General features: G+C 64.6%; 52 protein-coding genes, 2 tRNA genes and 1 pseudogene (2 of these 55 only partly in view). 29 read left to right on the top strand and 26 right to left on the bottom strand.

Going from position 1 to position 57671, the window contains the following annotated elements; translation table 11 throughout:
• Positions 1-982 carry the 3' portion of a WS/DGAT/MGAT family O-acyltransferase gene (locus tag CH268_RS23965; protein WP_027496070.1) on the top strand. It extends 398 nt beyond the left edge of the window, so only the last 982 of its 1380 coding nucleotides appear in the window; its start codon lies beyond the left edge, outside the window; it ends in the stop codon at positions 980-982.
• Between the two features lie 62 nt (positions 983-1044).
• Here the strand turns inward: CH268_RS23965 and metG are convergent, their stop codons facing one another.
• On the bottom strand, positions 1045-2595 hold the full coding sequence (gene metG, locus CH268_RS23960) for a methionine--tRNA ligase (RefSeq protein ID WP_094666093.1): 1551 nt from the start codon (positions 2593-2595) through the stop codon (positions 1045-1047).
• A gap of 21 nt (positions 2596-2616) precedes the next feature.
• Here metG and CH268_RS23955 point away from each other — a divergent pair, with 21 nt between their 5' ends.
• The 3 genes from CH268_RS23955 (at position 2617) to rsmA (ending at position 5569) form a co-directional block, all read left to right on the top strand.
• Entirely contained in the window at positions 2617-3444 is an 828-nt protein-coding gene (locus CH268_RS23955) for a TatD family hydrolase (RefSeq protein ID WP_094666092.1), read from the top strand.
• A gap of 102 nt (positions 3445-3546) precedes the next feature.
• Positions 3547-4674: a resuscitation-promoting factor gene (locus CH268_RS23950; protein ID WP_027496073.1), complete on the top strand. Its 1128-nt coding sequence runs from the start codon at positions 3547-3549 to the stop codon at positions 4672-4674.
• 19 nt (positions 4675-4693) lie between these two features.
• Complete coding sequence (gene rsmA / locus CH268_RS23945; RefSeq protein ID WP_032364124.1) at positions 4694-5569, top strand: 16S rRNA (adenine(1518)-N(6)/adenine(1519)-N(6))-dimethyltransferase RsmA; 876 nt, start codon at positions 4694-4696, stop codon at positions 5567-5569.
• A 10-nt stretch (positions 5570-5579) separates the two neighbouring features.
• Here the strand turns inward: rsmA and CH268_RS23940 are convergent, their stop codons facing one another.
• Complete coding sequence (locus tag CH268_RS23940) at positions 5580-6395, bottom strand: DNA/RNA non-specific endonuclease (protein ID WP_094666091.1); 816 nt, start codon at positions 6393-6395, stop codon at positions 5580-5582.
• Positions 6396-6407: 12 nt separating this feature from the next.
• Positions 6408-7397 (bottom strand): helix-turn-helix transcriptional regulator, encoded by a 990-nt coding sequence (locus CH268_RS23935; protein ID WP_094666090.1) that lies wholly within the window; start codon positions 7395-7397, stop codon positions 6408-6410.
• Between the two features lie 182 nt (positions 7398-7579).
• On the opposite strand from CH268_RS23935, the gene CH268_RS23930 reads away from it, so the two are divergent.
• From CH268_RS23930 to CH268_RS23915, 4 genes are all read left to right on the top strand, one after another.
• Positions 7580-8515 (top strand): 4-(cytidine 5'-diphospho)-2-C-methyl-D-erythritol kinase, encoded by a 936-nt coding sequence (locus CH268_RS23930; protein WP_094666089.1) that lies wholly within the window; start codon positions 7580-7582, stop codon positions 8513-8515.
• The gene (locus tag CH268_RS23925) at positions 8515-10311 is read left to right on the top strand and encodes an ABC-F family ATP-binding cassette domain-containing protein (protein WP_027496078.1); all 1797 of its coding nucleotides are present in this window, start codon (positions 8515-8517) and stop codon (positions 10309-10311) included. The genes CH268_RS23930 and CH268_RS23925 overlap by 1 nt, the downstream gene beginning before the upstream one ends.
• A gap of 79 nt (positions 10312-10390) precedes the next feature.
• The gene (locus CH268_RS23920; protein WP_027496079.1) at positions 10391-11074 is read left to right on the top strand and encodes a DUF4166 domain-containing protein; all 684 of its coding nucleotides are present in this window, start codon (positions 10391-10393) and stop codon (positions 11072-11074) included.
• 45 nt (positions 11075-11119) lie between these two features.
• On the top strand, positions 11120-12118 hold the full coding sequence (locus tag CH268_RS23915) for an enoyl-CoA hydratase/isomerase family protein (protein WP_094666088.1): 999 nt from the start codon (positions 11120-11122) through the stop codon (positions 12116-12118).
• A gap of 11 nt (positions 12119-12129) precedes the next feature.
• Here CH268_RS23915 and CH268_RS23910 read toward each other — a convergent pair whose 3' ends face one another.
• The 3 genes from CH268_RS23910 to CH268_RS23900 form a co-directional block, all read right to left on the bottom strand.
• Positions 12130-12741 (bottom strand): hypothetical protein, encoded by a 612-nt coding sequence (locus CH268_RS23910; protein ID WP_027496081.1) that lies wholly within the window; start codon positions 12739-12741, stop codon positions 12130-12132.
• A gap of 147 nt (positions 12742-12888) precedes the next feature.
• On the bottom strand, positions 12889-13542 hold the full coding sequence (locus CH268_RS23905; protein WP_094666087.1) for a nicotinamide mononucleotide transporter family protein: 654 nt from the start codon (positions 13540-13542) through the stop codon (positions 12889-12891).
• Between the two features lie 9 nt (positions 13543-13551).
• Complete coding sequence (locus CH268_RS23900) at positions 13552-15234, bottom strand: peptide chain release factor 3 (protein ID WP_027496083.1); 1683 nt, start codon at positions 15232-15234, stop codon at positions 13552-13554.
• 129 nt (positions 15235-15363) lie between these two features.
• On the opposite strand from CH268_RS23900, the gene CH268_RS23895 reads away from it, so the two are divergent.
• Entirely contained in the window at positions 15364-16998 is a 1635-nt protein-coding gene (locus tag CH268_RS23895) for a fatty acyl-AMP ligase (RefSeq protein WP_027496084.1), read from the top strand.
• Here CH268_RS23895 and pth read toward each other — a convergent pair whose 3' ends face one another.
• From pth to CH268_RS23880, 3 genes are all read right to left on the bottom strand, one after another.
• The gene (gene pth, locus CH268_RS23890) at positions 16999-17592 is read right to left on the bottom strand and encodes an aminoacyl-tRNA hydrolase (RefSeq protein WP_094666086.1); all 594 of its coding nucleotides are present in this window, start codon (positions 17590-17592) and stop codon (positions 16999-17001) included.
• An 81-nt stretch (positions 17593-17673) separates the two neighbouring features.
• Positions 17674-18336, bottom strand: coding sequence for a 50S ribosomal protein L25/general stress protein Ctc (locus CH268_RS23885; protein ID WP_027496086.1), 663 nt, complete (start codon positions 18334-18336; stop codon positions 17674-17676).
• 198 nt (positions 18337-18534) lie between these two features.
• Positions 18535-19131 carry a TetR/AcrR family transcriptional regulator gene (locus tag CH268_RS23880; protein WP_094666085.1) on the bottom strand — a complete coding sequence of 199 codons (597 nt, stop codon included), beginning with the start codon at positions 19129-19131 and terminating at the stop codon, positions 18535-18537.
• 74 nt (positions 19132-19205) lie between these two features.
• Here CH268_RS23880 and CH268_RS23875 point away from each other — a divergent pair.
• Positions 19206-20033, top strand: a pseudogene (locus tag CH268_RS23875) (DMT family transporter); the annotation flags it as partial.
• A 48-nt stretch (positions 20034-20081) separates the two neighbouring features.
• Here CH268_RS23875 and CH268_RS23870 read toward each other — a convergent pair.
• The gene (locus CH268_RS23870; RefSeq protein WP_094666204.1) at positions 20082-21251 is read right to left on the bottom strand and encodes an aminotransferase class V-fold PLP-dependent enzyme; all 1170 of its coding nucleotides are present in this window, start codon (positions 21249-21251) and stop codon (positions 20082-20084) included.
• 143 nt (positions 21252-21394) lie between these two features.
• Here CH268_RS23870 and egtA point away from each other — a divergent pair, with 143 nt between their 5' ends.
• Genes egtA through egtD form a run of 4 tightly spaced genes read left to right on the top strand, consistent with a single transcriptional unit; the run spans position 21395 to position 25653 of the window.
• Complete coding sequence (gene egtA, locus CH268_RS23865) at positions 21395-22636, top strand: ergothioneine biosynthesis glutamate--cysteine ligase EgtA (protein WP_094666084.1); 1242 nt, start codon at positions 21395-21397, stop codon at positions 22634-22636.
• Positions 22633-23937, top strand: a complete 1305-nt coding sequence (gene egtB / locus CH268_RS23860) for an ergothioneine biosynthesis protein EgtB (RefSeq protein WP_176458043.1) — start codon at positions 22633-22635, stop codon at positions 23935-23937. The genes egtA and egtB overlap by 4 nt, the downstream gene beginning before the upstream one ends.
• Complete coding sequence (gene egtC / locus CH268_RS23855; protein ID WP_094666082.1) at positions 23938-24678, top strand: ergothioneine biosynthesis protein EgtC; 741 nt, start codon at positions 23938-23940, stop codon at positions 24676-24678. It begins immediately after the preceding gene.
• 9 nt (positions 24679-24687) lie between these two features.
• Positions 24688-25653, top strand: coding sequence for an L-histidine N(alpha)-methyltransferase (gene egtD / locus CH268_RS23850; protein ID WP_094666081.1), 966 nt, complete (start codon positions 24688-24690; stop codon positions 25651-25653).
• 107 nt (positions 25654-25760) lie between these two features.
• Here the strand turns inward: egtD and CH268_RS23845 are convergent, their stop codons facing one another.
• The 9 genes from CH268_RS23845 to CH268_RS23805 form a co-directional block, all read right to left on the bottom strand.
• Entirely contained in the window at positions 25761-26618 is an 858-nt protein-coding gene (locus CH268_RS23845) for a DUF559 domain-containing protein (protein WP_032371207.1), read from the bottom strand.
• Positions 26619-26813: 195 nt separating this feature from the next.
• Positions 26814-28196 (bottom strand): ABC transporter permease, encoded by a 1383-nt coding sequence (locus CH268_RS23840; RefSeq protein ID WP_027496095.1) that lies wholly within the window; start codon positions 28194-28196, stop codon positions 26814-26816.
• Complete coding sequence (locus CH268_RS23835; protein ID WP_027496096.1) at positions 28193-28948, bottom strand: ABC transporter ATP-binding protein; 756 nt, start codon at positions 28946-28948, stop codon at positions 28193-28195. The genes CH268_RS23840 and CH268_RS23835 overlap by 4 nt, the downstream gene beginning before the upstream one ends.
• Positions 28949-29029: 81 nt before the next feature.
• Positions 29030-29689, bottom strand: coding sequence for a response regulator (locus CH268_RS23830; RefSeq protein ID WP_032364108.1), 660 nt, complete (start codon positions 29687-29689; stop codon positions 29030-29032).
• Entirely contained in the window at positions 29686-30885 is a 1200-nt protein-coding gene (locus tag CH268_RS23825; protein ID WP_094666080.1) for a sensor histidine kinase, read from the bottom strand. The genes CH268_RS23830 and CH268_RS23825 overlap by 4 nt, the downstream gene beginning before the upstream one ends.
• Before the next feature lie 18 nt (positions 30886-30903).
• A complete protein-coding gene (locus CH268_RS23820) occupies positions 30904-31545 on the bottom strand; it encodes a hypothetical protein (RefSeq protein ID WP_027496099.1) in 642 nt (213 codons plus the stop codon).
• A gap of 148 nt (positions 31546-31693) precedes the next feature.
• The gene (locus CH268_RS23815) at positions 31694-32677 is read right to left on the bottom strand and encodes a ribose-phosphate diphosphokinase (protein WP_027496100.1); all 984 of its coding nucleotides are present in this window, start codon (positions 32675-32677) and stop codon (positions 31694-31696) included.
• Positions 32674-34146: a bifunctional UDP-N-acetylglucosamine diphosphorylase/glucosamine-1-phosphate N-acetyltransferase GlmU gene (gene glmU / locus CH268_RS23810; protein WP_027496101.1), complete on the bottom strand. Its 1473-nt coding sequence runs from the start codon at positions 34144-34146 to the stop codon at positions 32674-32676. Before glmU ends, CH268_RS23815 begins: the two co-directional genes overlap by 4 nt.
• Before the next feature lie 53 nt (positions 34147-34199).
• Positions 34200-34270 (bottom strand) — tRNA-Gln (locus tag CH268_RS23805).
• Positions 34271-34523: 253 nt separating this feature from the next.
• Here CH268_RS23805 and CH268_RS23800 point away from each other — a divergent pair.
• The 4 genes from CH268_RS23800 (at position 34524) to CH268_RS23785 (ending at position 40763) form a co-directional block, all read left to right on the top strand.
• Complete coding sequence (locus CH268_RS23800; RefSeq protein WP_032364106.1) at positions 34524-35162, top strand: TetR/AcrR family transcriptional regulator; 639 nt, start codon at positions 34524-34526, stop codon at positions 35160-35162.
• Positions 35163-35350: 188 nt separating this feature from the next.
• Positions 35351-35995, top strand: coding sequence for a ScbR family autoregulator-binding transcription factor (locus CH268_RS23795; RefSeq protein ID WP_027496103.1), 645 nt, complete (start codon positions 35351-35353; stop codon positions 35993-35995).
• Positions 35996-36180: 185 nt separating this feature from the next.
• The gene (gene mfd, locus CH268_RS23790; protein WP_032389913.1) at positions 36181-39846 is read left to right on the top strand and encodes a transcription-repair coupling factor; all 3666 of its coding nucleotides are present in this window, start codon (positions 36181-36183) and stop codon (positions 39844-39846) included.
• Positions 39847-39848: 2 nt separating this feature from the next.
• The gene (locus CH268_RS23785; protein WP_027496105.1) at positions 39849-40763 is read left to right on the top strand and encodes a MazG family protein; all 915 of its coding nucleotides are present in this window, start codon (positions 39849-39851) and stop codon (positions 40761-40763) included.
• Here CH268_RS23785 and CH268_RS23780 read toward each other — a convergent pair.
• Positions 40752-42731, bottom strand: coding sequence for a heavy metal translocating P-type ATPase (locus CH268_RS23780; protein WP_094666203.1), 1980 nt, complete (start codon positions 42729-42731; stop codon positions 40752-40754). The genes CH268_RS23785 and CH268_RS23780 overlap by 12 nt on opposite strands.
• A gap of 89 nt (positions 42732-42820) precedes the next feature.
• Here CH268_RS23780 and CH268_RS23775 point away from each other — a divergent pair, with 89 nt between their 5' ends.
• Positions 42821-43189 (top strand): ArsR/SmtB family transcription factor, encoded by a 369-nt coding sequence (locus CH268_RS23775; RefSeq protein ID WP_048319482.1) that lies wholly within the window; start codon positions 42821-42823, stop codon positions 43187-43189.
• A 113-nt stretch (positions 43190-43302) separates the two neighbouring features.
• Here the strand turns inward: CH268_RS23775 and CH268_RS23770 are convergent, their stop codons facing one another.
• The 4 genes from CH268_RS23770 to efeU all read right to left on the bottom strand — a co-directional run bounded on the left by CH268_RS23770 (position 43303) and on the right by efeU (position 47306).
• Complete coding sequence (locus tag CH268_RS23770) at positions 43303-43944, bottom strand: dihydrofolate reductase family protein (RefSeq protein ID WP_094622317.1); 642 nt, start codon at positions 43942-43944, stop codon at positions 43303-43305.
• 95 nt (positions 43945-44039) lie between these two features.
• Positions 44040-45290: an iron uptake transporter deferrochelatase/peroxidase subunit gene (gene efeB, locus CH268_RS23765; RefSeq protein WP_094666079.1), complete on the bottom strand. Its 1251-nt coding sequence runs from the start codon at positions 45288-45290 to the stop codon at positions 44040-44042.
• Positions 45271-46410: an iron uptake system protein EfeO gene (efeO, locus tag CH268_RS23760; protein ID WP_094666078.1), complete on the bottom strand. Its 1140-nt coding sequence runs from the start codon at positions 46408-46410 to the stop codon at positions 45271-45273. Before efeO ends, efeB begins: the two co-directional genes overlap by 20 nt.
• A gap of 14 nt (positions 46411-46424) precedes the next feature.
• Entirely contained in the window at positions 46425-47306 is an 882-nt protein-coding gene (gene efeU, locus CH268_RS23755; protein ID WP_032373011.1) for an iron uptake transporter permease EfeU, read from the bottom strand.
• 177 nt (positions 47307-47483) lie between these two features.
• On the opposite strand from efeU, the gene CH268_RS23750 reads away from it, so the two are divergent.
• The 7 genes from CH268_RS23750 to CH268_RS23720 all read left to right on the top strand — a co-directional run bounded on the left by CH268_RS23750 (position 47484) and on the right by CH268_RS23720 (position 53471).
• A complete protein-coding gene (locus CH268_RS23750; protein WP_094622351.1) occupies positions 47484-48206 on the top strand; it encodes a lytic transglycosylase domain-containing protein in 723 nt (240 codons plus the stop codon).
• Between the two features lie 88 nt (positions 48207-48294).
• Positions 48295-49581, top strand: coding sequence for a phosphopyruvate hydratase (gene eno, locus CH268_RS23745; RefSeq protein ID WP_027496113.1), 1287 nt, complete (start codon positions 48295-48297; stop codon positions 49579-49581).
• Positions 49582-49840: 259 nt separating this feature from the next.
• On the top strand, positions 49841-50329 hold the full coding sequence (locus tag CH268_RS23740; protein ID WP_255182489.1) for an FtsB family cell division protein: 489 nt from the start codon (positions 49841-49843) through the stop codon (positions 50327-50329).
• Entirely contained in the window at positions 50326-50856 is a 531-nt protein-coding gene (locus CH268_RS23735) for a DUF501 domain-containing protein (protein WP_094666076.1), read from the top strand. Before CH268_RS23740 ends, CH268_RS23735 begins: the two co-directional genes overlap by 4 nt.
• Entirely contained in the window at positions 50853-51797 is a 945-nt protein-coding gene (locus CH268_RS23730; RefSeq protein ID WP_048319486.1) for a Ppx/GppA phosphatase family protein, read from the top strand. Before CH268_RS23735 ends, CH268_RS23730 begins: the two co-directional genes overlap by 4 nt.
• Before the next feature lie 116 nt (positions 51798-51913).
• Complete coding sequence (locus CH268_RS23725) at positions 51914-53350, top strand: short-chain fatty acid transporter (protein ID WP_094666075.1); 1437 nt, start codon at positions 51914-51916, stop codon at positions 53348-53350.
• Positions 53351-53394: 44 nt separating this feature from the next.
• A tRNA-Leu gene (locus CH268_RS23720) sits at positions 53395-53471 on the top strand.
• Positions 53472-53817: 346 nt separating this feature from the next.
• Here CH268_RS23720 and CH268_RS23715 read toward each other — a convergent pair.
• Both CH268_RS23715 and CH268_RS23710 read right to left on the bottom strand, forming a co-directional pair.
• Entirely contained in the window at positions 53818-55170 is a 1353-nt protein-coding gene (locus CH268_RS23715; RefSeq protein ID WP_094666202.1) for an MFS transporter, read from the bottom strand.
• 140 nt (positions 55171-55310) lie between these two features.
• Complete coding sequence (locus CH268_RS23710) at positions 55311-55955, bottom strand: TetR/AcrR family transcriptional regulator (RefSeq protein WP_032392321.1); 645 nt, start codon at positions 55953-55955, stop codon at positions 55311-55313.
• Positions 55956-56129: 174 nt separating this feature from the next.
• On the opposite strand from CH268_RS23710, the gene CH268_RS23705 reads away from it, so the two are divergent.
• The 3 genes in view from CH268_RS23705 to CH268_RS23695 are tightly spaced (at most 50 nt apart) and all read left to right on the top strand, a layout consistent with a single transcriptional unit that may run on beyond the window.
• Positions 56130-56642 carry a 4-hydroxylaminobenzoate lyase gene (locus tag CH268_RS23705; RefSeq protein WP_094666074.1) on the top strand — a complete coding sequence of 171 codons (513 nt, stop codon included), beginning with the start codon at positions 56130-56132 and terminating at the stop codon, positions 56640-56642.
• Positions 56643-56692: 50 nt separating this feature from the next.
• A complete protein-coding gene (locus tag CH268_RS23700) occupies positions 56693-57373 on the top strand; it encodes a nitroreductase (RefSeq protein WP_032392416.1) in 681 nt (226 codons plus the stop codon).
• Positions 57374-57410: 37 nt separating this feature from the next.
• Positions 57411-57671: the start of a helix-turn-helix domain-containing protein gene (locus CH268_RS23695; protein WP_094666073.1), read on the top strand. Its footprint extends 1371 nt past the window's final position; only the first 261 of its 1632 coding nucleotides appear in the window; its start codon is at positions 57411-57413; its stop codon lies off the right edge, out of view.

Genomic DNA, 57671 nt, shown 5'->3' with positions numbered 1-57671 from the left:
CAAGGTGCATCACTCGCTGGTCGACGGCGTCAGCGCGCTGAAGCTCATGCAGCGCACACTCTCGACGGACCCCGAGGATCGCAGTGGAGTGGCGACCTGGGACCCGTCGTTGTTCGGTCGCGGCAGAAAGAAGGTCGACAAGGCCGAGCCCGGGCGGCTGGCGCAACTGGGCAGCGGCCTGTCCATGGGACGCAAGATTGCCGGCGACCTGGTGGACTTCGCCCCTGCCTCCGCGCGAATAGGGTTGCGCGCGTTGAAGAAAGAAGGCGCACAGCTACCGCTGCGGGCACCGCGGACAATGTTCAACGTGCCCATCGGCGGCGCTCGACGCTTCGCGGCGGAGAGCTGGTCGATCGAGCGTATTCGTAAGGTCGGTACCGCTCTCGATGCAACGCTGAACGACATGGTGCTCGCGATGTGCGCCGGTGCGTTGCGTGCCTACCTCATCGATCAGAACGCGCTCCCCGAGGAGCCACTGATCGCCATGGTGCCGGTCTCGCTGCGCAAGGAGGGTGACAGCAAGGACGCCGGTAACTCCGTGACGACCATTCTGTGCAACCTGGGGACCGACGAATCCGATCCGCTGCTCCGCCTCGAACGCATCAAGGAGTCCACCGTCCGAGGCAAGCAGATGATGGGGGAGCTCAACACCCTCGAGGCGCTTGCCGTCGGTGCAATCACCATGGCCCCGTTGTTGTTCGGGCCGGTGCCGGGATTCGTCGACTACACCCCGCCGCCGTTCAACGTGATCATCTCCAACGTGCCGGGTTCCAAGGAAGACCTCTACTGGAACGGCGCGAAACTCGACGGCATCTATCCGGCGTCCATCGTGTGCGACGGACAAGCGCTGAACATCACCGTCGCCAGCAACGGCGATTCGTTGAACTTCGGGCTCATCGGGTGCCGACGCAGTGTGCCGCACCTGCAGCGGATGCTCACGCATCTGGAGAACACGTTGGAGGAGCTCGAAAAGGCGGCGTAGAGCGGCTTCGCCGCATGTGAGTGGAACCTCGTAGTGGGCTACGAAGTTCCACTCACATGGGCCTACTTCTCTTCGTACTTCGGGAACACCGGCGTCGGGGCCGGGAGAGCGGTGCCGGGAACCGAACGTGTTGCGATGTCGGCGAATTCGCGGTTCGACGCCCCGAGCAGGTCGAGAATGCGCGACGCGGAATCGGGCATGACGGGCTGGGCCAGGATGCTCACGATGCGCAACACCTCGATCGTCACGTACAGCACCGTGGCCATGCGATCGGGGTCGGTCTTGCGCAGCACCCATGGCTGCTGCAGCGAGAAGTAGCGGTTGGTCTCGCCGAGTACCGACCAGATCGCTTCGAGTGCGGAATGGATTGCCTGCACGTCGAATTCGCGTCGGCAGATCTCCAGCAGCGCGTCCGCGCGGGCCAGCATCGCCTCGTCCTCGGCGGTGAAGTCACCCGGTGTCGGGAGCTGTCCTTCGAGGTTCTTCGCCACCATCGTCAGCGAACGCTGCGCGAGGTTGCCCAGTTCGTTGGACAGGTCGGCATTGACGCGGGCGACGATCGCCTCGTGGCTGTAGCTGCCGTCCTGCCCGAACGAGACCTCGCGGAGGAAGAAGAAGCGCACCGGATCGAGGCCGTAGTTCTCCACCAACGAGTCGGGGGTCAGCACGTTGCCCAAGGACTTGGACATCTTCTCGCCCTTGACGTTCAAGAAACCGTGTACGAACACCCGCTTGGGTAGTTCGATGCCGGCAGACATCAAGAAGGCGGGCCAGTAGACGGTGTGAAATCTCGTGATGTCCTTGCCGACGATGTGCAGATCGGCCGGCCAGAACTTCCGGTACGACTCCGACTCGGTGTCGGGATAGCCCGCGCCGGTGAGGTAGTTGGTCAGCGCGTCGACCCACACGTACATCACGTGCGCGGGATCGCCGGGTACCGGCACACCCCAGTCGAATGTGGTCCGAGAGATCGACAGGTCGCGCAGACCGCCCTTGACGAAGTTCACGATCTCGTTGCGGCGCGTGTTCGGCGCGATGAAATCGGGCGACGCGTCGTACATCTCGAGCAGTTTGTCCTGGTACTGCGAGAGCCGGAAGAAGTACGACGACTCCTCGGTCCACTGGACGGGTGTGTTCGACTCGGTCGCGACGCGGGACCCGTCCTCGGTCAGGGTGGTCTCGGCCTCGGTGTAGAACGCCTCGTCGCGGACCGAGTACCAGCCGGAGTAGGAGTCGAGGTAGATGTCGCCGTTCGCCTCCATCCGCTTCCACAGTTCCTGGCTGGCGGCATGGTGGTCGGCATCGGTGGTGCGGATGAAGCGGCCGTAGGAGCTCTGCAGCAGATCGTGCGCCGCCTGGAAGGCGTCGGAATTGCGCGCCGCGAGCTCGCGGACGTCGATGCCCTCGTTCTGCGCGGTCTGCTGCATCTTGAGGCCGTGCTCGTCGGTTCCCGTCAGAAAACGCACGTCGTAGCCATCGAGGCGCTTGAAGCGCGCGATCGTGTCGGTGGCGATGTATTCGTACGCGTGCCCGATGTGGGGTGCTCCGTTGGGGTACGCGATTGCCGTGGTGACGTAGAAGGGTGGCCGTGAGGCATCAGCTGGCGCAGTCATGGTGCGCCTACTCTATCCAGCGTGAGTAGAGAACGTCCCGCGCCACCGCTGCCCGATGCCGTCGGCACCCTCGTCGACGCCCACACCCACCTCGATGCCTGCGGAGCGACCGATGCCGCGAGCGTGGCCGCGATCGTCGATCGCGCCGAGTCGGTGGGGGTCACCCGGGTGGTCACGATCGCCGACGACCTCGACGCCGCGCGCTTCGCCGTCGACGCTGCATCCTGGGATCCACGGGTGTGGGCGGCGGTCGCGATCCATCCCACCCGCGCGAACGTGCTCGACGACGCAGCGAAGGCCGAGATCGAACGACTCGCGGCCGATCCCCGCGTCGTCGCCATCGGCGAAACGGGTCTGGACTACTACTGGCCCGGCAAGCTCGACGACTGTGCGACGGTCCCGGAGCAGCACGAGGGATTTCGCTGGCACATCGATCTCGCCAAGCGCCTCGGGAAGCCGCTGATGATCCACAACCGCGAGGCCGACGAGGATCTGCTCGCGGTCCTGGTCGCCGAGGGCGCTCCGGAGACGGTCATCTTCCACTGCTTCTCCGGCGGGCCCGAGACCGCCAAGGCCTGCGTCGACGCCGGTTACGTTCTCAGCTTCTCGGGGACGGTCAGTTTCAAGAACGCCCATGCGCTGCGTGAGGCCGCAGTGCTGGTGCCCGACGAGTTGGCGCTGGTGGAAACGGATGCTCCGTTTCTCACGCCGCATCCGTTTCGCGGTGCACCCAACGAGCCGTACTGCCTGCCGTACACCGCCCGGGCGCTGGCCGAGGTTCGTGGCCAGGACCCGGCCGAACTGGCGGCGCATGCCACGGCGAATGCCGAGCGGGTGTACGGGCTCTAGCTCCTTGGGTTGCGGCGGAGGTACTAATTCGTTACCGTACCGTGACCGAACTCGGGCGTTTCGACCCCGAAGTCACGCTTGCAACCGCCAGGAATACGAAACTTGTCGACTATCAGACGCCTCAACTCCGCTCGTTCGACCACGCTCTACCTGGTCATCGCGGCCCTGTTGATGACGCTGGTCGCCGGGGGCGTGATGGCGGTGAGCCGTCACAAAACCGTGACCATCGACGTCGACGGCGACATGATTTCGCTGAGCACGATGAAGACCGACGTCAACAGCGCTCTCGTCGATGCCGGCTACACGCCGTCGGACAAGGATCTGGTCGTTCCCGCGCCCGACTCCGGGCTGAGTGACGGCGACACCGTCGTGCTGCGCCGCGCTCGCGAGATCACCCTGAACGTCGACGGCAAGCCGGAGGAGATCTGGACCACCGCGTTGACCGTCGAGGAAGCTCTGCAGCAGACGGGCCTCGCCGAGGACGTTCACGTGTCGGCGTCTCGCTCCGAGCGGTTGCCCCTCGACGGCACCGAACTGGACGTGGCCCTGCCCAAGCAGGTCTCGCTGGTCGACGGAGGCAGTCCGGCAACGCCGGTGACGCTCGCCGCTCCGACCGTGCGCGAATTCCTCGAAGCAGCGGGCAAGCCGTTGGAAGAGGCCGACACCGTGTCGCCGGATCCGGATGCCGCCGTCACCGACGGTGCCGAGATCGTCGTGACGCGCGACCGGACCGTCACCAAGACCGAGACCACCGACACCGATGCCCCGGAACAGCGCATCGAGGATCCGACGATGAACATGAGCAAGACCGTCGTCGAGAACCCCGGCGCTCCCGGCGTCTCCGACATCACCTGGAAGATCAACATGGTCAACGGGGTCGAGGCCGGACGCGAGAAGATCGACGAAGTGGTCAAGGTGCCGGCGCAGCCGAAGACCGTTCGAGTCGGAGCCAAGCCCGGCACCGAGGTCCCACCCGTGGAGAACGGTGCGATCTGGGATGCGCTTGCTCAATGCGAGGCAACCGGCAACTGGGCCATCAACACCGGCAACGGTTTCTACGGCGGCGTGCAATTCGACCAGAACACCTGGGAACGCCAGGGCGGCCTGAAATACGCACCGCGCGCCGACCTCGCCACCCGCGAAGAACAGATCGCCATCGCATCGGTGACGCAGAAGTCGCAGGGCTGGGGCGCGTGGCCGGCATGCACCTCGCGTCTGGGTTACCGCTAGTTCCCGTAGAGTTCCCGCCGTGTCCGAACATGTGAGGGGAGCTGCGGCTCTGCTCGGTCCTGCCGAAGTCCGCTCTCTCGCTGCCGAGCTCGACGTGCGTCCCACCAAACAACTCGGCCAGAACTTCGTGCACGACGCCAACACCGTGCGACGCATCGTCGCCTCCGCCGGTGTCGGACCTCAGGACACCGTCCTCGAAGTCGGTCCCGGCCTCGGATCGTTGACTCTCGCTCTGCTCGATGTGGCCGACGCCGTTGTCGCGGTCGAGATCGACCCCAAGCTCGCGACCCGGTTGCCCATCACGGTGGCCGACCGCGCCCCCACCCTTGCCGAACGGTTGACGGTCATCGAAGCCGACGCGTTGCGCGTACGGGCCGAGGACATTCCGGGACACCCGACGGCGTTGGTGGCGAACCTGCCGTACAACGTCGCGGTGCCTGTGCTGATCCACCTGTTCTCGGAGCTGCCCAGCCTTCGAGTGGCCGTGGTGATGGTCCAGGCCGAGGTTGCCGATCGCCTCGCCGCGGTACCGGGAAGCAAGATCTACGGCATTCCCAGCGTCAAGGCCCGATTCTTCGGTGACGTCAAACGGGCCGGGGCAGTTGGCCGTTCGGTGTTCTGGCCGGTTCCCAAAGTGGAATCGGGGCTGGTGCGCATCGATCGATACGCCGAGCCACCGTGGCCGACCGACACTGCACACCGGAAGTCGGTATTCGCCGTCATCGATGCCGCATTCGCCCAGCGCCGCAAGACCTTACGAGCAGCCCTCGCGGGGTGGGCCGGTTCACCCGTCGCCGCGGAGCGCAGACTTCGCGAGGCCGGAATCGATCCCACGGCCCGCGGCGAAACGATCGACGCTGCAGCGTTCGTTCGTCTGGCGGCTACCGAGGCCTGACATCTCGTCCTTACAGGTGAATGTCCGACAGTCTCGTCAGTTCGGTCCACTTCGACGCCTCGGCGCGTGCCGCTGCGACAGGTGCGTACCGGTCGGCCTCGGTGAGACTTCCCAGCTCCAAGCCGGTCGCCGACGCGATGTCTGCTACCGGAACCTGATACGTGCGGTACGGGCCGAGCGGTGGGGGATCGGTCTCGACCCGTAGCGGTTTGTCGAGAATCGGGTCGAGTGACGGCGACTGATCGAGCACGTATCCGGTGCACGCCGGTGCCGAATCCTGGGACCACGCGGCAATCTTGAAGTAGCGACGCGGTATGGCAATGCCTCGGTAGATCGGATCGTCGTCGGCGAAGATGCAGCCACTGAACACCGAGAGTCGTTGCCCGTACTGCTCGGCATGGCCCAGTACGTAATCCTCGAGCCCCAGCCACAGAGTTTTCGATTGGTTCAGAGTGGCCGTCTGCGGAGCGCACACCGTGTAGTGGAAGGTATCCGCATTGGCGCGCGTCGCGACCGACAGCTCGCCCCACACCGGATCTCGTCGGCGAACGAGATGCCCACGGTCGAGGTCGTTGTTCGAGTACAACTCGTTCCCCGCCTGCTGCGCTGCCGGAAGCCGCTCGTCCAGACGCCAATCATCGCCTCGCTCCACGTCTTTCAGGCTCGAGCCGTCGATGTTCACGCCGGTGACCGCGGCGAGGCGTCGGGCAGGATCCATGGACACCGAGAAATGCGTGTACGGAAGTACCACCAGGCCTGCTCGATCCGGCAGCGGAACGTCGATGTCGGCCAGGAAGGTCGGGTCGAAACCGAGTGGGGTCGTCATGGACCCATTGACTCACGCGTCGGTTACCGGAGGGTGAACCGCGGCGAGGTATCGCCGTTCGAGGGCCGCGTGACGCTCGGCGACCACGCGGCATTCCTCTTTCAGTTCCGGCGGGTCGAGCACGGTGAAGTCGGTGTCGAACGCCGCCAGCCAGCGGGCGATCGACGGCAGTGAGTCTCCCGAGAGCACCACCGCACACGAGGTGTCGTCGATGGATTCGAGTGTGCCCCAGTGCTCGTCGACCATCGGGGCGATCGTCTCGATCGGCGCATGCAAACGAATGCGCGCCTGAACCTGGGTGAACGCGCGATCGATTCCCCGCGAGACGAACGCCGCCGCCCCGCCTGCAGGCAACTCTCGCGGGGTGAACCGAGGACCCGTCGGGATCTTCGGAATCAGGCGATCCACCCGATACGATCGCCAATCCTGGCGCAGCACATCCCAACCCAGCAGATACCACCGCGCTCCCGCCCGAACCAAGCTGTAGGGCTCCACCTCGCGCCGAGACTCCGAACCGTCGTGCTTGCGGTAATCGAATCGCAGTCGCTCGTGCCCATGACACACCGCAGCCACCGTCGACAGCACCGCCGCATCCACCGCAGACCGCGGCGTGTGCTCCACCACGTCGATCCGGAGGGTGTCGAGCCGATGCCGGATGCGCGACGGCATCACCTGCCGGAGCTTCGTCAACGCACGCAGCGACGCCTCGCCGATCCCCGCCACCGACCCACCGGCCGCCGACTGCAAACCGAACGCCACCGCCAACGCCTCGTCGTCGTCGAGCAGTAGTGGGGGCATCTCGGCACCCGGCCCCAACTGATAGCCGCCGCCGACGCCCGGCGTCGCATTGACCGGATAACCGATGTCGCGCAACTTGTCGACATCGCGCCGCAGCGTGCGAGGCGTCACGTCCAGCCGTTCCGCCAGCTCTGCACCCGCCCAATCGCGCCGGGTCTGCAGAAGCGACAACAGCCGCAACAGCCGGGCCGAGGTTTCCTTCATATCCACACAATGCCACCGAATGCGGACATCTTCGGTCCTCTTTACCGACCCGACCCGGCCACCGAAGTCCACTCAACGCGACATTGACCCCCGAAAAGTCCACCGAACGTGACATTGAGTACCCCCAGGTGGGCCGGCTGATGGTGAACCCGGCCCCTGTTTCTCCACTACTGTGGTTAAACGTGCTGTCTGTCGTTCCCACGCCCGTTGTCGTTCGGGCCCCGTCGAAGGTGAATCTGCATCTTTCGGTCGGTGACCTGCGTCCCGACGGCTTTCACGAGTTGACGACGGTGTTCCAGGCACTGTCTCTCTCCGACGACTTGTCGGTCGTTCCGGCGAAGGCGTTGTCGGTTCGGGTGCGCGGCGACGACGCGAAGGTCGTTCCGACGGATTCGCGGAACCTGGTCTGGAAGGCCGCCGAGTTGTTGGGCCTTCGTGTGGGGCGCGAGCCGTCGGTGGAGATCACCATCGACAAGGGCATTCCGGTCGCCGGCGGCATGGCGGGCGGTAGCGCCGATGCTGCCGCGACGTTGGTTGCGCTCAACGCGATGTGGCATCTCGAACTCTCGCGTGACGAGCTCGACGAGCTGGCGGCCGAGCTCGGTAGCGATGTGCCGTTCTCGTTGCACGGCGGGACTGCCGTCGGTACCGGCCGCGGTGAGAAGTTGCTTCCGGTGCTCTCGCGTAACAACTTTCATTGGGTTCTGGCATTGGCGAAGGGTGGTCTGCAGACCCCCGCCGTGTACGGCGAGCTCGATCAGTTGCGGGCCAAGGGCGATCCGCCCAGGCTCGGCGGAACCGAGGATCTGATGCATGCCCTCGCGTCGGGTGATGCGCGGGCCCTCGCCCCGCTGTTGGGCAACGATCTGCAAGCCGCTGCGGTCTCGCTGATGCCGCAGTTGCGTCGCACACTGAGAGCGGGTGTCACTGCGGGTGCGTTGGCGGGCATCGTGTCGGGCTCGGGCCCCACGTGTGCGTTCCTGTGCGCCGACGCCGATGCGGCGGTGTCGGTGAGCGCTGAATTGTCCGGTGCAGGCGTGTGCCGCACCGTCCGTGTTGCGAGTGGACCGGTTCCCGGTGCTCGTGTGGTCACTAGTGAATCGAATGGTTTTTCCTGATGGTCAATCTCGTCAATCTCGAAAACGTCAGTAAGTCCTTCGGCGTCAAGCCTCTGCTCGACGGCGTCTCCCTCGGTGTGCAGGAGGGCGAACGCATCGGCATGGTCGGCCTCAACGGCGGTGGCAAAACCACCACCCTCGAGGTTCTCGCCGGCATCGAACCCCCCGATTCGGGACGCGTCAGCCGCGTCAACGGACTGCGGATGGCCGTCGTCACTCAGCGTGGTGTGTTGCCGCCCGGGTCGACGGTCGGTCAGGTGGTACTCGATCCGCTCGGGATGGCCGAGCACGAGTGGGCCGGCGATTCGCGGGTACGAAACATCCTGACCGGCATCGGTATTGCCGATCTGGGTCCGGCCGGTAGCTCCGGACTGGACGCGCCGATCGACAACCTCTCCGGTGGCGAGCGCCGACGAGTCGCGTTGGCAGCAGCCCTCGTTCAGGATCTGGATCTTTTGGTGCTCGACGAGCCCACCAACCACCTCGACGTCGAGGGCGTGCAGTGGCTGGCCGCGCACCTGGTGAGCCGTCGGAGCGCGCTACTGGTCGTAACGCACGATCGGTGGTTCCTCGACACCGTCGCCAATCAGACGTGGGAGGTCGTCGGGGGTGGTATCGAAACCTACGAGGGTGGCTACAACGATTGGGTCTTCGCGCGTGCAGAGCGCTCCCGTCAGGCCGACGCATCCGAGGAGCGGCGTCGCAACCTCGCCCGCAAGGAACTCGCATGGCTGCGCCGCGGTGCTCCCGCGCGAACGTCCAAGCCCAAATACCGCATCGAGGCCGCCGAGGCACTGATTGCCGACGTACCGCCGCCTCGTGACTCCGTCGCGCTGTCCTCCTTTGCGCAGCGCCGTCTGGGCAAGGTCGTCATCGAACTCGAGGACGCGCGCCTGGAAACTCCCGACGGCCGTGAGCTGGTCAAGGACTTCACGTGGCGTCTGGCTCCCGGCGAGCGCGTGGGTCTCGTCGGCGTCAACGGCTCGGGTAAGACGACGATGCTGCGTACGCTCGCCGGTGAACTGCAGCCCGCTGCGGGCAAGCGCATCCAGGGCCAGACCGTCAAGATCGGTTGGCTGAAGCAGGAATTGGACGACCTACCCAAGAAGCTGCGTGTCCTCGACGCCGTCAAGGAGGTGGCCGAGCGGATCACGTTGGGCGACAAGGAGATTTCTGCTGGGCAGCTCGCAGAAAGGCTGGGCTTCACCCCCGCTCGCCAGCGCACGCCGGTCGGTGACCTGTCCGGTGGCGAACGCCGTCGCCTGCAGTTGACACGAGTCCTGATGGCCGAGCCGAACGTGCTGTTGCTCGACGAGCCGACCAACGACCTGGACATCGACACCCTGCAGCAGCTCGAGGACATCCTGGACGGCTGGGCGGGCACGCTCGTCGTCATCAGTCACGACCGGTACCTCATCGAGCGCATCTGTGACTCGACGTGGGCACTGTTCGGCGACGGCAAGCTCACCAACCTGCCCGGCGGCATCGAAGATTACCTGCGCAGGCGGGCCGTCCTCGCCGCCGACGCGACGCCGGACTCGTTGACCACCGGCGGGGTGCCCCGGAAGGCAACCCGTGATGCGGCTTCGGAGCGCGCTGCCCGTAAGGAACTCAGCAAGCTCGAGAAGCTCGTCATTCGCCTGTCCAAGCGGGAGACCGAACTGCACGCCGAACTCGCCGAGGCTGCCACTGCGCCGGACAAGCTCGTGGCCCTCGACACCGAACTCAAGCAGGTCCTCGCCGACAAGGACGTCGCCGAGGAACGCTGGATGGAATTGGCCGCCGAGTTGGAATGAGCGGCTCCGCCGCATGTGAGTGGTAACTCGTAACCTGCTACGAAGTTTCATGCACATGCGCGCAGCGCATACTGTGGTCATGGCATCGGTCGTCGCAGAAGTGATGGGTTCGGATTTCGCTCGTCTGCATCCCAAGGTCCAATGGCGTTTCGGTTTGCAGTCCTCGGATCATCGGGCTCAGTTCGGGGTCGGTGTGATGGAGGAGATGACTCATTCTCGTCTCGTTCCTCCGCCGCTGCTGTGGGCCGGTCGTAAGCGAGGCCTGTTTCCTGCTGGCGTGGGCAAGGATGTGCCCTTCACCATCGCCAACTATGCGTACGTCGACGAATTGGGCCGCGAGACAATGTCTTTCGTGCGTCGCTTCGCGTTCGCCGCGCGTCCGCAGGGGATGAATTCGGTGATGGTGTCGTCGGCAGAATCCGACGCATATGCGCTCGACTACCTGGGGTTCTCGTCGGACATGGTGGTGCACACCACGTGTGCGGTCGACTCCGACGGCGGGTTGGTACTCGAGAGCGAGGTGCCGCGGTTTCTGCTCGGTCCCATTGCGCCGAAGTTGCCGAAGGTGGCCTCCGCGGTCACGATCGGCCGGGAATGGTGGGACGCGGCAGAGGAACGGCACCGCATCGAGATCGAAGTCAAGAGCCCGATGCTCGGCCAGTTGTTCCTGTATCGCGGGTGGTTCACCGCGGAGGAGCGCGAGTGCCGTCCCGCCGACATACCGTCCGACGCGCGGCCGCGCTCGATCGAATCACGCGAATAGCGCTACTGTTACGCGTCGATCGAAGCAGGTGAAAGGGAGTCCGCAGTGGCCGTAGTCGAAGCCGAGGTAGTCGGTGGTGTCGGGCATATCGTCCTGAACCGGCCGGAGGCCCTGAACTCGTTGAACGAGGCCATGATCCACGGCATTCGTGCGGCACTCGATGCGTGGCGGGACGACGACACCGTCGGTTCGGTTCTGGTGACGAGCAGTTCACCGCGTGCGTTCTGCGCCGGCGGAGACATCAAGGCCATCAGGCAGGCCGTGATCGACGGCGACCGAGAAGCCGGGCCGCGCTACTTCTCTGCCGAGTACGACCTCGACGAGATCATTGCGACGTACCCCAAGCCGTATGTGGCGGTCATCGAGGCCGCGGCGTTCGGGGGAGGGCTGGGAATCTCGGTGCACGGCAGCGTGCGGATCGTGACAGAGAACGCTCTTCTGGCGATGCCGGAGACGGCGATCGGATTTGTTCCCGATGTGGGCTCGAGCTACTTTCTGTCCCGGTTGCCCGATCACATCGGACGCTACTTGGCGCTGACAGGCACCCGGATCACCGGATCCGACGCTGTGACACTGGGATTGGCGACACACTTCTGTCCCAGCGAAGCCGTCCAGGCGCTGAAGGACGACATTCTCGGCGGCACCGATCTCGGTGCAGCGCTCGAGCGACACACGACTCCGCCGCCGACGACGGAATTGTCGTTCGACGCGAAGGCGGTGGCCACGGTGTTCGAGAAGACCTCGCTCGTCGACATCATCGATGCATTGGAGTGCGATACCGCGTGGTCTCGCACTACCAAGACTCAGTTGGCAACGCTGTCGCCGACGTCCTTGATGGCCACCGATGCCCTGATCGAGCGGGCTGCGGACAGTACGTTGCGGGAGTGCCTCGATCGCGAGTTGCGGCTGGCGACATGGATCATCACAGAACCGGACTTCGCCGAGGGGGTGCGCGCAGTGCTGGTCGACAAGGACCGCGCGCCGCAGTGGAAGCCTCTGGTGCTCGAGATGGTGCGACCAGAGGCCTTCCAGCAGCTGCTGTGACCGTCAGTGGGTCAGCGGTAACCCTTGGCGGGGTTCTGCAGGTCCAGCACGATGGTCTGGCCGTTGGAACGCACGTGGATCTCCGGGTTCTGCAGACCACCGGAGACGAGGTATTCGCCGAGGAGCTGAAGCAGCTCGTCGGGGCCGACGGAGGTGTCGGGGGTGCGGATGTCGCCGGTGCGGCTGCCGAGTTCGTTCTGGGTCAGCCGACCCGCAATACGAACCGAGGCGACGCCCATGGCGGTACGACGGTCGGGTGCCTGGCCGCGGCCGAGAGACGGCGACGTGCTGCCGCTGGAGGCGTGAGCGGTGGAACGGCCGTTGGTGGGCAGGCCGTGTTCTGAGATCTGATCGCTGGTGGTCACTTCAACCTCGTTCGATTCCGTGGCGGGCTTCTCTGATGCTGCGGGCTGTGGAGCGGATGCCGTGTCGGTGGACGTGACCACTGCCGCCGGGAAATCGGTGGTGGTTTCGGCCGCCTTCTCGGCGGGTGCAGCTACCGAACTGTCGGTGCGAGCACCGTTGGACGGAGTGGAATCGGACTTCGGCGGCGTCGCCAAACGATGCGCGGGAGCGCCACCGACCTTGATCCCGGCCAATGGGTAGTTCGTTCCCTTAGTCATGTCGTTTTCCACTTCATCGTGATTCTCGGGTGGTTCCGCGCCGAGACGCCATGATCGGAGAACTCACATGACGCCCAACTCGGCGTCGAGCACGCCAAAACGTACTCGAAGTTTGTTCGGACCGCCTGAGAGTAGCATCACGATTGTTTAGATCGCCATTTTTTGGTCCAAAGGCTTGTTCTGGATCCTGAACCACACCACGAAACCCCAGGTCACATACCCGGCGTATACCAAGTAGAGGACAGCGGACGGGTAGAAACCGGCAATCACCAGCAGCGGGACGCCCACGATGTCCACCGCGATCCAGATGAGCCAGAATTCGGTGAGCCCGCGGGCCATGCCGAACGTCGCCAGCATCGAACCGGTGAAGATCCACGCATCGGCCCACTTGCCGAACGAACCGAGGTACCCGAACAGCTGCGCGAACACGATCGTTCCGACGACTGCGACAGTGATCATCACCAGTCGCTCACGGGCAGTGCCCCAGCGCGGAACGACGGCGGCCCCCGAGTTCTTGGAGCCGCGCATCCACCGGGCCAGCCCGTAGGCGCTGACGGCAATGAACATCAGCTGCCGTCCGGCTTGTCCGTACAGATCCAACGCCTGCGGAGTGTGGAACACCCCGCCCATGAAGACGGTGAACAGCAGCGCATTTCCGACGATTCCCACCGGCCACGCCCACACGACTCGACGCATTCCGCCGACCGCGGAGAGCAGTCCGAAGCCGTTCCCGATCACCTCGCGCCACAGCACCGGGTGGCCCAGCACACTGAATTCGGCGTCGAGCAGATCTGTCAGCACCGCGACAGGCTACTGATCGCCTGCGGCGACGAGGGGCTCGAGGGTGAGCTCGGGCATCTCCTTCTGGATGTACTGCAGTCGCCATTTGTCGCTGACGAGTGCCAGCAGGGCGCCGTCGGTCCGGGTGAAGATCTCGACGCCGCGCTGGCGGCCCAATTCGACGGCCGACGCCGCGTCGGTGCGCCGAGCAAGTGAGTAACCCAACGGTTCCATCCGAGCGTCGACGCCGAATTCGGTCTTCATTCGTGCGGTGACCACCTCGAACTGCATCGGGCCGACGGCCGCGAGAACCGGGGAGGCGTCGCCGCGAATGTCGTTGCGCAGCACCTGAACCACGCCCTCGGAGTCGAGTTGTTCGACGGCTCGGCGGAACTTCTTGTACTTGTCGGCGCTGTCGACGCGCAGTGCCGAGAAGTGCTCGGGTGCGAACGACGGGATCGGTGGGAACTCGACCTTCTTGTCGGTGTACAACGTGTGGCCGGGCGCGAGCGCGGTGGCGTTGACCAGACCGACGATGTCGCCGGGGTAGGCGTTCTCGACCGTTGTCCGGTCACGCCCGAAGACGGTGAGCGCGTACTTGGTGGTGAACGGCTTCTTGGTCTGTGCGTGCGTGACGACCATGCCCCGCTCGAACACACCCGAGACCACGCGCATGAAGGCCAGGCGGTCCCGGTGCGCGGTGTCCATGCCGGCCTGCACCTTGAACACGACGGCACTGAAGGGATCGGTCACCGCGCGCACCCCGTCGGAGACGTCGGCCCGGGGGCCGGGTGCGGGGGCCAGCGCCACCAGGGTGTCGAGGATCTGGCGCACGCCGAAGTTCAGCATCGCCGATCCGAAGATCACCGGTGACGTCTGGCCGGCGAGGAACATCTCCTGGTCGTGTTGCTGGCCGCTCGAGATCAGCAGATCGCTCTCCTCGACGGCGGTATCCCAGTCGACGCCCTCGCGCTGCGCGGCGGCCTCGGCCGTCATGAATTCCTCGGGCGCGATCGTGGCACCACCCGCAGTTCGGGTGAAGCGGATGTAGCTGCCGTCCTGCACATCGAGCAGGCCACGGAAGTCACCCGCGATGCCGACGGGCCAGTACAGAGGCGTCGGCGTCAGGCCGATGCGTGACTCGATCTCGTCGAGCAGTTCGAGCGGGGACTGACCCGGGCGGTCCCACTTGTTGATGACGGTGATGACCGGGATGCCGAACTGGCGGCACACCTGGAACAGCTTGAGGGTCTGCGGCTCGAGGCCCTTCGCGGCGTCGATGAGCATGACGGCCGCGTCGACCGCCGTCAGGACGCGGTAGGTGTCCTCGGAGAAATCGGCGTGGCCGGGGGTGTCGACGAGGTTGATCACGTTGGTGACCTCGGCGTCGGGGGAGGTCTGGTAATTGAACTGCAGCGCAGTCGAACTCACCGAAATGCCGCGCGCCTTCTCCATCTCCATCCAGTCCGAGACGGTGGAGCGACGGCCGGCCTTGCCGTGAATGGCACCGGCCTCGGAGATGACGCGCGCGTGCAGGGCGAGGGCCTCGGTGAGCGTCGACTTACCGGCATCGGGGTGTGAGATCACCGCGAATGTTCGACGCCTCGCGACCTCGAAATCGAGTTCCCTGGCCGAGTGTCGAGCGGGGCCGGAGTTCGGTCCTGACCCGTCGAGTGCTGCATCGACGTCGGGGGAACTGGGCGGGGTACTCACGAAGGCCTCTATCTCGTAGTCACGGCAACGGCAAAGGTCAAGGATACGCGGCCGGTAACGGTCACCGGTCATCGCGGGATTGCTTAGGGTGAGGGACGCGGAAGGACCGTCGAACGAGGAGATGACGCGTTGAGCAAGTTCACCGACGAGATGTTCGAGACCGCAAGCAGCAGCAAACGTGGTTTGGTCACCGGGGAGCCCGAGGCGGCGTTGCGCCAGTCGTGGGGTGAGATCCACGAGCAGGCGCGGAGGATGGCGGGCGCGTTGGCCGACGCGGGGGTCGAACACGGCGACGCGATCGGTATTCTCGCCGGCCAGCCCGTCGACATCGCGCCTGCCTGCCAGGCCACGTGGATGCGCGGAGCGTCGGTGACGATGTTGCATCAGCCCACCCCGCGGACAGATCTGGCCGTCTGGGGCGAGGACACCGAAACCGTCGTCCGGATGATCGACGCGAAGGCGGTGATTCTGGGAGCTCCGTTCGACATCGCCGCGCCGGTGCTCGTCGAGCGCGGCATCACCGTGCTGAAGATCGACGACATGAAGTCCGGTCGCGACATCGATCCGGTGCCGACGGCCGAGACCGACATCGCGCTGCAGCAGCTCACGTCCGGCTCCACCGGGTCGCCCAAGGCCGTGCGCATCACGCACGAGAACTTCTACGTCAATGCGTACGCGATGATCGATCGCATCGAGTTCGACGTGAATTCCGACGTCATGGTCAGTTGGTTGCCGCTCTTCCACGACATGGGCATGGTGGGCTTTCTGTCGGTGCCGATGCAGGTGGGTGCCGAGGTCGTGAGCATCACTCCGTTGGACTTCCTGCGCTCGCCGCTGTTGTGGGCCAAGCTCATCGACAAGTACCGCGGAACAGTCACTGCTGCACCCAATTTCGCGTATTCACTGCTGGCGCGTCGGCTGCGTCAGGCGGAGGACGACCTGGATCTGGATCTGTCCACGCTGCGTTACGCGTGGAACGGTGCCGAACCCGTCGACCCCGACACGATGATCGCATTGGCAGAAGCGGGTGCGCCGTACAAGCTCGATCCCGCGGCCCTCGCGCCCGTGTACGGAATGGCGGAAACTACTCTCGCCGTGTCGATTCCGGACCCCGGCCAAGGTCAGGTGATCGACGTCGTCGACGCGGATCTACTCGAAACACTCGGCCGCGCAGTCCCGTCCACCCGCGGCAACACCCGATCCCTGGCCACTCTCGGAAAGTTCGTTCCCGGTCTCGAAGGCCGCGTCGTGGACAAGGAAGGGCAGGTGCTCACCGCGCGCGGCGTCGGCATCATCGAGGTCCGCGGCAAGGCCGTCACTCCCGGATATATCACCGTCGACGGCCCCGTGCCGACACAGGACGCCGACGGCTGGCTCGATACCGGCGACGTCGGCTACATCACCGAGGACGAACTGGTGGTCGTCTGCGGCCGGGTCAAGGACGTCATCATCATGGGCGGCCGCAACATCTATCCCACCGACATCGAACGAGCCGCGGGCACCGTCGCGGGAGTTCGGCCCGGTAACGCCGTCGCGATCCGCCTCGACGCCGGCGACAAACGCGAAAGCTTCGCTGTTGCAGTCGAAACGAACGATATCGACAACCCCGACGAGGTCAAGCGCATCGAGCGTGAAGTGATCCACGCGGTGCATTCGGAGGTAGGAGTGCGCCCGCGCACGGTGGCAGTCCTGGGGCCGGGCAGCATCCCGAAGACGTCGAGCGGCAAACTGCGACGGGCCAATTCGGTGTCGCTGCTGAACTGATCAGCGCGGGTGCACCCGATTCTGGGCGGCCTCGAGACCGACCTTCAGCAGTAGCTCGGCGGCGTCGGCGGCTTCTTCGATCACGACGCCGAGGTCCTTGCGTTCGGGCGTCGAGAAGGGCTTGAGCACGAACGACGCCGGGTCCATCCGTCCCGGCGGCCGTCCGACGCCCACGCGGACCCGCAGGTAGTCCTTGGTGCCGAGGTGCTGAGAAATCGAGCGCAGACCGTTGTGCCCGCCCTCACCGCCGCCGAGCTTGAGTCGCAGTGCGCCGAAGTCGATGTCCAGTTCGTCGTGCACCACCACGATGTTCGCGGGGTCGACGGAGAAGAACCGAGCCAGTGCCGCCACCGGCTGGCCCGAGAGGTTCATGAACGTTCGCGGCTTCGCGACGACGACCGAACGGCCGTCGAGCCGGGCCTGCACGATGTCGGAATTGGACTTCTTGTGCGACGAGAACGACGTGCCGACGCGTCCGGCGAGTGCGTCGGCGACCATGAAGCCCACGTTGTGCCGAGTCTTGTCGTACTGCGGACCGGGGTTGCCGAGCCCGACTATCAGGGCGGGGCCGTTTTCGGTGCTCACGGGCGTCATTCTTCCATCGATGGTTCGAAACGAACGGCGCGCCGTCTCCCGGAGGAGAACAGCGCGCCGCTCGAGATGCAGGGGAGAGGGTCAGCTCTCGTCGGAGCTGTCTTCGTCCTCGGAAGCAGCTTCTTCCTGAGTCTCGGCCTCGCCGGTCTCGGAGATAGGCTCGGTGCCCTCGCCGTCGGCCTCGAGGTCTTCCTCGGACGGTGCCTCGACGACGTTGACCAGGAGGGTCTCGCCGTCGGAGATGAGGGTGACGTCGGACGGCAGATCCAGGTCCGCCGCGGTGATCTGCGTGCCGATCTCGGCACCCTCGACGGAGACGACGAAGTTCTCCGGGATCTCGAGCGCGTCGGCTTCGATCTCGACGGCGGTCGAGTCGGTGGTGACGAGGGTGCCCGGTGCGGCGTCGCCCTCGACGATGATGTTGACCTCGACGGTGACGCGCTCGCCCTTGTTCAGGACGAGGAGGTCGGCGTGCTCGATGCTGCGACGGATCGGGTGCACGACGATCGACTTGGTCAGTGCCAGCTGCGACTTGCCGGCGATGTCGAGGGTGAGCACAGCGTTGGTGCCGTCGTTACGCAGCACGGCAGCGAATGCGCGGGCGTCGAGTGCCAGGTGCTGGGGGTCGGTTGCGTGTCCGTACAGAACGGCGGGAACGAGGCCGTCGCGACGAGCGCGGCGTGCGGCACCCTTGCCGAATTCGGTGCGGACCTGTGCGGTGAGGTTGTTTACCTTCGATGCCATGGTGCTACATGCTCCTGATAACTGTGATCTGTGGTTCGTGCGGCGTACTTCGTCGGGCTGTCAAACTCGTCGGGGCGGACACGAACGAGCGCGGCCAACGGGGCCGAGCCGCGTCGATAACGGTGGATCCTGATGAGCCGGATCTACCCTCGCCGAGACAACCTGGAAGACAATACACGATGCTCCGCAGTGGCTCGGTTATGTGCCTGCTGGGGCACTTACCCGCGCCACTGCGAGCGCAGCGAGCAACTCGGCGGCCACCGACCGGGCGACGGCGATGGCGTCGTCCCGACCGCCTGCGGTTCCCATGACCACCGCACCTTCGTGCAACAGTGACAATCGAGTCCCGAGTTCGTCTGAATCGGGGTATCCGGCATCGGCGGCCAGGCGTGCGAACAGCGATCGCGTCCACGCCTTCTCCGACTCGATGATGGCCAACACCGGGCTGTCGGTGCCGCCGAACTCGGCGAATGCGTTGACGAATCCGCAGCCGCGATGGTTGTCGCGCATCCACAGGTCGAGTGCGTCGTAGACCCCGAGTACACGCTGCTCACCCTGGTCGAGGGAGTCGACGTACTGCGTCACGTGCGCACACCAGAGGTCGTATCGCCGCTTCAGGTAACGCTGCACCAGGCCGTCCTTGGAGCCGAAACGGTCGTACAGGGTCTTCTTGGTGGTGCCGGCTTCCTCGGCGATCAGGTCGACGCCGACGGCGCGAATTCCGCGGTCGTAGAAGAGCTCGCTCGCGACGGCGAGAATTCGTTCCGCTGCGGGGGTCAGTGGCTTGTCGTGCATGGCGACCTTTCGAAAGCGCTGGTCGGAGTGGGGTGCACTGCGAGTATACAGACCTGTATGTTTACATCGCTCTCATGACCTCACGCATCGATGTTCTCGCCGGTACAGCTCTGGTGATTCTGTGGAGTTCGGGCTTCATCGGAGCAGAATTCGGCACCGCCGAAGCTCCGGCCCACACGCTGCTGGCCTGGAGATACCTGGTGGCAGTCGTGCTCCTCGTCGCGTGGTGCAGATGGCGACGACTCACCCCGACGTGGCACGCGCTGCGTATCCACGCAGTCCTCGGCCTCTTCTGCCAGTTCCTCTACCTCGGTGCCACCATCACCGGCATCGGCATGGGCGTCCCTCCGGGCGTCGCCGCCCTGATCGCTGCTTTGCAGCCGTTGGTGGTCGCGCTGGCCTCGAGCAGGATATTCGGCGAACGCGTCGGATCGAGAGGAATTCTCGGCCTCGTCGTCGGTATCGCCGGAGTGACGCTCGTCGTCGTCGGTGACCTGTCCGGTGCCGATCTTGCCTGGCCCGTCTACCTGCTGCCCGCCGCGGGCATGCTGGCGCTGTCGGCCGGAACGATCGGGCAACGGCTACTGGATCCGAAAGAACCCATCGCGCTGGCCATGGCGATCCAATGTGGTATCAGCGCAGTCGGTTTCATGACGTGGAGTGCACTTGCCGGTGATGCGGTACCACCGATGACGACGGGTTTCTGGGCTGCGGTGGCGTGGACGGTGGTGCTGTCGACCTTCGGCGCTTACGGCGCGTACCTGTTCGTCGTGCGCCGCAGTGGACCGACTCGTGCCAGCGTGCTGCTCTACCTGACACCGCCGACGACGATGCTCTGGGCTTTCGTGATGTTCGGCGACGCGGTCACGTGGTTCGGTATCGCGGGCCTCGCAGTCTCGGGGATCGGGGTCGCCGCCTACCTCAGCGCACATCCGGACCGTAGAGCCCGCTCACGCGCCGGCGAGCGCAGCGAGCATCGTGTCCAACTCGGCGAAGGTGACGAAGTAGTGCGGGGATGCACGGACGACGGCGTCGAGTCCCCGGCCCGTCATGTCCAGTCGAGTGGAACCGCGATGGCTCACCGTGACCGTCACGTTTCGGTCGGCAAGTCGGTCGCGGACGGCCACCGGCTCCTCACCGTCCACGGTGAACGAGACGATGCCGCTCTTGCGGTCACCGAGATCGTGGACGGTGACCCCGGGAATGCGTCGCATTCCGGCACGTAGGTACTCGGCGCGCTCGGAGATGGCGTCCGCGGCGTCGTCGATACCCAGTTCGAGTAGATAGTCGACGGCCGCGCCGAGGGCGAGGCGGGCTGCGACGTCGCATTCCCAGAACTCGAAACGTGTTGCGTCTTCGGCCATTCGGTAGGTCGACGAGTCTTCCCACTGTGCGCTGTGCAGATCGAGAGCAGGTGGATGCAAGCTCGCGGCCAATTCCGGACGCAGGTACAGGAACCCGGTACCTCGGGGCCCGCGTAGCCACTTGCGACCGGTGGCCGACAGCGCATCGACGCCGAGTTCGTCGACGTCCACCCGCAGCTGGCCGATGGACTGACACGCGTCGAGTAGGACGAGGGCACCGTGCCGATGGGCGAGATCGGCCACTGCGCGGGCCGGGTTGATCAAGCCCCCGTTGGTGGGCGCGTGCACGACCGACACCACCCGGACCCGGTCGTCGAGCATCTGCTCGAGTGCGTCGATGTCGATGCACCCCGACGCGTCGCTCGGAATCACCTCGACCGTGGCCCCGGAGACCTCGGCACGGTGCAGCGCTGAAATGGCGTTGCTGGCGTATTCGGCCTCGCACAGCAGGATTCGATCCCCGGCCGACAACGGCACCGAGTAGAAGAAGTCGGTCCACGCGCGGGTGGCGGAATCGCTCAGAGCGATGGTCGATGCCGGTGCCCCGATCAGGGTTCCGATCGATGTCTTGACCGCCGCGAGATCGTCGAGGCGTTCGCTCGCGGCTCGGTACCCGCCGATCTCCGCCTCGCGGCGCAGATGGGCGATCGCGGTGTCGACGACGACGGTGGGCGGCAGCGAGGAGCCGGCGCTGTCGAGAAATACCCGGCCCGACGCACCAGGGGTGTCGCGGCGAATGCGGTCGTGATCGAGCATCGATAGTCCTTCCGGTAGCGAACTCTCGGGCATCAGGGTTCCACAATCGGTAGCCTCGATACGACGCGGGATCTCGGCGTTTTCGATCCTGGCAGCTGGGTACATTGCGTAGTCGGATCGCGGTGAGTGGGAAAGAAGGAAATGTGTCCTCCAACGAGAAGTCCCTCGAGCTGAGCACGCGCCCAGCCATCGAGGCATATGTGTCGAAGGTGTGTTTCAAGCTGGGGCCACCGTCGCTCATCGGTGCCGAACTCGAATGGCTCACGGCCCTCGACGACGGTTCGCGGCCCTCCCTGTCAGCTCTGGCCGCTGCGCTCGGTGATCACTCCCCGCGCAGTATCGCTCCCGAGTCACCCGCCCTGACGTTGCCGGGCGGAAGTATCGTCACCGTCGAACCGGGCGGCCAAGTCGAATTGTCCAGTTCGCCTTCTATTTCCGTTTCCCAGCTCGAACCGCTGCTCGACGCCGATGCCCGACTGTTGCACGACATGCTCGGTCGCGACGGCATCGCCATCAGCGCAGTTCCCGCCGACGCCGTGCGAGATCCCGAACGACTACTGGTCCTACCGCGCTACTGCGCGATGGAAAACCGTTTCACCACCATCGGGCCTTTCGGCAAGCTGATGATGTGCAACACCGCCGCCACCCAGGTCAGTGTCGACGCCGGACGTGATCGGGCCGAGGTCACTTCGCGATGGCAGATGCTGCACGCCATCGGCCCGGCCTTCGTCGCCGCGTTCGCGCGCTCTCCCGAACTCGCCGGGGCACCGACAGGTGCGTGGGCATCGCAGCGAATGCGGACCTGGCTCGAACTCGATTCCAGCCGGACCACGGTACCGAACACGGGCGACCCGATCGCCGATTACGCGCGGTGGGCCCTCGACGTTCCGCTCCTCTGTATTCGGGGAACCACCCAGAACTGGGAAGCGCCGTCCGACATCACTTTTGCGCAGTGGCTCGACGAACCGAGCGTTGTCGGTCGTCCGGCAACCTACGCCGATCTCGACTACCACCTGACGACGCTGTTCCCGCATGTCCGAGCCTGCGGGCACCTCGAAATCCGTTACCTCGACGCGCAACCCGACGGGCAATGGGTGATACCGGCCGCCGCGTTCGAGGCGCTGCTGTCCAGTCCCGATCTGGTTTCCCAGGCCACCGAACTCGGCGCAGGCACAGCCGGTCGGTGGCTCGATGCCGCCCGGGCAGGTCTGGCCGATGGCGAGTTGCGCAGGGCCGCAAGCGAAGTGCTCGATCTCGCATCATCCGCGGGAGGAGAGTTCTCCCAGCAGCTGCGTGCGGCATCTCGGAGATGTCGCGCCGGTATTTCGCCCCACGAATTCGATGCGGTGTCGCCGACATCGCAGAGCCGAAAGGAATCGGTGTGAGCGCCGAAGAACTCAGGACCAGAATCGAGACCGTGCTGACTCGGAGCCGGTCCCGCAGCGCCTCGCTCACCGAGTGCGTGGACGAAACCGAACTGATGGCTCAGCATTCGCCGTTGATGAGCCCGCTGATCTGGGATCTGGCACACATCGGCAGTCAGGAAGAACTCTGGCTCGTGCGCGATGTCGGCGGCCGCGATCCGGTGCGGCCGGACATCGACGAGTTGTACGACGCGTTCAAGCACTCGCGTTCGTCGCGAACGTCCCTGCCGCTCCTGACGCCCGAGGAAGCGCGCGCCTACGTGCATACCGTGCGGGACAAGGCCTGGGACGTGTTGGAGCACAGCACGTTCGAGGGTCGGCCGGTCGAGAAGCACGGGTTCGCGTTCGGAATGATCGCCCAGCACGAGCAGCAGCACGACGAAACCATGCTGGCAACCCACCAGTTACGTTCCGGCCCAGCCGTTCTCACTTCTCCCGCACCGCCGACGTCCACGATGCCGGTGGCGGGGGAAGCCATCATTGCCGGTGGGCCGTTCTCGATGGGGACGTCGCTCGACCCGTGGGCGTTGGACAACGAGCGGCCTGCACACGCCGTGCACGTGCCGACCTTCGCCATCGACCGGGCCCCGATCACCAACGCGCAGTACATGAACTTCATCGCCGACGGTGGCTACGAGCGTCCCGAGTTGTGGACGGAGAAGGGGTGGGCGCACCGCGTCGACGCGCAGCTCACCGCCCCGCAGTTCTGGGAGTCCGATTCCGACGGCACCTGGTGGCGTCGGAGCTTCGGGGTGCGCAGGCCGGTGCGTCCGCAGCAACCCGTCGTGCACGTGTGCTGGTTCGAGGCCGACGCCTACGCGCGCTGGGCAGGCAAGCGGCTACCGACGGAAGCGGAATGGGAGAAGGCCGCGCGGTACGACGCGGCGTCGAACACCTCCCGCGCCTATCCCTGGGGAGACGCCGAACCCACTGCTGCACATGCCAATCTGAATCAGCGACATCTCGAACCGGCCGATGTGGGGGCGTATCCGCAGGGTGTGTCCTCGGCCGGGGTCCATCAGCTCATCGGTGACGTGTGGGAGTGGACGTCCTCGGATTTCGAGGCGTACCCGGGATTCGAGGCATTCCCGTATGCCGAGTACTCGGAGGTGTTCCTTCGCGGTGACTACAAGGTGTTGCGCGGCGGCTCTTTCGGTACCGACGAAGTGGCCTGCCGTGGGACGTTCCGAAACTGGGACCACCCGATTCGTCGGCAGATCTTCAGTGGGTTCCGGTTGGCCCGCGACGTCGAGTCGCGCTGAATGTGCCGTCATCTCGGGTACCTCGGAGCAAACACCTCGGTCGGGTCGCTGCTGACCCGGGGCAAGAACTCCCTGCGCACACAATCGTTCGCGCCCACCGACATGCGGGGCGGCGGCACCATCAACGCCGACGGGTTCGGCGTTGCCTGGTGGGACGGCGACGACACCCTGCGCAGCTATCGCAATCCGATGCCCATCTGGACCGACCCGGCGGTCGACGATGCTCTGCCGCAACTGCAGTCGACGTCGGTGATCGCGGCAGTCCGATCGGCCACTGTGGGAATGCCGGTCGAACGCAGTGCCTGTGCCCCGTTCACCGACGAGCGCTGGGCATTCAGCCACAACGGCGTCGTGTTCGGTTGGCCGGAATCGTTGGCGGAGCTGTGGTCGGAGATTCCGCCGACCGATGCGTTGATGCTGCCGGCCCCTACCGACGCCGCCGGATTGTGGATCGTTCTGCGAAACCTGTTGCGCACACACGATCCCGAGTCGGCATTGCGCATGCTGGTTCGAGAGGTTCAGGCCAGGTCGCCCAAGGCGCGCCTGAATTTTCTGCTCTCGGACGGCACGTCCATGTATGCCACGGCGGTGCATCATTCGCTGTCGGTACTGCAGACCGAGAATTCGGTCACGATCGCCTCCGAACCCGTCGACGACGATCCCGAATGGATCTCGATCGACGACCGCAGCATCGTCGTCGCGACAGCGACCGGTGTCACCGTTTCGACCCTGGAAGAATGAAGGAGAGTCATGAGCACGGTGGACGTACATCTGACCGACACGACGCTGCTGGACGAATTGCGCAAGGACGTGCGGGAGGGCTTGACGGCCGACCCGAAGTGGCTCTCGCCCAAGTACTTCTACGATGCCGTCGGCAGTGAGCTGTTCGAGCAGATCACCGTGCTGCCGGAGTACTACCCGACCCGCACCGAGCGCGCGCTGATCGAGGAGCATGCACTCGACATCGCCCGGGCCACCGAATCGTCGATGTTGATCGAGCTGGGCTCGGGTTCGTCGGAGAAGACCAAGCTGCTGTTGTCTGCCGGCATCGAACACGGTTCGCTGACAACGTATGTGCCTCAGGATGTGTCCAGTACCGCCTTGGAGGGTGCCATCGAGCAGATCTCGAAGGAGTTCCCGACGCTGGAACTGCACGGCATCGTCAGCGATTTCACCGATACCCTGCACAATCTTCCCTCCGGAACAGGCCGCACCATTGCCTTCCTCGGCGGCACTCTGGGGAACCTCATCCCGCAGGAACGGGAGGAATTCCTGGCGGCCGTAGCGGACGCACTCGACCCCGGCGAGTTTCTGCTGCTCGGGGTGGGCTTGGTGATCGATCCGGACGTGCTCGTTCCCGCCTACGACGACGCGGCCGGGGTGACAGCCGAGTTCAACCGAAACGTGTTGTCTGTTCTGAACTCTCGGCTCGGCGCGAATTTCGACCCCGCCGCCTTCGAGCACGTGGCACTGTGGAACGCCGAGCACGAGTGGATCGAGATGCGCCTTCGGGCCACAGCTGCGCAGGAGGTGTATTTGCACGATCTCGACCTGCACGTGCACTTCGAGTCCGGAGAAGATCTACGTACCGAGATCTCCGCGAAGTTCCGGCCGGACGGCATTGCCGGTGAACTGAAGATGGCGGGCTTCGACGTCCTCCATCTGTGGTCCGACGCAGATTCGCGCTTCGCTCTGATCCTGGCCGGAAGGGTCTGAACGGACCGCTGGCATTGCGGGCACCACTGCACACTATGTTCGCCGATCGACGGGATTCCGTCGATCGGCGTCGGTAGTGTGCAACCCTGCCCGTCGATGCCGCGTATTCACGGGAGTCGACGTCCCGTTGCTGCAACCGACTTCCGGCGACGACGCACCACCGTGATGATTTCGTCCACGACGCGATCGAGTTCGGCAAGCGCTGTGGCCGCCGAGTATCGCAGCACCAACCATCCGTCGAGTACCAACTCGTTCTGCCGTCGACGATCGTTGTTGAACGTCGCGGGATCGGTGTGGAACTCTCGTCCGTCGATCTCGACGATGACTCGTGCGGAAAAGTCGACCAGGTCGCCGTAGAACCTACCTACGCGCGCATTGATCTCCATTGTGAAGTGGCGAGCTTTCAATGCCCGCGCCACCACCCGCTCCGGCTCGGATAGAGTTCTCGGGCAACAGCTGCGAAGCTGCTTGCGCACTGCAGCCATCCCGTCCATGCCTTTTGCCGTGTCACACAGTTCAGCGACCCGACGCCACGGCACGTGATTGTCTATGGCGTTGTCGAAGAACTTCTCGAGATCGGGCGTCGACAAGCAGGTCGCGACATCGACGAACGTTTGCTCCAGGGACACCACTCGCATGCCGCGTCGGGTGGTGGTGTCGCCGAGAACTCGGCGATGAACTCGGATCCAGGGCACCGACCTCGACTGGCCGGTCGGGCCGACAGTGACGTCGACCAGACGCGGTTCGTATTGGATCAGTCCCCATAACCATGCCGCACTTTCGTGACTCAGTGCGGCGTCCGGTCTCCACAGGGTGGCCCCGAGGCACAGTCCGAAATAGTCCGGCTTCTCCGTCGCGTAGACCTTCGGTAGCAGTCGCACCAGCTCACCCGACCGCGACCGCCTCGAAATCGTGCTCGTGCTGATTCCTTGTGCGAGCAATTGCTGCACTGTGTAGACCCCCATTGCTACACCGTTGCGGCTGACGGGCCCGCGCAACAGTGGCAATCTCGCAATTGTGGATAACTCGACGACGTTATCCACAGGACTGCCCGGCGGAGCGGGCACGGTTGCACGCTACGGTCGCCGATCGACGGAATTCCGTCGATCGGCGTCGGTAGTGCGCAACCATGCCCTGGTAGCCAACCCGAAGCCTCGAGGTCAGGTGTCCGCCAACGCAAGTACCGGCGAGATCTTGTTCGCGCGGCGCGCCGGTGCCAACGATGCTCCGAGCGCCAGCAGCCCGCCGCACAGTACCGTGCCTGCGATGACGGCCCAGGGGAGTGTCGGAGCAGACACGCCGCCGCCGCTCAGCGAACCCAGCAGCGATTGTGCTGCGGCCCAACCGTATCCGATTCCGAGGATCAGCCCGAAGCCCATCGACGCGACCACCATCTGGGTGCTCTCCGAGACGATCATGGAACGAATCTGCTTGCGGGTGAATCCGAGTGCGCGCAACAGACCGATTTCCCGGGTACGTTGCAGAATGCTCAGCAGCAGGTTGTTCACCATGCCGACCGCGGCGATGACGGCGGAGAAACCGATGAGGCCGGTCATGATTCCGACGGTCACCGTCAGCACTTGACCGATGGTCTCCTCGTCGTACTCGTCGACGAGCATCGATCGATAGCTGTACATCGCGACTGCGAAGGTGACCACCAAGGTCACCCCGATGAGCAGGCCCACTGCGGTGCGGGTGCTGCGATCCGGATAGCGAATTGCGTTGGCGGACGCCAATCGTGCGGCCGGCCCGCGGCCCGCCATCCTTCCGACGAGTCGGAGCACGCCGGGCAGAATGCGGTACGCACCCACCATGATGCCGGTGAACGATGCCACACCGCCGAAGAACGCGACCAGTACTCCACCGGGGTTGACCATCCCGATCAGCACACCGAGGCCGAGCAGCACGACACCGCCGGCGATGAGCACGATCGACAACACCGTCCGTACCCGCCTCGACCGTGGGGTCTCGATCCCGGTGTCGACGGCACCGCCGGTCGCCTGAATCGGAGTGACGTCCAGAACTTTCCGTGATCCGACGTACGACGCCAGCGTCGTCGTCAGAACCACGGTGACGACGGGAAGGACCACGAGCGGTTGTACGGACGTGTACTGCACGTCCGGCAATTGGCGGGCCGAGACCGCGACGGCGCGGGCCAGGTGACTGACACCGACACCGAGCACCAGACCGACTGCGCCACCGAACAACCCGACGAGGAAGCCTTCCCGGGCGACCGATCGACGCAGATCGCGAGCCCGGGCACCCAGTAGGCGGAGCAGCGCGATGGTGCGGGTGCGGCCGGCCACGATCGTCGCGAACGTGTTGGAGGTGACGACAGCCGCGACATACAGGGCAAGGCCGATGAACACCAGGGCTACGCAGTACAACGCCACGATTCCGGTGCTGTCGCTGCCGTCGTCGAAGATGTCGACCAGAAACGCAGTGGCCTGGATCAGCACGACGCCGAAGAACGACGCGAGCGCCGTCACCAGAATGCTCGCACCGTGTTCCCGAGACGCCCGAGCAGATGTGGACACGCTCATCGGAGAACACCTTCCATTCCCAGCATGTAGTTCGAGATCTGTTCCGGCGTCGAACGTCCCAGTTCGTCGACGATGCGGCCGTCGGCGAGGAAGACGATGCGATCGGCGTAACTGGCCGCGACTGGATCGTGGGTGACCATCACGATGGATTGACCGTACTGATGTACCGCCGCAGCGAGGAGGCCGAGAACCTCACGCCCGGTGCGGGAATCGAGGTTGCCGGTGGGCTCGTCGGCAAAGATCAGCTGCGGCCGAGTACCCAGAGCGCGAGCGATCGCGACGCGTTGCTGCTGCCCACCCGAGAGCTGATGGGGCCGGTGCCCGACGCGGCTCTGCAACCCCAGGGTGTCGATGAGTTGCTCGATCCAGGCCGACTCCTCAGCGGTGGGCGCGCGGCCGTCCAGCTCGAACGGCAGCAGAATGTTGCCCCTGACGTCGAGCGTCGGAACGAGATTGAACGATTGGAAGATGAAGCCGACCTGCTTGCGGCGCAACGTCGTCAGAGCGTCGTCGCCCGCCGACGTGATGTCGGCTCCGGCCAGCATGAGCTGCCCGGAACTGGGGGTGTCCAACCCTGCCATGACATGCATGAGGGTGGACTTGCCGGAACCCGATGGCCCCATGATGGCGGTGAACCTGCCGCCGTGAATGTCGAGAGAGACGTTGTCGAGCGCGCTCACCGGGTTGGACGAGTCGCCGAAATGCTTGCTGACTTGGATTGCCCGTGCAACAGGGCCTGCTGTGATCGTCATGGCACCAACGCTATGAATTCGCCGGACCGAAGTAATCAGGCGCGAGTCTTCGCGTCGTACATCTGCAGGATGACTTCGGTGTCAGTCTCCAGTCAGTCCGTGCTCGAAGGCGTAGACCACCAACTGCACCCGATCACGCAGGTGGAGTTTGGCGAAGATGCGGCTGATGTGTGTCTTCACGGTGGCTTCGCTGAGATACTCCAGCTCGGCGATCTCGGAGTTGCTCAACCCTCGTGCGGTGAGCCTGAACAGCTCCTTCTCCCGCGCCGTGAGAGTGGCGAATTCGGCCGGTGCCTTCGGTACAGCGGGAGTCGGGGTGAAGTGCGCGAGCAGGCCGGTCGTCGCCGACGCAGCAATGACCGAGTTGCCCGCGTGCACCGTGCGGATCGCCGCGAGGAGGAACTCCGGGTCGGCGTCCTTGAGGACGAATCCGCTTGCACCGGAACGGATTGCACGTGCAGCGCTCTCGTCGAGATCGAACGTCGTCAAGACCAGAATCCGGGGCGGGTGCTCGGATGCGGCCAGGATCTGCTCGGTGGCGGCGATACCGTCGAGCACCGGCATCCGAACGTCCATGAGCATCACGTCCGGCGTTGCGGACGCAGCGAGTGCAACGGCCTCGACGCCGTTCCCCGCTTCCCCGACGAACTCGAGGTCGGACTGGGAGGAGATGAGCATACGAATGCCCGCCCGGAACAGTTGCTGGTCGTCCACCAGGGCCACTCTGATGCGTTCGCTCATGACGCTTTTCCCTTGCTGGTTTCGGACGCGGCAGGCAGCCACGCAGTGACGGTCCACGACGAGTCGTCACCGGACGCGATGCACGTACCGCCCGAGAGGCCGGCACGCTCCTTCATGCCGGCGACACCGTGGCCGGAGGATTCGGTGACCGAACGGCCGGGACGGACACTGTTGCGGACCGTCAGTTCGACGCCGGCAGAATCGGATTCGATGGTGACGGACACCGGCTCGTCCGGGTCGCCGTGGCGCAGCGCATTGGTCAACGATTCCTGTGCGATGCGGTACAGCGCCAGGTGCGCTCCGGCCCCTAACGACGAGCCGGTGGTGTCGATGGTGGCGTCGATCTGCAGACCGGTGGCCCGCATCGAGGCGAGCAGTCGATCCAGGTCCTCCGATGTCGGGTTCGGCAGGTCGCCTTGGCTGTGCCGCAGCTGGCCGAGTAGCACCCGTACATCGGACAGCGCGGCGCGGGCGGTATCGGAGATGGTGGTCAGTGCGGTGTCCACCGCGGCGGGATCGACAGCGCGTACGTACCGCGCGCCGTCGGCCTGTGCGATCACCACGGCCAGCGAATGCGCCACGATGTCGTGCATGTCGCGGGCAATTCGGTTGCGCTCCTGCTCGATTGCCACCTCGTGCTCGGCGCGGGCCTGATGGACCTCCGCGAGCTCGCGCGCGTGTGCGGATTCGATGGCGGTGCGCCTGGCGTAGGCGAGGCGGCCCAGTGCCCAGGACAACCCCAACATGGCCCAGAGGCCGGCGAGGAGCAGGGCGAACTGCGCGATTCGGGGTTCCTGGTAGCCCTCTTCCGTCGGCGGGCCGAACGGATTGCCGTCCACATACGCCAGATACAGCGCTGCGATGACTCCGCCGCCGACGGCGGACGCGAGCCCGAGGCGTCGAACCACGTTGTCGCCGTACGCGGCCGTGCAATACAGAATTGCGAAGATCGCAGTGTCCGCAGACAGCGGCAGCACTCCGGTGACCATCTGCACGACGGCCAGCATCCAGGCGAGCGCCAAGGACCATCGTGGTGATCGGCGTCGGATGGCCAGTGCAACGCCGAACCCGACCAGAACGCCCACACCTGCGGTACCGGCGACTCCGTTCACGGTGGACGCCAGCAGCAGCAGGACGAACACGACCGCGTACGCGGCGTCGAGTACCTGCCGTGAGATCGATAGCTTGCGCAGCACTCGATCAGACTACGTGCATCAGTTGGTGCGGCGACGCGCCTTCTCGAGGGCGGCCAGCGTCGTCAGAACGGTCGTCCGCTGCTTCTCGAGATCCTTCATACGTGCGCGTGCCGGTAGGCCCTGCGCGCCGTCGAGTGCGCTGATCTGTTCGTCCACCGAGGTGAGTTGAGTCAGCAACTTCTCCACCCGCGACTGCAGTTCGATCGCGTCGATCCCGGTGACACCGGCCTGCGATTTCTTGGTGGGTGCCTTCGCCGGAGCAGACCCCGACGTCGTCGCCGACGAAGACGCCGCTGCGTTCACTGCAGCAGCGGCTCTGGGCCGCAACGCTTTGCGGACCGCGGCCGGGTCGGGGAGCTTCTCGAGTCGAATGCGGTTGAGCACCTCACGCGCATCGCGGGCGGTGACGCGGTACTCGCGCTCCTCCTCGTCGTCGGACGCGAGCGTGCCACCGAGAGGCCGCAGGCCGTACATACCGATGAAGTGCTTCGCCTCGTCGATGACGGCTTCCTTCTCTCGGCACAGGCCGCACCGCGGCTCGTTACGGAAGGTTTCGACGCTGTCGGTGCTGCCGCACCAGACGCACCCGCCCGGTGTCCATCGAGCGATTCTGACGGTAGTAGTTCCGGCCGGGGCGTTGAGAGAATGTGCGTCGATCACGACGAGTCATCTTAGGTGACAACAAAACCCGCCCCGCACGCCCCCGTCTCGCGAGCTGCATATTCCGGCCACGGGCGTGACGTAGTTCATGCAGTGCAGGTGGGGAGCGGGCGGAGCGGGTTTCGGATCGAGCGAAACAGACCTACTGTTACGCGCTGCCGTTGAAAAGGCTGGTGACCGAACCGTTTTCGAAGACCTCGCGGATGGTGCGGGCGAGCAGCGGTGCGATCGAGAGTTCGGTCAGCGTGTCGAAGCGCTTCTCGTCGCTGATCGGCAGGGTGTTGGTGACGACGACTTCCTTGGCACCGCAGTTGGCGAGGCGCTCGGCGGCCGGGTTGGACAGCACGCCGTGGGTTGCGGCGATGACGACGTCACCCGCTCCGGCTTCCTTGAGTACCTTGACTGCGCCTGCGATGGTGCCGCCGGTGTCGATCATGTCGTCGATGAGGATGCAGGTGCGGCCTTCGACCTCGCCGACGACGCGGTTTGACTTGACCTGGTTGGGCACCAGGGGATCACGCGTCTTGTGGATGAAGGCGAGCGGTGCGCCGCCGAACGAGTCGGCCCACTTCTCGGCGACGCGCACGCGGCCGGAGTCGGGGGAGACGACGGTGATGTGTTCGAGGCTGTACTTGCCGCGGATGTGATCGGCGAGCTGGCTGTGTGCATGCATGTGGTCGACGGGGCCGTCGAAGAAGCCCTGGATCTGGTCGGTGTGCAGATCGACGGTGATGATGCGGTCGGCACCGGCGGTCTTGAGCAGATCGGCGACGAGGCGAGCGGAGATCGGCTCGCGGCCGCGGTGCTTCTTGTCCTGGCGTGCGTACGGGTAGAACGGCAGGATCGCGGTGATGCGCTTGGCGGATCCACGCTTGAGTGCGTCGATCATGATGAGCTGTTCCATCAGCCAGGTGTTCAGCGGGAACGGGTGCGACTGCAGAACGAACGCGTCCGATCCGCGGACCGACTCCTCGAAGCGCACGAAGATCTCGCCGTTGGCGAAGTCACGTGCCGTCTGCGGGGTGACGTCGATTCCGAGTTCCTTGGCGACCTGCTCGGCCAACTCCGGATGTGCTCGGCCAGAGAACAACATGAGGTTCTTCTGGTTGTCGATCCAATTAGGGGTGGTCACTGCTTTTCGCCGTCCTTTAGTTCTTGCCGAGCACGATCTGCGCGCGCCGCTGCCTGTGCAGCTTCGGTTCCGGGCCTGTTGTGAACGACCCAGCCTTCGATATTGCGTTGCTTGCCACCGGACACGGCGAGTGCGCCGGGAGGAACATCGTCCCGAACCACTGTTCCTGCACCGGTGTAAGCGCCGTCGCCCACGTGCACAGGGGCGACGAACGTCGAGTCGGATCCTGTGCGTACGTGGGATCCGATTTCCGTGCGGCTCTTGTTGACGCCGTCGTAGTTGGCGAAGACGTTGGAGCAGCCGATGTTGCTGTGCTCCCCGATCGTGGCGTCGCCGACGTAGGTGAGGTGCGGGACCTTGGTGTGGTTGCCGATCGTCGCGTTCTTCGTCTCCACGTAGGCACCGAGTTTGCCGCCCGTGCCGAGGACAGTTCCAGGACGCAGGTAGGTGAACGGCCCGACTGTCGCATCCGGTCCGATGACGGCCTGCTCGGCGTGGGTACGGACGACCGACGCGCGCTCGCCGATCTCGACGTCCCGCAGTGTCGAGTCGGGACCGACGACCGCGTCGTCGGCGATGTGCGTCTTGCCGTGTAGTTGGACGCCGGGTTCGATGCGTACGTCCGCGCCGAGGGTGACGTCGATGTCGATCCAGGTGGTCGCGGGATCGACGACGGTCACGCCCGCGCGCATGTGTCGTTCGATGATGTGGCGGTTGAGCACGGACGTGACGTGCGCCAGCTGAACGCGATCGTTGACGCCCACCACCAGGTCCGGATCGGCGAGCTGGGTGCCGTAGACGGCCTTGCCGTCGGCCTTGCTGATCTTGACGACGTCGGTCAGGTACAGCTCGTGCTGCGCATTGGCGGTGCTGAGCTTGCCCAATGCCGTGCGCAGAGCGACCGCGTCGAATGCGTAGACGCCGGAGTTGACCTCACCGATGAGGACCTGAGCGGGGGTGGCGTCGGCATGTTCGACGATCTCGGCCACCTCGCCGTCGTTCGTACGCACGATGCGGCCGTAGCCGTTGGCATCCTCGGGGAGGAAGGTCAGTACCGTCGCCGCCGCCGGGCGGGGAGCGCTCAGGTGCTCGTCGAGCAGAGCTTTGAGGGTATGGCCGTCGAGCAGCGGGACGTCGGCGGCAGTGACGAGGACGGTGCCCTCGAAGTCGTCCGGTAGCGCCGCAAGGCCGCACTGGACGGCGTGCCCGGTACCGAGCTGTCGGTCCTGCACTGCGGTGTGGATGGTGCGGCCGAACGTGGCGGCAAGATCGTGAACTGCGGCGCTCACCCGTTCGCGATCGTGGCCGACGACGGTGACCAGGTGGTCCGGGCCAAGATCGGCGGCGGCGTGCAGCGCATGGGCGAGCATGGTGCGGCCGGCCAGGGGATGCAGAACTTTCGGAGTCTTGGACCGCATTCGGGTACCTGCACCCGCAGCGAGAACGACCACGGCGGTCTGCACAGGCATTGAGCTCCTCGGGGCGATGACGCGAAACGGGCATGCACGAATGGTCTTGCTCGCTCCGCCGCCAGGACTCGAACCTGAACTATCTGAACCAAAATCAGAGGTGCTGCCATTACACCACGGCGGATAATCGACCAGCGGTGGCAGCAGTGGCCGACGAATCGAACGACGCCTTCGTTAGCCGCTGCGCACCCACTGAGCGCACCGATCCTCGCATGAGAGGTGGCGGTGAGTCGAACCGCGACGCATAACAGACCACTTGCGTCGTTCCGGCGCGGCCCCTGCGACAGGAAAAACGGATGGATCGGGCATCGTTAGTCTGTAGTAGGCGTCGATTCGACGTCCGCATTGCCCACGGTCGGTGACGGAAGCGGTTTTCGATGACAGGCGCAGCCTCCGAGCAGGAACGCACACCTCGTGTCCGCATGACGGGGACACAGAGACGCGAGCAGTTGATCGAGGTGGGGCGCACGCTGTTCGCCGAGCGTGGGTACGAGGCGGCGTCGGTGGAGGAGATCGCCGGACGCGCGAACGTGTCCAAACCGGTGGTCTACGAACACTTCGGGGGCAAGGAAGGCCTCTATGCCGTCATCGTGGATCGCGAGATGTCGACGCTGCTGGGCATGATCACCAGTTCACTCGAACTCAACCGGTCGCGTATTCGGGTCGAACGAGTCGCGCTCGCCCTGCTGACGTACATCGAGGAGCGCACCGACGGATTCCGCATTCTGGTCCGTGATTCGCCGGCATCGGCCGAGGACGGCAAGTACTCGTCTCTCCTCAACGAGGCCGTGGGACGCGTCGGGCACATGCTCGCGGGGGATTTCTCCCGGCGCGGTCTGGATCCGGAATTCGCGCCGATGTATGCGCAGGCGTTGGTCGGCATGGTGTCGATGACGGCCCAGTGGTGGCTCGACGTGCGAACGCCGCCCAAGGAAGTGGTTGCGGCCCACGTGGTGAACCTGTGCTGGAACGGGCTGACGAATCTGGAGGCGGACCCTCGACTGACCGAGGAATGACAACTCTGTTTCGGCTCTCACCGAGGAAAAAAGGGGGTATCGTCCCCTTTGTCGGGCGGGAGGGCCGCAACACATCAGGGGCGATTGTCATCCGGACCGATGCATGTTGGCGTCAAACGTAAAGCTGCTCAGTGGTACCGTTCGGGCGTAATTTGCGCAGTGGAAGTTCAATCGCAGAGGCGGATCCTATGGTCAGGCAGGCTCGCGCTGAGATCACTCGCGACACCGTGCTTGCAGGCGCAGCGAATGTCTTCCTGCGCCTCGGGTACGCGAACGCAAGCCTCAGTGAAATCATCTCTCAGTCCCAGGTCACCAAGGGCGCGTTGTACTTCCATTTCGGCTCGAAGGAAGAACTCGCACGTGCCGTCATCGACGAGGGCAATGCGCGTCTGAGCACGGCTTGCATGCAGTTCAACGACGGGCGCATCCCGGCCCTGGAAGCTGCGATCGGGATCTCCTACATCGTCGTCGACCTCTCCGTCACCGACCCGATGGTGTCGGCGATGCTGCGTCTGAGCCATCAGATCGGTGATTACCGCGGCACCGAGGGCAACGTCATGGCCGGCTGGAGCGTCGCGTTCGACAAGCTCGCCGCCAAGGCCATCGCACAGGGTGACATCGACCCCAGTTCGGATCCGAGCACCATCGGTTCGCTCGTGCTCGAAATCCTCACCGGCGTTCACATGGTCGCCGTCGCCACCTCCACCACCGAGGAACTGCCCTCGCGCATGGAGCGACTCTGGTACTACCTGCTCCCCGCGCTGGTGCCGACGAACAAGTTGGACTACTTCCGCGAATTCGCGGCCCGTCGCGTCATTCGCTTCGGTCCGTAGTTCGGGCCCCCAGTTCCAGGCTCCGATTTAGAGGCCCTGATTCTCGGCTCGGTCCTGGTTCGACGGCATCTCCCGCGTGTCACGGTGTCGGTGCGCTCCCATAGACTCGACGGGACTGTGCGTGCGCAGCCATCGCCTCGACTCGTTCAGGAGCATTGCTGTTGTCTTCCGATTCCCTGCCTGCCATGACCACGTCCGGGCCGGCCCCGATCGTTCCCGACGCGGCGCTTCACCTTTCGGGGCTCGCCAGTGTCGCGTTGACGGATGCGTCGATGGTCGCGGTCGCCGACGCGATCGGAACGGCCGAGCACACGTTGATCGGGCCGCACTCGGTGCGCCCGTTCGTGGCCGCCGCAATCGCACAGCACACCCAACTTCTGATCGTCACGGCGACGGGACGCGAAGCCGACGACCTGACGAGTGAACTCACCCAGATTCTCGGTGACGGCGTCGCCATGTTCCCGTCGTGGGAGACGCTGCCGCACGAACGGCTCTCCCCGAGCGCCGATACCGTGGGCAAGCGGCTCGATGTGCTCCGTCGTCTCGCCCGCCCCGGCGACAGCGACTACGGCGATCCGCTGCGTGTCATCGTCACCACCGTCCGCTCGCTGGTGCAGCCGATGGCGCCGGGTCTCGGCGAGATCGAACCCGTCACGCTCAAAGTCGGTCTCGATCTGGACTTCGACGGCTTGATCCATCGACTCGTCGAGTTCGGCTACCTGCGCGTCGACATGGTGGGCAAGCGCGGCGAATTCGCCGTCCGCGGCGGCATTCTCGACCTGTTCTCGCCGACGGCCGATCATCCGGTCCGCGTCGAATTCTGGGGCGACGAGATCACCGAGCTCCGCGCATTCGCGGTCTCCGATCAGCGATCGCTGCCCGATCACGAGGTCGATCTCGTCATCGCGCCGCCGTGCCGAGAATTGCTTCTCACGCAGGAGGTTCGCGATCGCGCGGCCGTGCTCGCCGCCGACAACGCCGGTGACACCGCGTTGGTCGAGATGCTGGACAAGCTGTCGGCCGGAGTCCCGGTGGAGGGCATGGAGGCGCTGCTGCCGCTGCTGCAACCCGGCGAGTTGCAACTGCTCGCCGACACACTGCCCGCCGGAACCCACGTCCTGCTCTGCGATCCCGAGCGAATCCGAACTCGCGCAACCGATTTGGTCCGCACCGGACAGGAATTCCTCGAAGCGTCCTGGACTGCGGCATCCATCGGTGGAGCCGCGCCACTGGATACGTCCACCCTCGATACGTCCAGCCTCGAGGGGGCCTCGCTCGATCTCGGTGCCTCCGCGTACCGCTCGCTGCGGCAGGTACGTGAATCGGCCCAGGTGCACGGCCGGCCGTGGTGGACCATCAGCCCCTTGGCGTCGGGCAACGGCGAAGAAGTGGAGCTCGCCGTCGATCCGGTGCCCGAGGTGCGAGGTTCCGAGGAAGCGTTGACGGCGCTGTATGCCACCCTGCGAGCTCACATCGCCACCGGGGGACGGGCCGTCATCTCCGTGGCCGGAGCCGGTACCGCCAAGCGCATCATCGAGCGCCTCGCCGAGGCCGAAGTGCCTGCTGCACACCTCGATTCCGGTGCCGTCCCGGTTCCGGACGTCGTCAACGTCCTGTGCGGATCTTTGCACGACGGTCTGGTGTTTCCCGACGCAAAGCTCGTGGTCGTCACCGAGAGCGATCTCACCGGTAACCGTGTCGCGGCGGCGGGGGAGGGGCGCAAGCTACCGGCGAAGCGTCGCAATCAGGTCGATCCGCTGGCTCTCGTCGCCGGCGACAGCGTCGTCCACGATCAGCACGGCATCGGCCGGTTCGTCGAGATGGTCGAGCGCACCATCGGCGGTGCCCGGCGCGAATACCTCGTCGTCGAATACGCGCCGAGCAAGCGCGGTCATCCCGGCGACCGCCTGTTCGTGCCGATGGATTCGCTCGATCAACTCTCGCGCTACGTCGGCGGCGAACTGCCGACACTGAGCAAGCTCGGCGGGTCCGACTGGGCGAACACCAAACGCAAGGCGCGCAAGGCGGTTCGCGAGATTGCCGGCGAACTCGTGCAGCTGTATGCCGCTCGCCAGGCGGCTCCGGGACACGCCTTCGGGGCCGACACTCCGTGGCAGCGCGAGATGGAAGATGCGTTCGGGTTCACCGAGACGGTCGATCAGATGACGGCCATCACCGAGGTCAAGGCCGACATGGAGAAGGCCGTCCCGATGGACCGCGTCATCCTGGGCGACGTGGGTTACGGCAAGACCGAGATCGCCGTGCGTGCCGCGTTCAAGGCAGTTCAGGACGGCAAGCAGGTGGCCGTCCTGGTCCCGACAACGCTTCTCGCGCAACAGCATCTGCAGACGTTCACCGCCCGGATGGCGTCGTTCCCTGTGACGGTCAAAGGGCTCTCGCGCTTCACCCACGGTGCGGACTCCAAAGAAGTGATGGCCGGTTTGGCCGACGGCACCGTCGACATCGTCGTCGGCACGCACAGGTTGCTGCAGACCGGTGTCGCCTGGAAGGACCTCGGCCTGGTCATCGTCGACGAGGAGCAGCGTTTCGGCGTCGAGCACAAGGAGCACATCAAGTCGCTCCGTACTCACGTCGACGTCCTGACGATGTCGGCCACCCCGATTCCGCGAACGCTGGAGATGAGCCTGGCGGGCATTCGCGAGATGTCGACCATCCTGACCCCGCCCGAGGAGCGACATCCGGTGCTGACCTACGTCGGTGCCTACAACGACAAGCAGGTTGCCGCCGCCATTCGGCGCGAATTGCTGCGCGACGGCCAGGTGTTCTTCGTGCACAACCGAGTGAGCTCGATCGACAAGGCCGCCAAGAAGATTCGGGATCTCGTCCCCGAGGCGCGAGTGGCGACCGCACACGGTCAGATGAACGAGGAAACACTCGAACGCACCGTGCAGGGTTTCTGGCAACGCGAGACCGACGTGCTGGTGTGCACCACCATCATCGAGACCGGTCTCGACATCTCCAACGCCAACACGCTGATCGTCGAACGCTCCGATTCGCTCGGCCTGTCCCAGCTGCATCAGCTGCGCGGTCGAGTGGGTCGTAGCCGCGAACGCGGGTACGCGTACTTCTTGTACCCGCCGGAGAAGCCGCTCACCGAAACCGCCTACGACCGTTTGGCGACCATCTCGCAGAACTCCGACCTCGGAGCCGGTATGGCCGTGGCGATGAAGGACCTCGAAATTCGTGGTGCCGGAAACGTTCTGGGAGCCGAGCAGTCGGGCCACGTCGCCGGCGTCGGATTCGATCTGTACGTGCGGCTCGTCGGTGAAGCGGTCGAGGCCTACCGCGCTGCCGCCGACGGTAAGCCGATCACGACGGACGAGGCACCCAAGGAAGTGCGTATCGACCTCCCAGTCGACGCGAACATCCCGCCGGATTACGTCACCAGCGATCGGCTCCGGCTCGAGGGGTACAGGAAGCTCGCCGCCGCGGCCGACTCCGAAGGCATCGACGCCGTCATCGACGAACTCGTCGATCGCTACGGCCCGCTACCCGAGGAGGTCGGACGCCTGGTCTCCATCGCGAAGCTGCGCCTGATCGCCAAGGAATACGGCCTGACCGACGTCAATGTGGCAGGGACACAGGTGAAATTGGCTCCGATGGACCTGCCCGATTCCAAACAGATCAGGCTCAAGCGCCTCTACCCGAGCGCGACGTACCGTGCGACCACCGGAGTGGTGCAGCTGCCGTTGCCCCGCGTCGAAGGCGGCGGTGTCGGAGCGGCGCGCGTTCGCGATGTCGAATTGGTGCAGTTCATCGCCGATCTCATCCTATCCTTGGACGGGAAGCCATCTCGGTCCGTCCTGTTGGAGCAAACTGTGGGGGTGTAGCGGTGACGATCGTTCTGCTCGACCCTGTTCGTCCTACTCAGGTACCGGTGGACGCCGTCGAATTTCTCGGTGGCGCAGTGCAGTTCACCGAAGAGGTTCCGGTGAAGGTGCGCTGGTTGTTCTCCGGCACCGCCGCGCCCGACGACGTCGATGCCGTGTTGGTGAGCACCGACCGGACCAATCCCGATGTACAGAACCGGATCGCCCGCGGCGAACGCGTCGTCGCGGCCGAGAAGCTTCCGGGCGACGACGTCATCGCGGCGGTCCAGCTGATGGACCGTTTGCGTAGCGTCGGCGGCTGGGAAGCTCAGCAAACGCACGAGTCGCTGCGCGGCTATCTTCTGGAAGAGACCTACGAGCTGCTCGACGCCATCGCCGCCGGCAACTTGGTCGACCTCCGTGAAGAGCTGGGAGACCTGTTGTTACAGGTGCTCTTTCACTCCCGGATCGCTCAGGACGCCGCCGAGGACCCCTTCGACGTCGATGACGTCGCCGCAGGTCTGGTGCGGAAGCTGACACACCGCAGCCCGCATCTGAGCCGAACCGACACCGGACCGATCGACATCGTCGAGCAGGAGCGGATGTGGGAAGAGAAGAAGGCGTCGGAAAAAGCCAGGGGCTCCTGCCTGGACGGCATCGCGATGTCTCAGCCGTCACTTGCATTGGCGCAGAAGGTAATCGGACGCGCCAGCAAAGCAGGATTGCCCGACGAGCTCGTTCCGGACGGTCTACGGGTCGTCCACATCGGCGTCGACCATTCGAACGGCGGGGACAGTGCCGAGGACGCATTACGGCGTCGAGTACTCGATTTCGCGGCGTTGATCCGTAATGCCGAGGCATCGGCCCGCAATGCGGGCGTCACGCCGGGAGAGATGAGTGCGTTGGATTGGATCGAACACTGGGGTCTACGGGGCTGACCGGGACGCTTTCTGCTTCCAGGCACGCGAAGACAGCAATCGCATCCCGTTCAAAGCGACGATGACCGTGGAGCTTTCGTGACCGGCCACGCCGATCGGTAGCGGTAGGGTGCCGATCAGATCCCAGGCGACCAGCACGACGATGAACGTCGCCGCAATTACCAGGTTCGCGACCACGATGCGGTGAGCCCGCCGCGAAAGCGCGATGACGGACGCCAGGGCCCCGAGGTCGTCGCGGATCAGGACGGCATCGGCGGTGTCGAGCGCGAGATCGGATCCTCGACGTCCCATGGCGACACCGATATCGGCCGTGGCCATCGCCGGTGCGTCGTTGACGCCGTCGCCGACCAACAGCACTCGCCGCGGGGTCTCGCCGTCGGTACGTTCGTTCTGCAGTTGTGTGACGGCCTCGGCCTTGCCCTGGGGCAGCAGCCCCGCGCGTACGTCGACAATTCCGGCGCGCGCTGCTACTGCTCGAGCGACGCGGACGTTGTCGCCGGTGAGGAGCACCGCTCGGGTGCCGACCAGTTCTTCCAGACCTGCGACCGTGGTGTCGGCTTCGGCGCGGACGATGTCGACGAGCCCGATCACCGCGATCGCTTCTCCGTCGAGGTGCACGATCACCGCCGTCATGCCCTCGGCTTCTCGGTGGGCGGCCGTGCGCGCCGCCGATGAGTGCAGATCGTGCTGTGGGGCTTCGGGTTTGGTGAGCGTGACGATGCGGCCGTCGACCGTGGCCGTGACTCCCATGCCGGGTGTCGAATCGAAGTGCGTTGCCGTGGTGATCGCGACGCCTCGCCTCGTGGCGTAGTCGACGACAGCGAGCCCGATCGGGTGCTCGCTTCCGTTCTCGGCCGCCGCTGCTAGGCGGAGCACCTCGAGCTCGTCCAGGGTTCCCAGAATATCGATGCACTCCACCCGGGGTGTTCCCTCGGTGAGGGTCCCCGTCTTGTCGAAGGCGACCGTGTCGATGGAGCGCAGCTGTTCCATCGCCACGGCAGACTTGACCAGTACGCCGTTTCTGCCCGCGGTGGCCATCGCTGCGAGTAGGGGCGGCATGGTCGCCAGGACCACCGCGCACGGTGACGCGACGATCATGAACGTCATCGCTCGCAGCAACGACGATTCGAGGTCGTTCCCGAGCAGCATCGGCACCGCGAATATCGCTGCGGTACAGAGCACGACGGTCTTCGAGTAGTACTGCTCGACTTTTTCGATGAACAGTTGCTTCTCGGCCTTGGTCTCGGACGCATGCTCGACCATGGTGACGATGCGCGCGATGATCGTGTCGGACGGGTCGACGTCGATCCTGATCCGTAGTGCGCCGGTGCCGTTGATGGTGCCGGCAAACACCTCGTCGCCCACAGATTTCGAGACGGGTACCGATTCTCCGGTGATCGAGGCCTGATCGATGTCGGATGCACCGTCGACTATGGTGCCTTCACCCGAAATGCGTTCGCCGGGGCGCACTGTCACGATGTCGCCCGGACGCAGGTCGGATGCATCGACCGTTCGTTCGTGGCCGGAGGTGTCGAGCACGGTCGCGGTCTCGGGTGCCAGATCCAGCAAACTCCGAATCGAGTCGGCGGTGCGTCTGGTGAGCACCGCTTCCAGGGCACCGGACGTGGCGAAGATGACGATCAGCAGTGCGCCGTCGAAGATCTGCCCGATCGCGGCGGCACCGAGTGCGGCGACGATCATCAGCAGGTCGACGTCGAGCGTTCGGTCCCGCAGCGCCCGGAGTCCTTCCAGCGCAGGCTCCCACCCACCGGTGGCGTAGCAGGCGAGGTAGAGCGCCCAGTACGTCCATGTCGGCGCGTCGATCAACTGCGCGAGAAGTCCGAGGGCGAACAGTGCTGTCGCGGCCAGCGCCCATCTGACTTCGGCGATGTCGACGAGACGGGTGCGGCTTGCGCCGGCTGGATGTCGCACGTCGGCCGGTGCCGGGGCGGTGCTGGTAGAAGTCATGCGGGCCTTCGTTCCGTCGGACAGTGCGAACATCACCGTACAGGATTACATGAAGACCTTTACATGTGTACATAAACTATAGTTGTCGCATGGGACATGGAGTCGAGGGACGCAGCACGCCACCTGCGCAGCTCGATGCCGAATCTGCCGCCACGGTGGCCGCGACCCTCCAGGCTCTGGCCACACCGAGCCGACTGCGCATTCTGACGCAGCTACGGCAGGGGCCGAGCGGGGTCAACGATCTGGCCGACGCAGTGGACATGGAACAGTCGGCGGTATCTCATCAGCTCCGGTTGTTACGCGCCATGGGACTGGTCACCGGAACTCGCTCGGGGCGAAGCGTCATCTATCGCCTGTACGACAACCACGTCGCGATGCTGCTCGACGAGGCCGTCTATCACATCGAGCACCTCGGAATGTCGGCATCGGATTTCCCCTCCGACGCCGACTCCGCCTGAGATGTTCTCACTCGCCCAATACTCGCGCTGGGGGTATTCCTCGTCCCTCGGTTCGGGATCAATGTGGGTTTCAGTCGGTCAGAGTGCAACAAAGGCGCATTGATCCGGTCCGGCTACCTACGCCAGAACAGGTGATGAGTCATACCGCTGCTACTCGGGACAACTTCGTGCTCGAATCTGTCGTTCAGTTCGTCGGGTGAATCCCACAGCTTCAGACCCGAGCCGAATTCGATGGGTGTGACGGCGATGTGCATGGTGTCGACCAGATCGGCGTCGAGGAATTCGCGGATACTCGTGACGCCACCGCCGAGTCGCACGTCCTTGCCGTCGGCCGCCTCCTTCGCCTGTTTCAGTACGTCGGCGGGCTCGCCGTCGACGAAGTGAAAAGTGGTGTCGGAGAGTGTGATCGACGGCCGTTCGTGGTGGGTGAGCACAAAGACGGGCGTGTGGAACGGCGGCTCGTCGCCCCACCAGCCCTGCCACTCGTGATCGGCCCACGGTCCGCGTTGTGGCCCGAACTTGTGTCGGCCCATGATCTCGGCACCGATGTTGCGGGCGAAGTCGCGGGCGAAGTAGTCGTCGAGTCCGCGGCTTCCGCTCGAACCGGCGTTTCCAGGAAAACTGGCGGTGGCGAAGTACCACCTCATCAGTGCCAGATGGTCGAGACCGAACGGGCTCTCGAAGCTCTGGTTTTCGCCCGCAGCGATCCCGTCGCTCGAGACGGTGAAATTCTGTACCCGAACCAGCTGACCCATATGTGCTCCCGATGTCGATGACGAAAACATACGACGATGTAGACCGAACCGCGTGCACGAACTCACCGCCCGGACGGGGTGGGGCCGGCGAAGAATCACTCGAACAGTGTCGAACCCCAGTATTCGGATTCTCCGACGCCGGGTGGGCACGCGAATACCGCAGACCCGACGTGTTGGATGTATTCGTTCAGTGCGTCCTTGCGAGACAGGGCCAACTGCATCGGGACGAATTGGGTCAGGGGATCGCGGCAGTAGGCGATGAAGAACAGTCCGGCGTCGAGGTGTCCGAAGCCGTCCGATCCGTCGGTGAAGTTGTATCCCCGACGCAGGATCTGGACGCCGCCGAGGTTTTCCTTCGACGCCAGACGCACGTGTGCGGTCTTGTCGATGAAGGTGCCTTCCGGTCCCTGTGACTCGAAGTCGAGTGCGTCGAATTCGTCCTTCTGGCCGAGCGGTGCGCCGGTTCCCTTGCTGCGTCCGATCACTCGCTCTTGTTCCTTGAGCGTGGTGCGGTCCCACGATTCGATGAGCATGCGGATGCGGCGGGCCACGAGGTAGGAGCCGCCTGCCATCCATTCCTGATCGTCGTCAGGGGCAACCCAGACGTTCTCGTCCAGCAAAGACGGGTCCTCGGCCTTGAGGTTGGCGGTCCCGTCCTTGAAGCCGAACAGGTTTCGTGGGGTGTCCTGTGTGGTCGAGGTGGACGAGGTGCGTCCGAAGCCCAGCTGAGACCACTTGACCGACACCGTGCCGAACCCGACGCGGGCGAGGTTGCGAATGGCGTGGACGGCAACCTGCGGGTCGTCGGCGCAGGCCTGGATGCACAGGTCTCCGCCGGAGCGGCGGGGGTCGAGGTTGTCGGCCGGGAAGTGCTGCAGATCGGCAAGCGACGCAGGCTTTTTCGACGCCAGATCGAATCGGTCGAACAGCGTCGGACCGAACCCGATCGTCAGCGTCAGCGACGATGCCGTCAGGCCGAGAGCCTCGCCGGTGTCGGTGGGCGGGTTGTACTGGCCGCCGTCGACAGCTCCACCGTCGAACGTCTCCTCGCCATGCACCAACCGCTCGGCCATCAGCGTCCACTTCTTCAGCAGCGCAACGAACTCGTCGCGGGAGTCGGTGGTGACGTCGAACGCAACGAAGTGCATGCGGTCCTGTGCCGGGGTGACGATGCCGGCCTGGTGGTCACCGCGAAATTCGACGACGTCCGACGTCGGCACCTCGGCTCCCGAGGCCGTCGCGTGTCCCGCGATGGCCCCGACTCCGACGAGTGCAGCCCCGGTCCCGACAGCACCGAACAGTCGCCGCCGGGAGAACTGTCCAGTCTTATTGTTCGGCAACGACACCCTGCACCTGGCTCACTTCGGCGGACAGTGCGTCGATCTTGTTCGACAGTTCCTGTCGCTGCGGTTCGGTCACGGTGTCGTAGAAGACGAAGCCGTCGCCGCTGCGGTACTTGGCGAGTTCGGCGTCGAGTTCTGCGAAGCGGGCGTCGATCGCGGTGCCCAGTTCGGCGTTGCGCTCGTCGAGGATCGGACGCACGGCCGCGATGGCTGCCTGCGAGCCGTCGACGTTGGCCTGGAAGTCCCACAGGTCGGTGTGCGAGAAGAAGTCCTCTTCACCGCTGATCTTGGTCTTGGCGACCTCGTCGAGCAATCCCTGTGCGCCACCGGCGACCTGGATGGGGTCGATGGTGAAGTCGTCGGCCTTGATCTTGTCTGCGAGTTCGGTGATGTCGGCCTCGAGCTGATCGGCCATCGCATTGGTGTCGGGCTGCAGTCCCTGCGTCCACAGGTCCTTCTCGATGCGGTGGAAGCCGGTCCACTCCGCGCCGGGCTCGACGTCGGGCTCGCGCAGGTCGATGCGCGGATCGAGGTCGTCCGGGAAGCTCTCGGCGACGGGCTCGATGCGCTCGTAATAGCTACGCGCGATGGGGAACTGGGCCTTGGCTGCGGCAACGTCGCCGCTCTTGACCGCGGTGACGAACGACGTCGTGGTCTCCTGCAACGCGTCGATCTGACTGACGACGTAACGCTTGTAGCCGTCGGCTGCCTCGGTGAGCAAGCCGTCCTCGTCCGTCTGGCGAACCGAATCGCCGGTCACGACGTAATCGGCGCGGACGCCGTCGCCCACCATGCCTGCCTTGCAGGCGGTCTGGTACGTGCCGGGGTCGGGCAGAGCGACGATGAGCTGACGCGTCAGACCCGGTCCGATGTTCTCGACCTCGCCCATGACGCGGTCGCCCTCGCCGTAGACGTAGAACTCGGTGACCTTGCTGCCGTTGTTGGTGATCTGGAACGTGGAGTTTCCGGTGGTTCCCTCGGATGCACCGACGTCGCAGGACGAGTCGGTGGCCGTGACGGCGATATCGCCCGACGCGGCCTCGGTCGAGGACTTCTCGGTGCATCCGGCCAGGGCCATCGGTAGAACCGCGACCGCGGCCAGAGCGTAGGTGGTACGACGCATGGTGGTGGTGCCTTTCAGGAGTTCTGAAGTACAGGCTCGGGAGCCGCGGGAACGCGGACCGGGCGGAGGAAGAGGAACAACACGACGACGATGTACAGCACCCACGCGATCGCTTGGAAAACAGTGGGTTCGGGGCGGAAGTTGAAGATGCCGGCGAGCACGGTGCCGTACCAACTCGAGGCATCGAAGTGTGCGGTGATGTCGAAGGCGACAGCGCTGCCACCGGGCAGAACTCCGCCGATCTGCAGGGCGCGGATCCCGTAGGCCAGGATTCCGGCGGCGACCACGATGAGGAAGATGCCGGTGTACTTGAAGAACACGGCAAAGTTGATGCGCACCGCGCCGAAGTATAGGAACACCGTCAGTACTGCAGCGACGACGATGCCCAGTAGAAGTCCGAGCAGTGGCCACAGGCTGCCGTTGGTGTTCTCGGCGTACCCGACCATGAGCAGTGCCGTCTCGACACCCTCACGGCCGACGGCGAAGAACGAGAGCGTCAGCACTGCCGCAGGCCCGACGGTGAGTGCTTTCTCCATGTTCGCCCGCAGCTCGCCGGAGATGTTCTTCGCGGCGGTGCGCATCCACAGGACCATGGCCGTGACGATGACGACGGCGACCAGCGAGGCCGCTCCCGCGATGATCTCGGCCGTCAGTCCGGTGACGGTGGACGTGCCGTAATGGATCACGAAGAAGATCGCCGCCACCATCGCGACGGCCAGACCGACTCCCAGCCACACCCACTTCAGAGCGTCGCGTCGGTTCGCCTTGACGAGGAACGCCACGAGAATCATCACCACGATGCCGGTCTCGAGACCCTCGCGAAGACCGATCAGACCGCTGCCGAACATCTGGGTGGCGATCGACGGCGCAGATCCTGCGGCAGCCAGTACGGACACGGAAGGTGCTCCTGTTGTGCGTCGAACATTGGTACGCCTTGCCTCGCGAAGGGTAGGCGACCCTCATGCGTGAAGGTTGACAGAAACATACACCCTGCAACCTGGTCCTTATGCACGTTGTACTGGGGTTTTATCGGCCTTTAGCTTTCTATTACCTTCCATGTGCAGGATGGTGAGGTGATCTCACGAATCTGCGTGCTCGCCACCGCATCGGTACTCCTTGCGCTCACCGCATGTGGCAGCAGCGAGCCGAAGCGTGAGATTCCCGAGGGCATTCCGCCCGGCCCGGGCACGGAGGTGCCGATCATCGACTTCAATGCGCCCGGCCGAACGGCCGATCTGCTCATTGCCTGGGCAGAGCCGCAGACCGATGCGCTCGGTATCTCGGTGACCGCACTCGCGTCGTACGGGCACGCTGCCGCGATCATGGCCGAGACCGACGCGGACTGCGGCATAGCCTGGACGACACTGGCCGGGATCGGGTACATCGAGAGTCGGCACGGCACCTACCAGGGGTCTTCCGTGCAACCCGACGGACTCGTCGCACCGCCCATTCGCGGAATCCCACTCGACGGCGGACCGGGCGTCGCCGAGATCCCGGACACCGACGGCGGATCGATGGACGGCGATGCCGAGTTCGATCGTGCGATGGGACCCATGCAGTTCATCCCCGAGACGTGGAAGAAATGGGGTGTCGACGCCAACGGCGACGGCATCGCAGATCCGGACAACATCGACGACGCCGCTCTGACGGCGGCGCGTTATCTCTGCGCGCGCGGCGGTGATCTGCGGACGGCGCAGGGGTGGGAGAGCGCGTTGATGGCGTACAACCTCTCGGGCCAGTACCTGCGCGACGTGCGAGATCGAGCGGCCGCGTACTCGGTAGGCACCAGGCCGTAGAAACTCCGTGCATCGCGGGCACCATGCAACAGCGGCTAGTCTTGCACCCGGCACAGTCCGCCGGTCCCCGTTACTAGGAGAAGCATTCGTGGCCATCATTGAGCAGGTCGGAGCTCGCGAGATCCTCGATTCCCGTGGCAACCCCACGGTTGAGGTCGAGGTCGCATTGGACGACGGGACGTTGACCCGTGCAGCCGTTCCCTCCGGCGCATCCACCGGTGAGCACGAGGCCGTCGAGCTTCGTGACGGCGGAGACCGCTACGGCGGCAAGGGCGTCGAGAAGGCCGTCAACGCGGTGCTCGACGAGATTGCACCCGCCGTCATCGGCCTCGACGCCATCGAGCAGCGCACCGTCGACCAGGCCCTTCTCGACCTCGACGGCACTCCCGACAAGTCCCGCCTCGGCGCGAACTCCCTGCTGGGTGTCTCGCTCGCGGTCGCCAAGGCTGCTGCGGAGTCCACCGGACTCGAGCTCTTCCGCTACCTCGGTGGCCCGAACGCCCACATCCTGCCGGTGCCGATGATGAACATCATCAACGGTGGCGCACACGCAGACAGTGGCGTCGACGTCCAGGAATTCATGATCGCGCCGATCGGTGCGGCCACGTTCAAGGAGTCGCTGCGCTGGGGTGCCGAGGTCTACCACGCACTCAAGGCAGTGCTCAAGGCCAAGGGCCTGTCCACCGGCCTCGGCGACGAGGGCGGCTTCGCTCCCGATCTCGCCGGCACCAAGGCAGCTCTCGACCTGATCCTCGAGGCCATCGGCAAGACCGGTCTCAAGCCCGGCCAGGATGTCGCGCTCGCCCTCGACGTGGCGGCCACCGAGTTCTACACCGCGGGCACCGGCTACGCCTTCGAGCGTGAGACCAAGTCCGCCGAGCAGATGTCGGCCTTCTACGGCGAGCTCGTCGACGCCTACCCGCTGGTCTCCATCGAGGATCCGCTCGACGAGAACGACTGGGACGGCTGGGTCGCACTCACCGAGTCGATCGGTGACAAGGTTCAGCTCGTCGGCGACGACCTGTTCGTCACCAACCCCGAGCGTCTCGAAGACGGCATCGTCAAGGGTGCGGCCAACGCACTGCTGGTCAAGGTCAACCAGATCGGCACGCTGACCGAGACCCTCGATGCAGTGGATCTGGCCCATCGCAACGGCTACAAGACGATGATGAGCCACCGTTCCGGCGAAACCGAGGACACCACCATCGCTGACCTGGCAGTTGCCGTCGGCAGCGGGCAGATCAAGACCGGTGCCCCCGCCCGAAGCGAGCGCGTCGCCAAGTACAACCAGTTGCTGCGAATCGAAGAAGCTCTGGGTGACGCGGCGCGTTACGCGGGCGAGCTGGCTTTCCCCCGGTTCAATTACGAGGGCTGAGTCAACCGATACGTATGCACGAAGTGGAGAGTGAATGATGGCACGACGCGGAAGGTCCGGGACCAGTCCAGGTGGACGGGATCCCCGACCCCGCGGCCGTCCTTCCTCTCCGAATCGCTCGAAGCCGACCGGGGGTGCGTCTCGCGACGAGACCGCCTCCGGCCGGCCGGCCACTCCACCGGAGCCGTCGGATCAGGCACGTGACGCCGTGGTGGGTGGCAAAGCTGCTCCGAGGCGCGTCGGTGTTCGTAGACCCAAGATGCCCGAGCGAACGTTCTTCGGGCTGTCCACCGGACGCGCTTTCATTCTCGGAGTCGTGGTGTGCGCGTTGGCGCTGACGCTGGCCGTGCCGCTCAGGACCTACTTCTCGCAGCGCGGTGAGCTCGAGTCCGTGCTGGCCGAGCGTCAGACCCTGCAGGACGAGGTGGACGCGCTCCAGACCCAGAAATCTCAGCTCAACGAACCGTCCCGCATCGCCGCCGATGCTCGCGAGCGGCTGCGGTTCGTCATGCCGGGGGAGACGCCGTATCAGGTGCAGCTCCCCGGCGACTACTCGCCGAGCTCCAAGGATCTCGAGGTGGACAACACCCCGACCGGGCCGTGGTACACCGACCTGTGGAACACCGCGGTGCAGCCGCAGGGATCGGACGAGCCGTCGGAGCCCACGTCCGCGCCCATGCCCGTCGTACAGCCAGAACCCGCTCCGGCCCCGCCGGTGCCAGAACCAGAAGGGGGACCCGTCGGGTGAATTCCTCGGCAGTCTCGCAGGAAGATCTCGATGCGGTCGCATCGCAGCTCGGACGTGAACCGCGTGGCGTACTCGAAATCGCGTATCGATCTCCGGACGGCAGGCCGGGTGTGGTGAAAACTGCCCCGAAGCTTCCCGACGGCACTCCGTTTCCCACCCTGTACTACCTGACCGACCCGCGATTGACGGCGGAAGCCAGTCGGCAGGAATCGGCCGGAGTCATGCGTGAGATGACGGAACGCTTGGGCGCAGACCCGGAATTGGCTGCCGCGTATTTGCGTGCCCACGAGTCGTACCTGGCTGAGCGCAACGAGATCGAATCTCTCGGAACGGATTTCACCGGCGGCGGTATGCCCGACCGCGTCAAGTGCCTGCACGTGTTGATCGCGCATTCGTTGGCCAAGGGGCCAGGAGTCAATCCGCTCGGCGACGAGTCGGTGGCGTTGGCAGCCGAGAACTCGTTGCGCGGCAAAGCTATTCCGGCCGATTGGCCGACCATCGAAGAACTACGTGCGGAGAAATCATGACCAGGGTTGCAGCAATCGATTGCGGCACCAACTCCATCCGCCTGCTCGTCGCAGACAACAACGGTAAGACCCTCGCCGACGTCGCTCGTGAGATGCGGGTCGTGCGCTTGGGGCAAGGCGTCGACGCGACCGGAGCCTTCGTGCCCGAGGCTATCGAGCGGACCCGTGTTGCATTGGTGGAGTACGCGGAGATCATCCGTAAGACCGGGGCCACCGCGGTGCGCATGGTCGCCACCTCCGCCACCCGTGATGCGTCGAATCGGGAGGACTTCTTCTCGATGGTGCGTGAGGTACTGGGCAAGGTAATTCCCGGTGCCGAGGCCGAGGTGATCACCGGAGACGAAGAAGCGCGGCTGTCTTTCGCCGGAGCGGTCGGTGAACTCGATTCTGCCGCAGGACCTTTCCTGGTCGTCGATCTGGGTGGCGGTTCTACCGAACTCGTACTGGGCGACGCCAAAGGCGTGAAAGCGGCGTTCTCGGCGAACATCGGCTGCGTGCGTCTGACCGAACGATTCCTGCATTCGGACCCTCCCACCGCAGACGAGATCAACGGTGCGCGTGAGTACGCCCGCGAGAAGTTGGCGGAGGCATTCGAGGAAGTCTCGATCGGCGACGCGTCGAGCTGGGTGGGTGTGGCCGGCACGATGACGACCATCGCGGCCATCGCCAAGGAACTACCCGAGTACGACGCAGACGCAGTGCACTTGTCTCGTGTGCCCTTCTCGGAGTTGTTCGAGGTATGCGAGGACCTGATCGGCATGACTCACACGCAGCGAAGTGCGTTGGGGCCCATGCACCCCGGACGGGTCGACGTCATCGGCGGCGGAGCGATCGTGTGCAGCGTGCTGGCCGAGGAATTCGAGCGACGCGGGGCTGTCAGCTCTCTGACGGTCAGTGAGCACGACATCCTCGACGGCATCGCAATGTCGATCAAGATCTGATCTGCAATTCTGCAGACCCGTTCTGCGGCGATGTAGGTTGCATCGCTTCGTGTTTCGGTGAAGCCTGAGAGGCGCTGTGGCTCACGTCACTGCTCCCGACGAGGCTAGGACCACCCATGACGACACCCGCCCAGCAGGCCCCGGCCGAGAAAGGTCTGGCGCGCGTAGCGCAAGCACTCGCCAAGGGAACCGAGAAATGGTTTCCCGACGCGTACATCTTCGCCCTCGTCGGCGTGGTGGTCGTTGCTGTTGCTGCCTTCGCCAACGGGTCGTCTCCGCAGAATGTGGTCGACGCATTCGGAAACGGTTTCTGGGACCTGACGGCCTTCACGCTGCAGATGGCGATGGTCGTGCTCACCGGGTACGTCGTGGCGACCTCTCCACCGGTCGCCAGATTGATCACCCGATTGGCGCAAGTGCCCAAGAGCTCCAGTAGCGCAGTCAGTTTCGTTGCGCTGCTGTCCTGTTCGGTCTCGTTCCTCAACTGGGGTCTGAGTCTGGTGTTCGCCGGTCTACTGGCCCGTGCCATCGCGCGACGTGACGATCTGCGGACGGACTATCGGGCCTTGGGTGCTGCCGCGTTCATGGGCCTCGGCGCGGTCTGGGCGCTGGGCATGTCGTCCTCTGCTGCTCAGCTGCAGGCGACGGCCAGTTCGCTTCCGGCGACATTGCTTTCGGTCACCGGTGTACTCGATTTCGGTACGACCATCTTCACGTGGCAGTCGCTGCTGATGTGCGTCATCATCATCGTGTTGACGGTCGTCATCGCACACGTGTCTGCTCCGAAGGGTGCCGCGATCAAGACTGCCGCTGACATGGAGGTCAATCTGGACGACACCGTCGCTGAACCGGCACCGCGCACCAGGCCGGGGGAGTGGCTCGAATACAGCCGCATCCTTCCGCTCTTCGCCGGCGCAATGACGCTGGGATGGCTTGTCTCCCAGCTGTTGACGCTGCCGGTGCTGTCGGTCGTCAGTAGTCTCAACGGCTATCTCTTGGTGTTCCTGATGCTCGGGCTCGTGCTGCACGGCACCCCGCGGCGCTTCCTCGATTCGGTCAGCAAGGCGGTCCCCGCCACTGCGGGGATCTTGGTGCAGTTCCCGCTGTACGCCGCAATGGCGGCCATGTTGACCAAAGCGGAGGGCAGGGGAGGCGTCACGATCTCCGAGCACCTCGCGAATTTCTTCACCGACATCGGCAGTGGCGGCGGATTCGCCGTGGTCATCGCGGTGTACACGGTTGTACTCGGACTCTTCGTCCCCTCCGGAGGCGGCAAGTGGCTCGTCGAAGCGCCGTACGTCATGCAGTCTGCTACCGATGTGCAGATGAACCTCGGCTGGACCGTCCAGATCTACAACGTGGCCGAGGCGCTGCCGAACCTGATCAACCCGTTCTTCATGCTGCCCCTGCTGGCGGTTCTGGGCCTGCGAGCGCGAGATCTGATCGGATTCACGTTCCTGCAGTTCATCTTCCACTTCCCGGTGGTCCTGCTGCTCGTGTGGCTGCTCGGCATGACCTTCGACTTCGTGCCGCCGGTCATCCCGGCGCAATAGCAGCCCGATATGATCATCACCGCTGGAGCGCGACTCCAGCGGTGGCCCCTATAGCCCAATTGGCAGAGGCAGCGGACTTAAAATCCGCACAGTGTCGGTTCGAGTCCGACTGGGGGCACCAGAGTCCATATGGATCCAGATTTCTGGACCAAGACAATGCTTTTCGGGTGGTAGCGTGGACGTCGGTGGCTTCCCACGGATTTGAGTGGACAACTGGGACAGCGGATTTCAGATCCGCGAAGGGTGTCTGTTCCCCGTGGTTTCATCCTCGTATTCGTGCAGGTCAGGGCTGGTTTTCGGATTGAATGGTTGTCTCTACGAGTAGCTCGTTGTCACGAGGCTGTCACAACTAGCGCGCGATCTGTGCGCTGGGACTTAGGGACTACCTGCGGCGCGCAGCAGAGACATCGTCGAGCAGGGGATTTTCGGGCGGTTCCTGTTACCAGTGTCACGCGTTGCGATTCTTCTCAGCGTCGTACTCGAGCCCCCAGGACGAACACGCTGAGACAGGCGGCAAGGAGGAAGAACGACAGTATGACGAAGACGTTGCGTTCGTCCATATCTGCTGCGAGTGCAGCGCCGACAATCAGCGGTCCTGCTATGCCGCCCAACCTTCCGATGCCGAGGCCCCAACCGACTCCCGTGGATCGTAGCTCCACGGGATACAGCACTGTGGCCAGCGCTGCGATGCTCATCTGGCCGCCGGTCACTGCCATTCCTGTGAGAAATGCAATGACGAGAAGGATCGCTGTCGTGCCGCCGGTGAGCGTGAGACCGAGCAAAGCGACGAGGCCTGTCCCTGCCAGGTAGACGTAGCCCAGGGTGCGGAAGGGGTTGTATCGATCCATCAGCGGCCCGATGAACAGGGCTGCCACGACACCTCCGATAGTGGTCAGCACCGTCGACGTGATCATGACAGTGGGGGTTCCGCCGAGGGTGGAAATAATTGTGGGAAGCCAGCTTTGAATCGCGTAGAAGACGGCTAGATTGCCGACGAAGGCTACCCACAACAACAGCGTGTTCGGCAACCAGCGTCCGCGTACGACGGTGAAGACGCCGGTCGAGACGGAGGCGTTCTTTTCGGTCTCGGCGGCGGCCTCGAGTCGGGCACTCGCGCTGATTGTCGGATCCATCCGGCGCAGAATCTGCAACGCCTCGTGGTCTCTCCCTCGGGATAAGAAGTACTGCGGGGACTCCGGGAAGAACTTGACAAGCAGAAGAATCAAGGCCAGCGGCGTGATGCCTCCGATCACGAACATGTACCGCCAGCCGAGGGTCGGAATGACGAACCCGGACACCACGCCTGCCGCGACGAACCCCAGCGCAAGCCAGCAGTAGATGAACATCACCGAGGAAGAGCGTCGACGCGAAGGCGCGAACTCACTCGTCAGCGCGACAAGGCTTGGTATAGCGGCTCCCAATCCAGCGCCGGTGCAGAACCTGAGTGCGATCAGTTGGGTCGGGTTGGAAGCCAGGGCGCACGCGAGAGTCAACACACCGAATGCGAACGTGCACGCGATCACCAGGCGTCGGTGCCCGAAGCGACGTGCCAATGGTGAGAGGATCAGGTACCCGACCATCAGTCCGGCGATTGCAGCCGAAAAGATCGGTCCCAGATCAGATTTCGGAACACCCCATTCGAGCGCAAGGGCGGGCGCTACGAAGGCGATTGCCTGGGTGTCGAAGCCGTCCAAAAACATGACGGCGCCGGACATGACCAGCAGGAGTCGATGGAATCGGCCCATCGGCTGCTTCTCGATCAATTCATCGACGCGTACGACTGGCTCAGCGGGGGAGCCAACCGGAATGTGTGACGTCATGTGCAGTCCTTCGATCGTGTGAACCGAAGTCGGCATCCTCCTAAAACGGAACGACGACTGCAACGAACTGTAGAAAGCATTTCTATTACAGTCAATACCTGTAACGTAATAGAAACGGCAGGTAGTCAATCGTGATGGGCTCAGTTCGCGCTGATCGCCGGCCACAGGGTTGCTGCAACCTGCGTCGCCAGTTGTGACCGGTCGTTCTCGCCTCGGAGGAAGGCGGCGTAGTACGCGCCGAAGGACAGGGTCGCAACCGTATGGATGTCGACATCAATGCGGACCTCGCCTTTCTTCTGAAGAGCGAGTAGAAGGTTTTCCACCATGAAGACACGCGGTTCCACTGCATGCTCACGGAACATGCTGAGAAGTTCTGGCGTACGCAGTTTTTCGCCCATGAAGTTACCCACCAGAACCATGGCATCCGGATTGAAGTAGCACGGGTCCACTCGCCGGATTGCCTCGACGAACGCGTCGAAGCCGGTCAAGCTGTCGAATTCCGTGGTCGGATACATCGCGCGCTGTGCCCGAAAGCCGTAGTCCAGAGAGTCGACCACCAACCCGAACTTGTCATTCCACCGGCGGTAGATGGTGGGACGGGTGACACCCGCTTCGCGGGCAACGTCACCGATGGTCATCTTGGTGTAACCGTCGATCACCAGGCGTCGACGGGTGGCATCGATGATGGCTTGGTCGATCGCCGGATCGCGCGGACGCCCCCGGCTCTGTGCGTCATCGCCAGATCCTGGATCGGGCGCCGTGGAATCGGGCGTCTTTCGGCTCATGCGTGTCCCCTTGGGCCAATTGCAACAACTCGGTGTAACGGTAGTCGGTCGTGGAATGAGGTCGACGCCGCAGGGGCGAGGTCATTGCTCTTTACATTACAATCACTGCATGTAATGTATTGACCAATATCCCGGTCCGGCCGGGCAGCGTTCGACACCCCGAGGTGGGCTCACATGGATGCACGTCAGCAACTGATCGATCGCAGCATCCCGTTCCTGCGTGAAATCAAGGACCGGACAGCGGAAGCTGGGTTGGAAGACTGGCTGAACGAGAACTACGGGCCCGATTCCTCGTTGTATTCTGACCTCGCGATGCTCGTGACGGCGGGAGTTGCCGACGGTTGGGCCGCAGACATCGAGGTCCAAGGGCGCAACTACAGGCGAAGCCGAATCGCCGAACCTAACGAAGACCTCAGCTACTTCAGCATCACAGCAGTGTTCATGAACAGCGTCCCCCGCATGCGCGGCCAGTATCACCAACACCCCTACGGCGAACTGAACCTGGTCGTACCGCTGGACGCCGCTGCCGAGATCGTGGGACCTCGCGGTTGGCAAGGCGCGGGTTGGACGGCGCCGGGCCCCGGGAGTCACCACTATCCCGAGGTCCGGGGAGGCGCTTTGATCGCGCTGTTCTTCTTGCCGGCGGGCCGGATCTCGTACGACATCCGACCCACCGCAGACCGGTGAAGACGACCCGGACACCGACGGTGGATGACGCCGAATGCAACGGGGCATCGATGTCTGTTCGCGACGCTCTGATGACCCGCCGCAGCGTCCGGGCATTTCTCCCGGACCCGGTCTCCCCGTCTGTCGTCGAAACGCTGCTGGAACTGGCCGCCCGAGCACCGAGCAATTCGAACACACAGCCCTGGCGCGTTCACGTGGTCACCGGGTCGGCCAAAGCGGCCCTCACCTCGGCGTTGCTCGCGGCATTCGATGACCCCGACACCGTCCGGCAGCGCGACTACGACTATCAACCCAGCCCGGGAGACTGGAAGGAGCCGTTGAGAACCAGACGACGCATCTTCGGGGAGACGCTGTACTCCGACGTGCTGGGTATCGACCCGAAGGACACGCCCGCCAGAATTGCGCACCACCGCCGCAACTACGATTTTTTCGGCGCTCCGGTGGGCATGATCCTCACAGTGAACACGTGTGCCCAGGACGGTGCGTACATCGACGCAGGATTGTTTCTTCAGGCTCTGATGATGGCAGCTCGGGCTGCGGGGCTGGACACCTGCCCGCAAGCGTCGTTCATCGACTTTTCAGCGGTGATTCGAACGCAGCTCGACATCGACGACGAGCAACACATTGTATGCGGACTCGCGTTGGGCCACGCCGATCGATCGAATCGCCTCAGCCATCGTTCGACCACCAGGCAAGCTGTGTCCTCGTTCGCGCGTTTCCACAACTCGTGATCGCGTTCAGCGCTCCGCTGACACCGATCGGAACGCCATGACTCTCACCTCTGATCGCATCGCACTGTCATGGCAGCGTGCGTCGATGAGCGGACTCGACCCGGCTCTGCTACCCCGCGAGATCGACATCATCACTGTCCCCGACCGCGGCCGACTGGCGATGGCAGCCCGCCCTGTCCTTGACCGTCTGGCCGTCATTTTCGCTGATACGGACTTCTCGGTGATACTTGCGGACCGCAACGTCCGACTCGTCGACGTCACGCATGGAACACCGGGTATCGACGATGCACTGACCAAC

It is taken from the genome of Rhodococcus sp. 06-1460-1B, assembly GCF_002258475.1.
Taxonomy (GTDB): Bacteria; Actinomycetota; Actinomycetes; order Mycobacteriales; family Mycobacteriaceae; genus Rhodococcoides; species Rhodococcoides fascians.
This window is presented reverse-complemented; position numbering and strand designations above follow the sequence as displayed.

Coding starts and splice junctions, on each gene's coding strand:
- CH268_RS23940 (WP_094666091.1), bottom strand. CDS start 6,395: ATGACGACCCCACTCGGTTTCGACCCGACCTTCCTGGCCGACATCGAC.
- CH268_RS23925 (WP_027496078.1), top strand. CDS start 8,515: ATGGTCAATCTCGTCAATCTCGAAAACGTCAGTAAGTCCTTCGGCGTC.
- CH268_RS23740 (WP_255182489.1), top strand. CDS start 49,841: ATGCCCGAGCGAACGTTCTTCGGGCTGTCCACCGGACGCGCTTTCATT.
- glmU (WP_027496101.1), bottom strand. CDS start 34,146: ATGCCTGTGCAGACCGCCGTGGTCGTTCTCGCTGCGGGTGCAGGTACC.
- CH268_RS23700 (WP_032392416.1), top strand. CDS start 56,693: ATGTCTGTTCGCGACGCTCTGATGACCCGCCGCAGCGTCCGGGCATTT.
- CH268_RS23795 (WP_027496103.1), top strand. CDS start 35,351: ATGGTCAGGCAGGCTCGCGCTGAGATCACTCGCGACACCGTGCTTGCA.
- CH268_RS23910 (WP_027496081.1), bottom strand. CDS start 12,741: ATGACTAAGGGAACGAACTACCCATTGGCCGGGATCAAGGTCGGTGGC.
- CH268_RS23885 (WP_027496086.1), bottom strand. CDS start 18,336: ATGGCATCGAAGGTAAACAACCTCACCGCACAGGTCCGCACCGAATTC.
- CH268_RS23715 (WP_094666202.1), bottom strand. CDS start 55,170: ATGACGTCACACATTCCGGTTGGCTCCCCCGCTGAGCCAGTCGTACGC.
- CH268_RS23705 (WP_094666074.1), top strand. CDS start 56,130: ATGGATGCACGTCAGCAACTGATCGATCGCAGCATCCCGTTCCTGCGT.
- CH268_RS23775 (WP_048319482.1), top strand. CDS start 42,821: ATGGGACATGGAGTCGAGGGACGCAGCACGCCACCTGCGCAGCTCGAT.
- CH268_RS23770 (WP_094622317.1), bottom strand. CDS start 43,944: ATGGGTCAGCTGGTTCGGGTACAGAATTTCACCGTCTCGAGCGACGGG.
- CH268_RS23710 (WP_032392321.1), bottom strand. CDS start 55,955: ATGAGCCGAAAGACGCCCGATTCCACGGCGCCCGATCCAGGATCTGGC.
- CH268_RS23840 (WP_027496095.1), bottom strand. CDS start 28,196: ATGAGCGTGTCCACATCTGCTCGGGCGTCTCGGGAACACGGTGCGAGC.
- CH268_RS23730 (WP_048319486.1), top strand. CDS start 50,853: ATGACCAGGGTTGCAGCAATCGATTGCGGCACCAACTCCATCCGCCTG.
- egtD (WP_094666081.1), top strand. CDS start 24,688: ATGAGCACGGTGGACGTACATCTGACCGACACGACGCTGCTGGACGAA.
- CH268_RS23845 (WP_032371207.1), bottom strand. CDS start 26,618: ATGGGGGTCTACACAGTGCAGCAATTGCTCGCACAAGGAATCAGCACG.
- CH268_RS23800 (WP_032364106.1), top strand. CDS start 34,524: ATGACAGGCGCAGCCTCCGAGCAGGAACGCACACCTCGTGTCCGCATG.
- metG (WP_094666093.1), bottom strand. CDS start 2,595: ATGACTGCGCCAGCTGATGCCTCACGGCCACCCTTCTACGTCACCACG.
- CH268_RS23880 (WP_094666085.1), bottom strand. CDS start 19,131: ATGCACGACAAGCCACTGACCCCCGCAGCGGAACGAATTCTCGCCGTC.
- CH268_RS23870 (WP_094666204.1), bottom strand. CDS start 21,251: ATGCTCGATCACGACCGCATTCGCCGCGACACCCCTGGTGCGTCGGGC.
- CH268_RS23780 (WP_094666203.1), bottom strand. CDS start 42,731: ATGACTTCTACCAGCACCGCCCCGGCACCGGCCGACGTGCGACATCCA.
- CH268_RS23835 (WP_027496096.1), bottom strand. CDS start 28,948: ATGACGATCACAGCAGGCCCTGTTGCACGGGCAATCCAAGTCAGCAAG.
- pth (WP_094666086.1), bottom strand. CDS start 17,592: ATGACGCCCGTGAGCACCGAAAACGGCCCCGCCCTGATAGTCGGGCTC.
- CH268_RS23920 (WP_027496079.1), top strand. CDS start 10,391: ATGGCATCGGTCGTCGCAGAAGTGATGGGTTCGGATTTCGCTCGTCTG.
- CH268_RS23935 (WP_094666090.1), bottom strand. CDS start 7,397: ATGAAGGAAACCTCGGCCCGGCTGTTGCGGCTGTTGTCGCTTCTGCAG.
- CH268_RS23725 (WP_094666075.1), top strand. CDS start 51,914: ATGACGACACCCGCCCAGCAGGCCCCGGCCGAGAAAGGTCTGGCGCGC.
- CH268_RS23830 (WP_032364108.1), bottom strand. CDS start 29,689: ATGAGCGAACGCATCAGAGTGGCCCTGGTGGACGACCAGCAACTGTTC.
- mfd (WP_032389913.1), top strand. CDS start 36,181: ATGACCACGTCCGGGCCGGCCCCGATCGTTCCCGACGCGGCGCTTCAC.
- egtC (WP_094666082.1), top strand. CDS start 23,938: ATGTGCCGTCATCTCGGGTACCTCGGAGCAAACACCTCGGTCGGGTCG.
- efeO (WP_094666078.1), bottom strand. CDS start 46,410: ATGCGTCGTACCACCTACGCTCTGGCCGCGGTCGCGGTTCTACCGATG.